The sequence below is a fragment of the Rhodococcus kronopolitis genome, from assembly GCF_042654025.1.
GTDB classification, from domain to species: Bacteria; Actinomycetota; Actinomycetes; order Mycobacteriales; family Mycobacteriaceae; genus Rhodococcus_G; species Rhodococcus_G kronopolitis.
The window spans coordinates 115,343-172,529 of sequence record NZ_JBHSFO010000001.1; the positions used below are offsets into that span (position 1 = coordinate 115,343).

Sequence of the window (57,187 nt, forward strand, 5' to 3'; positions counted from 1 at the left end):
ACGCGGCCACGTCCACCGTCGAGGCCGCGGGGCTGGTCTCGGTCAACCGCGGCAGCTACGACAACACCGCGCCGGTGGACGCGCTGCTGGGCACCGACCCGGCTGCCGGGTCCAAGGTGGCCCGGGGCAGCACCGTCGCGCTGAAGTTCTCCCTCGGCCGGCCGACCGTCCCGGACCTGGCGGGCGGCGACCAGGCCCGGATCGAAGAGGCCCTGCGCGAGCGCACCCTCGTCCCCGCCGAGGGCGGCGAGGCCTTCAGCGCCAAGATTCCATCAGGCGGCATCGCCGCGCTCGACCCGGCGCCCGGCACCGCGCTGGACGTCGGCTCCCAGGTACGGATGGTCCGGAGCAAGGGTTCACCGCCGGTCCAGCTCCCGGACCTGCGCGGCACCTCGCTCGCCGAGGCCCGCTCGCAACTCGACGGCCTCGGCATCGCGGTGTCGGGCACCCGCGAGGTCTTCGACGCCGGTGTCGACGCCGGCGACGTCGTCGCCACCGAGCCCACCGGGGGAACCCAGGTGGGCGCCGGGTCCACGGTGACCCTGACGGTCTCGACGGCGATCAAGGTGCCCTCGCTGCTCGGCCGCACGGTCGGCTCGGCTCGCGACGAGTTGGCCCGGCTCGGGCTGGACGTGCGGGTGCGTCAGGTCGCCGCGTCCGACCGCTCGCTGGTCATCTCGCAGACCCCCGGCCCCGGCGACCGGGTCGAGCCCGGCACCACCGTCAGCCTGGTCGCGCTGCCGTAGCCTCGGTGCCGTCATCGAGATGACGCGTTCGCCGGTGCGCCACCGGCACGATTGCTAGGTTCGGTTCCCGTTCGTCAATCGGAGGAAAATGTTCCGGGCATCCCGTGCTGTGGTCCTGTCGCTCGCCCTGGTCGCGTTGGTGGTGCCGTTCGCAACGGTCGCCGCGAACGCCGACCCGCTCCCGGAGCAGTACGGCACGTCCACCGGCATCCGGAGCGAGCTGACCAATCCGGGCGGGTCGCTGCCCGGGGCCAACGACTTCGAGTGCAGGACCACCGCCGAGCACCCGCGGCCGGTGGTGCTGGTGCACGGGACGACGGGCGGACAGCAGATCACCTGGGGCCCCTACGTCCCGATGCTCAAGAACGCCGGGTACTGCGTGTTCACCCTGACCTACGGGGCCATTCCCGGACCGTGGCCGATCTCGGCGATCGGCGGGATGCGCCCGATCGAGGGCAGCGCGCGTGAGGTCGGCGCCCTCGTCGACCGGGTACTGGCCGCGACCGGCGCCGCGACCGTCGACATCGTCGGCCATTCGCAGGGCACCATCGTCCCCGAGTACTACGCGAAGGTCCTCGGCGGGCAGGCGAGGATCACCAACTACGTCTCACTCGCGCCGCTCTGGCTGGGCACGAAGGCTCTCGGTTCCAACCGGGGACTGCTCGACCTGCGCGACGTGCTGAGGCTGCCGGACACCGCGTTCCCGATCTGCCAGGCCTGCGGCCAGTTCGCGGCCGGGTCCACGTTCGTGGACACGATCAACGCCGACGGGACGCCCTACGTCAAGGGCATCCGGTACACCAACATCGGCACCCGGCACGACGAGCAGGTGGTGCCCTACACCCAGGGCATGGTGCCCGGCCCGCCCGGCTACGACGTCACCAACATCGTCGTCCAGGACGGCTGCGAGCAGGACGACTCCGACCACGTGGCGCTCACCGAGTCCAAGCGGGCGGGCTACCTGGTGCTCAACGCCCTCGACCCGGCGCATCCGCGCGCGGTGCCGTGCGAGTGAGCCGGTAGGCCCACCCGCTCGCCCGACCCGTTGGGTTCGGCCCGGCGGTTCGGTCAGCCCAGCGGGGTGAACACCGCGAACGCACCGCCCTGCGGGTCGGTCAGCACGGCGAACCGCCCGGTGCCGGGGATGTCGGTACCGGGCACGTGCACCACGCCGCCGAGGTCCTGTGCCTTCGCCACCGCCGCGTCGACGTCGTCCACCCCGAAGTACAGCGCCCAGTGCGGCGGGATCCCCGCCGGGAAGTCCTCGCCCATGGCCATCATCCCGCCGAAGTCCTGGCCGCCGATGCCCCACTGGGTGTAGCCGTCCCCGGCGTTGACGCTCCACCCGAAGACCGTGGTGTAGAACTCGAGCGCGCCTGCCGTGTCCCGGGTCCGCAGCTCGATCCAGCACAGCGCTCCGGTCTCGTTGAGTCGGCTGGCGCCGTGGAACTTTCGGCCCTGCCAGATCGAGATCACCGCGCCCGCCGGGTCGGCCAGCACGGCGAACCGCCCCAGGTCGAACACGTCCATGGGTTCGGCGATCACGGTGCCGCCCGCCGCCACGGCGGCCCGCGCGGTCGCGTCCGCGTCGGTCACCGCAATCGAGGCGGTCCAGGCGACCGGCTGCCCCTCCTGGTACAGCGGGCTGGCCGCGGCGACCGGATCCCCGTCCAGGAGCATCATCGTGTAGCCATCGGCCTCCGGATTCGGATCCTGCTCCGGTGTCCAGCCGAGCAGGCCGCCGTAGAACGCGCCGGCCGCCGCGATGTCCGTGGTGCCGAGCTCGGCCCAGCAGGGCGTGCCGATTTCCGGTCCGGTGATCTTCATGGCGATCTCCTCACTCCGATGGTCATGCCTGCGTGCCTCTCGCGCGACGGTCTGAACGTAACGCGGGCCACCGACATTCCGAGCGGGACCGGACGCGGTGCCGGGCGGCGAGACAACAGTTCACCCGGGTCGCACGGTGTGCGACCCGGGTGAACTGCAGGTTCCGGACCTAGGTGTCCGAGGTTTGCGGCCGAACGGTCAGAATCCGATGCTGCCCAGGCTGCCCAGGCCGTCCAGGCTGCCGAGGCCGACGGCGTCGAGGCTCCCGCTGCCGCATCCCGGGGCCTCCGGAGTCGGCACCGGGGCGCCGTCCGGGGCCGGACCGACCATGACGGTCTCCGACACCGTCTTGCCCCCGTGGGTGACACTGATCGTGTGGGCGCCGTCCGTCGTCGGCATCCACGGATGAGAGCTGTATCCCGTGGGAGCATTGCCCGGCCAGTAGGAGTTGAAGCAGGCTCCGTTGTCGGTGAGGGTCACCCATCCCGACTGGGGGACGGGGTACATCGAACCCCCGATCCCGTCCAGGTAGAGGGTCGTGTTCACACCCACGACGTACCCGCCGGGAGGCGGGGACACATGCAAGGACAGCCCCGGAAGCCCCCCATCGGGGGACGTGACCGCCGCGGCCGAAGCCACGGTGCCGAACGCGAGGGTGGCGCCTGCCAATGCAACGATGATTGAACGATTCAAGTCGATCCTCTGCGCTGGTGATGTTGTCGACGCCGAGCGACGTCCCGTCGATCACACCGCACCCCGCTGCCGTTGTCCCCGGTGAGAACTACCGGGATCCGGCGGGCAGAGCTGTCGGGTCGGCCGCAGCGGACCCGTCCTCGGCAGTGGGATTGCACGCAGGCCCGGGAAACACTTCGGCCGCGAGCATTACGATGCTCGCGGCCGAGGTGTGGAGATTCAGATCCGTGGCGTCAGCCGCGCAGCATCTCGGCGACCAGGAAGGCCAGTTCGAGGGACTGCTGGGTGTTCAGCCGCGGGTCGCAGGCGGTCTCGTAGCGACCGGACAGGTCCAGGTCGGAGATGTCCTGCGCACCGCCGAGGCACTCGGTGACGTTCTCGCCGGTCAGCTCGACGTGGATGCCGCCCGGGTGGGTGCCCATGCCGTTGTGAACCTCGAAGAAGCCCTGCACCTCGTCGACGATCCGGTCGAAGTGGCGGGTCTTGTACCCGGTGGACGCCTCGTGGGTGTTGCCGTGCATCGGGTCGCACTGCCAGATCACCTGGTGGCCGGTGGCCTGGACCTTCTCGACGATCGCGGGCAGCAGGTCACGGACCTTGCCGTTGCCCATCCGGGAGATCAGCGTGAGCCGGCCCGGCTTGTTGGTCGGGTCCAGGCGCTCGACGTACTCGACCGCCATCTCCGGCGTCGTGGACGGCCCGATCTTCAGGCCGATCGGGTTCGAGACCAGTTCCGCGAACGCGATGTGCGCGCCGTCGAGCTGGCGGGTGCGGTCACCGATCCACAGGAAGTGCGCCGACAGGTCGTAGAGCTTGGGGTGGTCGTCGTCGTTGTCCAGCCGCAGCATGGCGCGCTCGTAGTCCAGCACCAGCGCCTCGTGGCTGGCGAAGATCTGCGCCTGGTGCAGGGTCGGGTCGGTGACGCCGCAGGCGTTCATGAACTGCAGGCCGCGGTCGATCTCCGCCGCCAGCGACTCGTAGCGGGCGCCTGCGGGCGACGCCGCGACGAACTCGCGGTTCCAGTCGTGCACCCGGTGCAGGTCGGCCATGCCGGCGCCGGTGAGGGCCCGCACCAGGTTCATCGCGGCGCTGGCGTTGGCGTAGGCGCGCACCAGCCGCGACGGGTCGTGCGCGCGCAGCGCCTCGTCGGCGACGATCGAGTTCACCATGTCGCCGCGGTAGGACTTGAGCCCCAGCGCGTCGACGTCCGACGAACGCGGCTTGGCGTACTGGCCGGCGATCCGGGCGACCTTGACCACCGGCAGGCTCGCGCCGTAGGTCAGCACCACGGCCATCTGCAGCAGGGTGCGGATGTTGCCCTTGATGTGCGGCTCGGTGTTGTCCGCGAACGTCTCGGCGCAGTCACCGCCCTGCAGCAGGAAGGCCTCGCCCCGCGCGACGCTGGCGAGCTGGGCCTGCAGGGCCTCCACCTCGCTGGCCACGGTGATCGGCGGCACGCTCTCGAGCACGGTGCGCATCGCGGCCGCCTGGTCCTGCGGCCACGACGGCTGCTGGGCGGCGGGCTTGCTCAGCGCCTCGTCGAGCTGCTTTCGCAGCGCTGCGGGCAGCGGCGGAAGTTCGGGCAAGCGGTCGATCGGCACGTCGACAGTCCAGTTCACCACTACAGGATATTCACGGCACCGTTCCGCCGCAGCGAAGGGGCCGTCAATTCACCCGGCGGCGACCATCCGGACGTCGCACTCAGCGCAACGCCAGCGACGCCCGGATCGCCTCGTACTTGACCAGGTTGTGCCGGGCATCGGCGAGCGCGTCGTGGGCGTCGTCCGGGGCGGACGGCAGTGCGGGCGACCCGCTGTCCTCCCAGTACTGCCGCAGTTCACGGGTGAACCGGGGCAGCGACCGGGGCAGGGCCGTCATGTCGCCCCACAGCTGGCACAGCGCGACGTGGTCGTACGCCGCGACCCAGGCCCACAGCTCCGGCGTGACCGAGTCCCGCGGGACCAGGAAGTCCAGCAGGTCGTCCCGGATCTGCCTGCGTGTGCGCCACAACGGCGACGACGGCTGCGGCAGCTTCGGCAGCACGTTCGCGCGCACCCACTTGCCTGCCCTGGACGGGTCGAACTCGGAGGACACCGCGTAGAACTCACGGCCGTCTTCGGCAGCCACACCGATCGAGACCAGGTCGATTGTGCGACCATCCTCGATGAACTCACAGTCGTAGAAGTAGCGCACCCGCAAAGCCTATGCGCCGTGCACACTGGGAGTACGCCCGCCCCCGAACCGAAGGATCACTGGTGCCGACTGCCCCCGACGCTGGGACCGCAACGCCCCGCCTGGACACGCTCGACGCACCGGCACCCTGGCTCGCCTGGACGAACTCGGCGGCGGCCCGCCTTGCCGTGCTGACCGCCGTGGTGGTCGGCGTGGCGTACAACCTGGTGGGGTTCCCCGGCCTGCGCAAGCTCGGCGACTACTACCGACTCGATCTCGACGTCTACCGGATCGGCGGCACCGCGCTGGCGAACGGCGTCCCGCTCTACGGCGCGCTCCCGATGACCGCCCTCGGCAAGCCGCTGCCGTTCACCTACCCGCCGCTCGCGGCGATCGTGTTCAGCCCGATGTCCGCGCTGAGCCTCGAGCACGCCAGCCTCGCGCTGACGGCGGTGTCCCTGGTGCTGCTGCTCGGGACGATCCTGCTGACGCTGCGCTCGCTCGGCCTGGCGGGCCGCGACACCGTCACCTGGGCCGCCGGCGCCCTGTTCGCAGGCGCCCTGCTGCTCGAGCCGGTGTACTCCACCCTCGACTACGGCCAGGTCAACATCGCCCTGATGGCCCTCGTCGCCGCGGACTGCCTGCTCCCCCGGACGCCGTGGCCACGCGGACTGCTCGTCGGCCTGGTCGCGGCGGTGAAGCTGACGCCGGCCGTCTTCGTACTGTTCTTCCTGCTGCGCAAGGACTTCCGGGCGGCGGTGATGACCGGCGTCGGCTTCCTCGGCGGCGCCGCGGTCGGCTTCCTGGTGTCCTTCTCCGACGCCAAGACGTACTGGACCGAAACCCTGGTGGACTCGGGCCGGATCGGGCTGCCCGCCTATCCCGCGAACCAGTCGTTCACCGGCATGCTGGCCCGGCTCGGCCTCGACCCGGCGGTCCGCACCCCGGTGTGGGTGCTCGCCTGCCTGCTGACCCTGGCCGTGACGGTGGTCGCCGTGCGGCGGTCCCTCGGCTCGCAGCGGCCCGCGCTGGCGCTGACCGCTACCGCGGTGTTCGGGCTGCTGGCCTCGCCGGTGTCCTGGTCGCACCACTGGGTGTGGGTGGTTCCGATGCTGATGGTGTTCGGGCACCTGGCGCTGGGGCGCACCCCCCAGCCGCAGTGGCAACGCGCGCTGTGGGCGAGCTGGACCCTGGCCGGCATCGCGCTGTTCGTGATCGCACCGCACTGGCGGTTGACGCCGGGCCGCACCAGCGGCCTCGACTGGCCGCTGTGGGACCAGTTCCTCGCGTCGTCGTACGTGTGGTGGGGTCTGGCCAGCCTGGTCCTGGTCGCGGTCGTTCGCCTCGCGCCTGCCGGGACGGGGCGACCGACGGCGGCCGCACCGGCCCGCGACGACGCCCTGGCCCCCGCCTCCTGAACCGGTCCGGTCAGCGCGCCGGGACGTCAGGTACCCGCGCGGCGGGAATCGCAGTGCGCAGCGTGGCCGCGTACACGTCGACGTACTCCTGACCGGAGAGCTTCATCAGGGTGTACATCACCTCGTCGGTGACGGCCCGCTCGACGAATCGGTTGCCGCCCATGCCGTTGAATCGCGAGAAGTCGAGCGGCGCACCGATCCTGACCACGATCCTGCCCGGCCTCGGGAACCGGGACCCGATCGGGTTGAGCTTGTCGGTGCCGATCATCGCGACCGGGATCACCGGGACGCCTGCCTCGAGGGCCATCCGCGCCATGCCGGTCTTGCCCTTGTACAGCCGGCCGTCCGGGGACCGGGTGCCCTCCGGGTAGATGCCCAGCAGCTTTCCGTCGGCGAGCACCTTCAGCCCCGCGCGCAGCGCGTCACTGGCGGCGTCGGCGCCGGTCCGGTCGATCGGCACCTGTCCCGCGACCGAGAAGAACCAGCGCTGGAACCGGCCCTTGAGGCCGGTCCCGGTGAAGTACTCGCTCTTGGCCAGGAAGGTGATCCGCCGGGGCGAACGCAGCGGCAGGTAGAACGAATCCACCACGGCCTGGTGGTTGCTCGCGAGAATCGCGGGACCACTGGCCGGAAGATGCTCCGCGCCTTCGATTCTGGGACGCCCAAGCACGTACAGAACCGGTCCGAGGAGAACGTATTTGAACAACCAGTACCACATGACGCCTTCCCCATGACTGCCGTCTTCGCACGTGTTTTCGCTGATGACGACTGTACCGAGCAGGCATGAGGGTCGCCACAGCGGGCAACTGCGGCCACCTCCGTCACACCCGGCACATCCGGCACATCCGGGCACGACATCGCGGCTCAGACCAGGGCGCGAGCGAGGTCGGCCGCCCCGATCATCGCGGCCGCCCCGCCGAGCTGGGTCGCCCGGATCCGGGCCAGCGGCCGGTGCCCCGCCCCGGTGACCAGCCGCGCGTAGGACGCCCGCGCGTCGTCCAGGAACAGCGCCGCGGAACTCGCCACCCCACCAGCGATCACCACCAGGTCGGGGTCGAAGACGTCGCCGACCGTCGCCAACCCGACGCCGAGCCAGTGCGCGAAGTCGGCCATCGCCCGGACCGCCACCCGGTCGCCCTCCTGCGCCGCGCCCGCCACCCGGCGCCCGGTCAGCGAACCGGGATCGGCCGCCACCTCCCGGGCCAGCAGCACGGACTCCGACGGATTCGCCGCCAGCATCTCGATCGCGGTGTCCGCCAACGCCGTTCCGCTGCAGTACCGCTCCCAGCAACCGCGCTTCCCGCACGGGCAGGCGCGACCGCCGGGCACCACCTGCAGGTGCCCGAGTTCCGGTGCCACACCGTGGCTGCCGCGATACAGGACGCCGTCGACCAGCAGCGCCGCACCGATCCCCGTGCCGATCGCCACCGTCACCACGTTGCGGCCGCCTGCCGATGCACCGAACCGGTACTCGGCCCACGCCGCGGCGTTGCCGTCGTGCTCGAGGACCACCGGCAGCCCGAGTCGCTCCCCGAGGTCCCGCGCGACGGGCGCGTCGACCCACGGCAGGTGCGGGGCGAAGCGGACCGTGGTGCGTTCGAGGTCGATGAAGCCGGCCACCGCGAGACCCACCGCGGCGATCCGGTGCCGCCCGGTCAGCTCACGCACCGCCCGGTCGAGACCGTCCTCGAGGGCGCCTGCGGACCGCGGCGTCGGGGCCTGGACGGAGTCGAGGACCACGCCGTCGTCGGTGACCACGGAACCGCGAATGTTGGTGCCGCCGATGTCGATGCCGACGGTCAGCGACTGCCCGGTCCCCACTCGTGTGCCCATGGTCTAGGGATTGTCCTCCACATGCACCACGATCGGGACGAATCCGCGCGGCCCGGGCCTCGGCAGGTCGTCGCCCGGCGCCTCGGCGGGCCCGCCCTCGGGCGCCGGACCCGGGCCCGGGCCGTACTGCTCGAGCAGGGCCCGGATCAGCGCCAGCAACGCGGCGGCCTGCGAGGCGAGCAGGGTCAGCAGGTCGTGCTGTTCCCCGCGGGCCAACGCGGCGAGCGCGCAGACCGGGCACCAGGCGCAGCCGAATTCCTTTGTCGCGGGCGACTGTTCACCATGCGGCCCGCCCGGCTCCGACGCCGCCGGCTCGGCGGCCGTGGCCGCCGCCCGCTCCAGCAGCGGCTCGATCATCGGCTCGAGTCGGTCGAGCACGGCCAGCGCCAGCTCACGCAGCTCCAGCATCAGCTCGCCGTGGTCGCCGGTCACTGCGGCCACACCTGGGGATCCGGGCGGAAACGCACCACCAGGTCGTCACCCTCGAAGTCCGCGCCCACCGTCGTGCAGCGACGCAGCACGGACGCCAACCGGATCCGTCGGCGCAGGCCCGCCGCGCCGACGACCAGGTCGTCCTCGACGCGACCGAGGGTCAGACCGGTCGGATCGGCCAACGGCAACGGCACCCGCATCGCGTACAGCGACTCCAGTCCCGACCCCGATTCCAGCGCCACCGTGTGCTCCCGCGACGGGGCGGACCCGCGGTCGGGCAACGGCGCGGCCTGCGCCGGGAACAGCGCGGCGGCCAGGACCTCGAGCTCGGCCAAACCGACCGGCTCGACGGCGTGCTCGTCGGCCGTGCGCAGCGGCACCGCACCCAGGTCGGCCCGCAGCGCCGCCAGGCCCGCGTCCTGCGCGGCCCGGCGTCGGCGGGCCCGGCGCAGCGCGGGATGCTCCGGGCCGGCACCGAGTTCGCCGTCCACGTCGTACTGCGGCACCAGGCCGTTGGCGAGGACCTCGTCGAGACGAAGGCCCAGCAGCGCGAGTCCGGTGACGGTCAGCCGCGCCTCGGCGAGAGCCACTGCCCCGGTCCCGACCACCAGCCGTACGCCTGCACGGGTGTGGTCGCCGAGCAGCTGCCGGATCGGCACCGTGGCGGCGACCAGCCGGTCCACCAGCAGTGCCGCGACGAGCTGCCACTGCGCCGCGGCCGGACCGACCAGGGCCCGCCGGTGCATCGGCCAGATCCGTTCGAGGTAGTCGGCGAACATCTCCGGCACGGCGAGCAACCGCAATGCGTCCGCCGTCGCCGGGCAGTCCACCAGCACCGCGTCCCACTCGCCGGAGTCGACCAGCCGGGTCACCTCGCCGAGCGCGAGCAGTTCCTGGGCACCGGGCAGCCCGGTCAGTTCCTGCGCGTCGGGCAGGGTCAGCGGCGACTCGTGGTCGTGGTCCCCACCCCGGGGCACCAGCGCCGCCAGCGTCGTGAGCCGCCGCTCCAGCAGGGTCAGGGTGTCGAGCTCGAGCAGGTCGATCCGGTCCGTCACCGCGGCCACCGCGTCCGCGTCCCCCCGGCACGCAGGCGCGCCTGCGAACACCGTGGCCAGCGAGTGCGCCTGGTCCAGTGACACGACCAGAACGCGACTGCCCCGCCGCGCCAGCGCTACCGCGGTCGCCGCCGCCACGGTCGTCCTGCCGACGCCCCCCTTGCCGACGACGAACTGCACCTGCGTGGGCGCGTCGGCATCCTCCGCGGTCAGCCCTCGACCCGCTTCTTCAATTCCTTGAGCGCGGTGTCGGTGATCGCCTTCTCCGCCTTGCGCTTGAACAGCCCGATCATCGGGATGTTCAGGTCGACCGTGAGCTCGTAGGTGACGGTGGTGGACCCGTCCGGGTCGCCGACCAGGGTGTAGGAGCCGGACTGCGCCTTCTGGATCTCACCGGAGACCAGCTCCCAGCGCACCGAACGGCCGTCCGCCGCCCAGTCGAACTCGAGCACGTAGGTGTCCTTGACCATGCCCGCGTCGAGCACGAACCGGACCCGCCTCGCCCGACCGGTCGCACCGACCTCGAGCACCTCGACCGACTTGGCCGCCGCCACCCACTGCGGGTACGCGTCGTAGTCGGCGATCACGTCCATCACCCGCTCCGGGGATGCGGCGATGCTGATCGACCTGTTGGTCTTGTCGGCCATCGGGCGACGCTTCCTTTCCACAGCTCCGCAGGTACCACCCTGCCCGGACCGTCCCCGGCCCGACAGCGCTACGCCCGGCGGGAAACCGCCGGGCCGTTCGAGGCGATGTTAGTCGCGGGTGGCCGCGAACGCGGCGGGTGCCACCCCCGCCGGCCGGCCGGCCTCGAGCTCGCGCTTGGCCTCGAACGTCATCTCCTTGCCCGCGAGGCGCGCGGACCGGTTCAACGCCGCCAGGTCCAGCTTCGCCGGATCCCCCACGGCCGGCTCGGCGTGCAGGAAGTAGTGCACGATGGTGCCGTCCAGCACCGGCTCGAGCCAGACCTCCATCGTGCCGGTCAACGACCCCGTCACGGTCCAGCGGATGCCCTTCTCCGCGCGGTCCTCCCCGACGGCGACGCGGAGGTCCGGCCACCAGCGGCGCCATTTGGACGGCACGCCGAGGCAACCGGCGACTAGTGCGGGCTCCGCCGCGATGAACGTCTGGTCCGCGACCTGAATGCTGCTCACCCGGCAAGCTTCACACATCTGCCTCGGCGGGCGTGGTCCAGGGCACACCGGCAGGAGTTAAAGTGGTCACAAAGTTCTAAGCTACTAGTCGGTATCCACCCGTCAGTGCCGCTGCGTCGGAGGTCTTCGTGCGTGAGTTCAGCGTTCCCCCCACATTCACCATTCCCGAGAACGCGTCGGCGGTGGATTCGGTCTTCACCCACGCCGCCGAGCGTCCCGACCTGGTCGTCTACCGACGCCTGACCGGTTCGACCTGGACCGACGTGACCGCGGCCGAGTTCGCCACCCAGGTGACCGGCGTCGCGAAGGGCCTGATCGCGCTGGGCGTGCAGCCTGGCGACCGGGTCGGGCTGATGTCCGCCACCCGGTACGAGTGGCCGCTGATCGACTTCGCCATCTGGGCCGCGGGCGGCGTCACCGTGCCGATCTACGAGACCTCGGCCGCCGACCAGGTGCGCTGGATCCTCGAGGACTCCGCCGCCGTCCTCCTCGTGGTGGAGAACGACACCCACGGCGAGGCCGTCGCGCAGGTGGCCGCGGAATCGCCTGCGCTGCGCAAGGTCCTGCAGATCGAGTCCGGAGCGGGCCCGGGCGCGGTCGCCGAGCTCACCGTGGCCGGCGCGGACGTCGCCGACGACGAGGTCCGCGCGCGCACGACGGCGCTGCGGTCCGCGGACCCCGCCACGCTGATCTACACCTCCGGCACCACCGGCCGCCCGAAGGGCTGCCAGCTGACCCACAGCAACCTGATCGCCGAGTCGCGGGGCATCACCACCTCCGGATTCGGCTCGCTGCTGCAGCCGGGCCGGCGCAGCCTGATGTTCCTGCCGTTGGCGCACGTGCTGGCCCGCGCGGTCAGTCTCGGCGCGTTCGACGCCGGCGCCACCCTCGGTCACACCGCCGACATCCCGAACCTGGTGGCGAACTTCGGCGAGTTCAAGCCGGACTTCATCCTCTCGGTACCCCGGGTGTTCGAGAAGGTCTACAACACCGCCCGCCAGAAGGCGCACGGCGAGGGCAAGGGCAAGATCTTCGACAAGGCGGCCGACGTGGCCGTCCAGTGGAGCGAGGCCCAGGACACCGGCGGCGCGGGCCTGCTGCTCAAGGTGCAGCACGCCGTCTTCGACAAGCTCGTGTACTCGAAGCTGCGGGCCGCCCTCGGCGGCCAGTGCCAGCTCGCCATCTCCGGCGGCGCACCGCTCGGGGCCCGGCTCGGCCACTTCTTCCGCGGCATCGGCGTCACCATCTACGAGGGCTACGGGCTGACCGAGACCACCGCCGCGATCGCCGTCAACACCCCGGGCAACCAGAAGATCGGCACCGTCGGGAAGCCCTTGGCCGGCAATGCCGTTCGGATCGCCGACGACGGCGAGATCCTGCTGTCCGGTCCGGTGGTCTTCTCCGAGTACTGGCGCAACGAGGCGGCCAGCGCCGAGGCGATCCGGGACGGCTGGTTCCACACCGGCGACCTCGGTTCGCTGGACTCCGAGGGGTACACCACGATCACCGGCCGCAAGAAGGAGATCATCGTCACCGCGGGCGGCAAGAACGTCGCCCCCGCCGGCCTCGAGGACAAGCTGCGCGCGCACCCCCTGATCAGCCAGGCGATCGTGGTCGGCGACCAGAAGCCCTTCATCGGCGCCCTGATCACCGTCGACGCCGAAGCCTGGGCCGGCTGGAAGGAACGCAACGGCAAGCCGGCCGCGGCCACCGTCGCCGACCTGCTCGCCGACGCGGACCTGATCGCGGACGTCGACGCCGCCATCGCCGACGCCAACACCCTGGTCTCGCATGCCGAGTCGATCAAGAAGTACAAGATCCTGCCGGTCGACTTCAGCGAGGACACCGGTGAGCTCACCCCGACGTTGAAGCTCAAGCGCAACGTCATCCACGCGAGCTACGCCGAGGCCATCGAGGCCATCTACGCCAAGTAGGCGGCTGCTCCGCCCCGTGAGTTCGGCCTGCCCCGGTGGGGGCCGGCCGAACTCACGGGGCGGAGCGCCTAGTCGTGCAGCAGGCCGGCGAGCTTGGCCGCCAACGCATCCCAGCGCCACTGCTCGGTGACCCAGCGCCGACCGGCCGCGCCCATCTCCGCGGCCCGGTCGCGGTCCGCCAGCACCGACACCACGGCATCGGCGATCGCGCGCACCGAGGTGCCGTCCACGACATGCCCGGTCTCGTTCTCGCGCACCGTCTCCGGGGCCCCACCGGAGTTGCCGGCGATCACCGGCACCCCGGAGGCCGACGCCTCCAGGAACACGATGCCCAGGCCCTCCACGTCAAGGCCCGCTCCCCTGGTCCGGCACGGCATCGCGAACACGTCCGCAATGGTGTGGTGCGCGGCCAGCTCGGCCGACGGGGCGGTCCCGGTGAACACCACGTGGTCCTCGACGCCGACCTCACGGACCAACTTCCGCAACGCATCCTCGTAGGGTCCGCCGCCGACGATCACCAGCACCGCGCCGTCGATCGACCGTCGGATCTGCGGCAGCGCCTTGATCAGCATGTCCTGCCCCTTGCGCGGCACCAGCCGCGACAGGCACAGGACGGTGGGGCGATCCCCCAGCCCGTACCGGGCCCGCAGTTCGGCTCGCGCCGCCGGGTCCGGCCGGAACACCTCGGTGTCCACGCCCGGCGGCAGGTGTTCGAGGGCGGCGTCGGCACCGAACGCGGACGCGAACCGGCCGCGGGTGTACTTGCTGACGAAGGTGACTGTGTCGGTGTGCTCCCCGATCCGGCGCAGCGCCTGCCGGGCGACCGGCAGCATCGACCACCCCACCTCGTGCCCGTGGGTGCTGGCGACGATCCGCTCCGCCCCGGCCCGGCGCAGCGTGGGCGCCAGCAACGCCAGCGGCGCCGCGGCGCCGAACCACACGCTGTCGCACCCGCGCGAACGGACCAGCTTCGCGGCGCGCCGGGCCACCAGCGGGGTGGGCAGCATCAGGGTCGTGGGGTGGCGGACCACCTCGAACGGCTGGCGCGCGTCGAACTTCTCGTGACTGTCGCCGCGCCAGCGCGGGGCGTAGACCACCAGCTCCTCGGCCGGCAACGCGGCGGCGAAGGACTGCAGGTAGGACTGGATTCCCCCGGGTCGAGGCGGAAAGTCGTTAGTCACCAACAGGGTTCGACGCATGGTTCCACCGTAGGCGTCAGGCCACGTGGGCCGTCACCCAGGTGCCCCACCGCGACACCAGTTCCGCGGTCGTGAGACCCAGCGTCGCCCGCAACCGGCCGTCGAGGGCGGCGGCGTCGACCGGTCCGGCCGCGAGCGCGCGGTAGAGCTCACGCAGTGCGCTCTCGCCGAATTCGTCGGCGACGAAGGCGTTCACCGACCAGGCCAGCTCGTAGGCCACCACCGCGCGCTCGCCGCCGGCCGCGAAGTCGGCGTCCGAGGGCAGCCGTGCGGGCGGTCCGTGCGCGGCCACCGCGGCCGCCACCGTCGGCGCCGCCCCCGCCACTGTGACCCCCGAACCTCGATGCCCCGCGTAGTCGGCGAAGCCCTCGAGCGCCCACAGCGGCGAGCCGTCCCGGGTGCCGGAGCGGGCCGCGACGTGGGCCAGCTCGTGCCGGAGCACCGAGCGCAGGCCGACCGCCGTCAGCCGGTTCGCCGCCGCCGGGCTGAACACGATCCGTTGTCCGGTGACCGGCGACCCGGGGACCACGGCGTCCGAGACCGCGACCGCGGCGATGTCGGCGCCGCTGTGCTCCGGTCCGGCCTGCGCCGCGAACTCCTCCTGACCCGAGGCGACGAACACCACCGCGCGCCGGGCCCAGTCGGCGCCCCACAACTCGGCGACCGCCGGTACCGCGGTCTGCATCTCGTCGGCCACCGCGTCCACCCACGCCTGCTGGTCCGGATGTCCCAGGACCACCGACGTGTTCGACCCGGTCGTCACCTCACGGGCCACCAGTGGGCCGAAGTCCCAGGGACCACGCCAGGTCGAGCGCGCCCCGGGCAGGTCCCGGTCCGTGACCAGTTTCCACTCGTCCCCGCGCCGGGCCACCACCAACGAGACCGGCTTGCGCGTCGGTGCGGCATCGGCACCCGCGACGGCGTACCGCAGGTACACCGGCGGCGCCCACACATCCGTCGCGGCGAGTTGTTCCGCGAGGTCCGTCGGCACCGGCACCTCGGGATCGTGGCCGATCTCGTAGCCCCAGTCCGCCAGCGGCACCCCGGACAGGTTGTTCGCCCGCCGCACCTCGGCGTCGAGGAACCCCGGCACCGCGTGTTCGTCGAAGAGCGCGGCCAACGCGGCGCCGTCCCCGTTCCGGACCGCGGCCGCCCAGCGGTCGAGCAGGACCTGCACACCCGCCCGGCGCGCCTGCTCGAACGGGTTGACCGGCGCCGAGGCCGTGGTACCGGCATCGGGGGCCACCGCCGAGCCCGCGTGCAGCGCGACCCCGCCCGCGGCGCCGAGCGCGCACAGCAGACCCGCCAGCGCCAGCGCCTCCCAGGGCCGGATCCGGCGGCGGCCCGGACGGGCCACGGCCTCCACCCCGGGCTCGGGCGTCACATGCTCGGACGTCACGGAAGTCGGCCGGTCGGTCCCGCGGTCTGCGCTCAGTAGCGTCTGGCCCCGTAGAACGGGTACGCATCCATCGGTGCGACCTTGACGGGAACGCCGTAGGTCGACGCGTGCACGATGTTCCCGTTGCCGATGTACATGCCCACGTGCGAGGCATCGTCGTAGTAGAGAACCAGGTCACCGGGCTGCAACTCGGACTTGGGCACCGGCGTCCCGCCGGCGGCCTGCGCCTGGCTCGACCGGGGCAGCGTCTTGCCGATCTGCCGATACGCCCAGACCATCAGTCCCGAGCAGTCGTAGCCGTCCGGTCCGGTGGCACCCCACGCGTACGGCTTGCCCACCTGCGTGAGGCCGGCCTCGACCGCGCCGGCGTTGGAGCCTGCGGGCAGGTTCGCGAGCAGGGCACCGAGGTCCACGCCCGGCGGGAACGGGGTGCCGGCGAGCGCCTCCCGCTCCGATGCGGTCAACGCGTCGAAGGCCTTGGTGACCTCCTCGATCTGCACCTGGAGGTCGCTCTGCTTGCGCTGCAGGTCGTCGCTGATCGACTTCGCCTCTTCGGTGGCGGTGCGGGCGTCGTCGGCCGACCGTTGCGAGGCCTCCGCGGCAGTGGCGGCCCGGTCGCTGGCGTCCGTGAACTGCTTGACCTGCGCCGAGGTCTCCGCGGAGATCACGCTCAGCGTCGACATCTGGTCGATCAGCTGCTGCGGCGAGTCCGAGACCATCACCGCGAACAGTCGGTTGACCCGTCCGCCCTGGTAGTTGACGGCGGTCAGCCGGTCGACCGCGGGCTGGAACTGCGCGATGGTCGCCTTGGCGGCGTCGAGCAGCGCGCGGTCACCGGCGTTGCGCGCCTCGGCGTCGTGCTGGACCGACAGCTTCGAGTCCAGGTCGATCTGCGCATTGTGCAGTGCCTCGGTGGTCTGCTCGGACTCCCTGGAGAGTTCGGCGAGCCGGTCCAGCGCCGCCGTCGGGTTGTCCAGCGCGGGGTCGGCGCCCGCGGTCCCGACGGACGCCGCGAGGATCGCCACACTGAGCATTGCTGTTGCGAGGGTTCCGCACCTGGACCGCTTCGATCGACGTGACGCCACGAACTGATCAGGCTCCGTTCTGCGTTCTGCGCCACCGGCTCGAGGGTGGGTGGCCGCGCCTGGTCGGCGCCGGCCCGCCGTGGCGGAGACCCCGCTGTCGCGCCCGGTGGCGCGGCAATAGTTTCGGAGGTCTCGGCCAGGTTACGGAATGGCATAGAACGTGTCCACCCACTCGACACCCCAGCTCCGCGCCGGACCCGCCGCAGGCCCTGCCGCCGAATACGGAACGGGCCCGACGATCCTGTCGGATCGTCGGGCCCGTTCGCGTCAGGCGCCGAGCTGCTCGGGTGCGCGGGGCACTCTAGTAGCGGCGAGCACCGTCCATCGGCATGGACGAGATCGGCGCGCGCTTGACCGGGGTGCCGGAGGTGGCGGCGTGGATGACCTCGCCGTTGCCCGCGTAGATGCCGGAGTGCGAGCCGCCGTAGAAGGAGACGACGTCGCCGGGCTGCAGGGCCGAGGTGGACACTGAGACGCCTGCGGCCGCCTGGTCGTAGCTGGTGCGCGGCAACACGATGCCTGCCTGCTTGAACGCCCACTGCACGAGGCCGGAGCAGTCGAAGGAGTCCGGGCCGGCGGCGCCCCACACGTACGGGGAACCGATCTTGCTGGCGGCGGCCTGAACGGCCTTCTCACCTGCGGTGACGATGGGCGCGAGGGCGGGCGCACCGGGGGCCGCCGGAACTGCGGGCAGCGGCGGCAGGCCGGGCAGCACGGGGAGTTCGATGGTCTGGGCGGGGACACCCGGGATGTCGAAGGTGCCGATGCCGGGAACGGTCACGGGCTCGGCGAACGCCGGGGCCGCGGAAGCGGTGACGGCGCCCAGCGCGAGAGCACTGGCAAGAACGACCCGACGCATCGAATGCTTGGAACTGTGTGTGGCCACGAGAAGGTGGTGCTCCGTTTCTTCCACTCGACCGCCGACCGAGTTAGCTGACGGGTTCGGGCTGGGAAGATCAGCCCTACCCGTCGGCACGCGGTGCGCGCTCCGACGGGATTCACCCCAGAGGAAACTTGGGTTCCCGGCACGACTGCCCTCGCGGGAAATCGATTAGGCGGTCCCAGCGATGCCGCACCGGTTGGCTTGGCAAGAACTCACTAGGTCTCAGGAAGATTACGAAAGCCCCCCACCCGTGTCGACTCGTGTGGCCGGTTCCGCCGGACAAATGCCCCAAATCCGGCATGATTTCGCCCCCTGGCGACCACAAGATCACGGCAAGATAACGACCGAGCGGTCTGCTGCGCCGCGCCGTCGCCGCCCGGCCGGGCCCCGGGCGCCGACCCGGACCGCGGTAGCCGGTAGTTCGCCCTGCTCAGTACCGATCCCGGCGACGGACACCGGCCCGGCCACCGGGTCGCCACCGCGGACCCGAACCGCGACCGGGAGGGCCGGATCCGGGGCGCCCGCACCCCCGGGGCCCGCGCCGCGAGCCCCCTCGGTGCCGCAACCCGTGTGACGCTGGTCACCGACACGGTGCGGGGCGCGTCGTCGGGCCGCTTCTCCCGGATAACGGTGCTCATGGTTGGGCCGGGTCGGACGTGTCGGCCCTTCGCCCTAGCCTCACCGATGTGAGTGCCCAGAATTCGACGCCGCGCCAGCTGTCCTTCGACGAGCTGGACTCCCCGCTGCGCGAGACCACCTTCGTGGTCGTCGACCTCGAGACCACGGGCAGCAGCGCCGGGGAGGACGCCATCACCGAGATCGGCGCGGTGAAGATCAGGGGCGGCGAGGTTCTCGGCGAGCTGGCCACCCTGGTGGACCCGGGCCGCAGCATCCCGCCCTTCATCGTCGAGCTCACGGGAATCACCTCGGCCATGCTGATCGACGCACCCCGGATAGAACGGGTGCTGCCCAGCTTCCTCGAGTTCGCCCGCGGCGCGGTCCTGGTCGCCCACAACGCCCCGTTCGACATCGGCTTCCTCAAGGCCGCCACGGCCCGCTGCGACCTGCCCTGGCCGCCGTTCCAGACCCTCTGCACGGTCAAGCTGGCCCGGCGGGTGCTCTCCCGGGAGGAGGCGCCCTCGGTGAAGCTCTCCGCACTCTCCTCGTTGTTCCAGGTGCACACCCAGCCCACCCACCGCGCGCTCGACGACGCCCGCGCCACCGTCGACGTGTTGCACGCCCTGCTCGAACGGGTCGGCGGCCTGGGCGTGCACAGCTACGCGGAACTTGTCGACTACCTGCCCAACGTCTCCGCCGCGCAGCGCGGCAAGCGCGGCCTGGCGGCGGACCTGCCGCGGACCCCGGGCGTCTACCTCTTCCGCGGACCCTCGGACGAGGCCCTGTACGTCGGCACCGCGGTGAACCTGCAGCGCCGGGTGCGGGGCTACTTCACCGGTTCCGAGACCCGCGCCCGCATGAAGGAGATGGTGGCGCTCGCCACCCGCGTCGACCACGTCGAGTGCGCCCACGGCCTCGAGGCCTCGGTGCGCGAGCTGCGACTGCTCGCCGCCCACGCGCCGCCGTACAACCGGCGATCGAAGTTCCCCCGGCGGGCCTGGTGGATCACCCTGACCGACGAGCCGTTCCCCCGACTGTCGGTGTCCCGGCGGGCCACGCCGGACTCGCTGGGTCCGTTCTCGTCCCGCACCGACGCCGCCGACGTGGCCGCCACGATCGCCGTCGAGTGCCGAATTCGCACCTGCACCAAGAAGATTCGCCACGACCGGGTGCACGGCGCGGACTGTCCGGACGCGGTCGCCGGGGGCTGCCCGGCCGGCAGCGCGCCGCAGTCCGCCGAGCAGTACCGGTCCGCTCCGCAGGCCGCCGTCGAGCTGATCCGGGGCCTGGACGACGCCGCCCTGCACCGCCTCCGCGACCGGGTCGGCGAACTCGGCGCGGCCGAGCTGTTCGAGAGCGCCGCCCGGGTGCGGGACCGCACCGCCGCGCTGGCGGCCGCCCTGCGCCGCGGCCAGCGACTCGCCGCGCTGGCCGCGATCGACGAACTGGTCGCCGCCCGGCCACGGGAGGGCGGGGGCTGGGACCTGGCCGTCGTGCGGGCCGGCCGGCTCGCCTCGGCAGGCGTCGCCGAACGCGGCGTCCCGCCGATGCCGGTCGTGGAGATGCTCACCGCGGCCGCGGAGACCGTGATCGACGAACCGTCCCCGCTGCGCGGCACGACGGCAGGCGAGGTCGGGTTGATCGCGAGCTGGCTCGAACAGCCGGGAGTCCGCATCGTGCGGACCAGCCAGGGGTACACCGAACCCGCGCGCGGCGCCGGCGCCTGGCAGGAGTGGTGTGCACTCGCCCGCAGCGCGAGCGCCTAGTCTGGGCACGCAGGAACGGAGCGGACGGCGACCCGCCGGCCCGCCGCCGATCTACCAGGATCCACAGCTGTACACAAGGAGCGAGATGATCAACGCCATCGTCCTCATTCACGCCGAGGCGAACCGGATCCCGGAGACCGCCCAGGCCGTGGCCGACATCCCCGGCGTGTCCGAGGTCTACTCGTGCGCAGGCGACGTCGACCTGATCGCCGTCGTGAAGGTCCGCGACCACGCCCAGATCGCCGACGTGGTCACCGGCGTCATCAACAAGGTGGACGGCGTCGTGCGGACGACGACGCACATCGCCTTCCGCTCCTACGCCAGCGCCGACGTCGAGGCAGCCTTCTCCATCGGGGAGTGACGGCCCCGCCGTCCGTCGGAGAGTGACGGCCCCGCCTGCGAACGACGGGCGCCGCCCACGCCGCTAGGCCAGCGAGGAACTCACGCTCACCCAGCGGTCCAGCAGCACGGCCGCCGCACCGGTGTCGATCGCCTCGGCCGCTCGCACCATGCCGGACCGCAGGGCCTCGTCCAGACCGTTCTCGAGCCCACTGTGGGCGGCGATCGCACCGGCCGCATTGAGCACCACGGCATCGCGCACCGCACCCCGCTCGCCTGCCAGCACCGCCCGGGCGATCGCCGCGTTGACCTCGGCGTCCCCGCCGCGCAGGGCCTCCAGCGGGACCCGCTCGATCCCGAGGGCGGTCGGGTCGATCCGGTCCTCGCGCACCCGGCCGCCGGAGACGACGAAGACGGTGCTCGTGGTGGAGGTGGTGATCTCGTCGAGCCCGTCGTCGCCGCGCACCACCAGCGCCGACGTGCCGCGACCGGCCAGCACACCCGCCACGACGGGCTGCAGGTCCTCGAACGCGCAGCCGATCAGGCCGGCCCGCGGACGTGCCGGGTTGGTCAACGGCCCGAGCACGTTGAACACGGTCGGGATGCCGATCTCCTTGCGCGCGGCACCGGTGAATCGGAAGGCCGGGTGGAACGTCGGCGCGAAGCAGAACCCGATGCCGACCTCGCGCACGCACTGGGCGACCGCATCCGGTGCCAGGTTGATACGGACGCCGAGCGCCTCGAGCACGTCCGCCCCGCCGCTCTTCGACGACGACGCCCGGTTGCCGTGCTTGACGACGCGGATCCCCGCGGCCGCCACCACCACCGAGGCCATCGTCGAGATGTTGACCGTCTGCTGGCGGTCACCGCCGGTGCCGACGACGTCCACCGCGTCACCGTCGACGTCGATGGTCCGCGCGTGCTCGAGCATCGAGTCGGCGATGCCGGACACCTCGGCGGCCGTCGGCCCCTTCATCTTCAGCGCGATGCCGAACGCCGCGATCTGGGCCGACGTCGCGTTGTCCGACATGATCTCGTCCATCGCCCACGCCGTCGTCGCGGAATCGAGATCACGCCCGTCCGTCAGCGCGCCGAGTACCTCTGGCCAACTTCCCATCGCAACTGCCTCTTCCCTCGCGCCCGCTGAATTCGGATGCAGCCTAGTCAGTGCCGCCTGCGCGATCCTGCGGCGGCTGCAGTGCGTCCCATCCGAGTGCCCACCCGCCTGCGCGCTGCGCGAGACCCGCCATCCGGGAGCGCTCCTGCGAACAGTGCACCGCGTCGAGCACCTCGGTGCGCTGCACCACCAACGCGACCAGCCCGGCGTCCACGTCCGCGGGCACCGCCCGGTAGGCCGGCGCCCCGCCTGCGGCCACCGCGTCCGTCGACGCCTCCGTGTAGCCGGTCTGGGCCGCGATCCCGACCAGCCACTCGCGCCGGTCGGCCGGCACCCGCAGATGGTGCCGCAGGACGGCCTCCGCGGAGGCCGTCCACCGCGGTTCGGACTCGGCCGCGCGGTCCAACGCGCGGCTGCACGCCTCGGCGTCGTCGAAGCTCTCCGCGACCACCACCAGATCGCTCCGGCCGCGGTCCAGAGGGACCGCCCGCCGACGTCCGAACAGCCCCCGCCACCAATGTCTCTTTTCCATTGACTCACCATCGCACAGCGGTCTACCTGCACAATCGTCCCGGCGTGCATACTTGGTACGGGCTACGACGCGCCCATCTCGGACCCGGGTACTCATCTCTTACGACAAGGCGTCATACTTCTGTCTGTGACGAGCGCAGTAGGGACCCAAGGATCCGCAATCACCCAGCGCGTGCACTCGCTGAACCGGCCGAACATGGTCAGCGTCGGCACCATTGTCTGGTTGTCCAGCGAGTTGATGTTCTTCGCTGGTTTGTTCGCGATGTATTTTGTCGCGCGCGCGCAGGCGAACGGCAACTGGCCGCCGGAGCCCACCGAGCTGAACCTCATGCTCGCGGTCCCCGTGACCGCAATTCTGGTGGCCTCCTCTTTCACCTGCCAGATGGGCGTTTTCGCCGCCGAGCGAGGTGACGTATTCGGCCTCCGACGGTGGTACACCATCACCCTGATCATGGGCACGGTCTTCGTGCTCGGGCAGGGCTACGAGTACTACCACCTGGTGCACACCGGCACGACGTTCTCGAGCAGCGCGTACGGCTCGGTCTTCTACATGACGACCGGCTTCCACGGACTGCACGTGATCGGCGGCCTGGTTGCCTTCGTGATCCTGCTCGTGCGTACCAAACTCAGTAAGTTCACCCCCGCGCAGGCGACCTCTGCCATCGTCGTCTCGTACTACTGGCATTTTGTCGACATCGTGTGGATCGGCCTGTTCGCCACCATCTACTTCATCCGCTAGAAGCTGAACGCGGTACTCAGCCCAGTCCGTTCAGTCCGTCCCGCGAGACCAAAGGGATACAGATGAGTTCATCCCCCCCTTCAGCAGTCGCCGACAGCGCGTCTGCCTCGAAAACCCGTCGTCAGCGAAAGTTCCGTAGGCGCGTCACCGGCGCCATGGTCCTGATGATGGGGCTTGTCGGCGCAGGCTTCCTCGCCGCGGCCCTGACCCCCACCCCGCAGGTAGCGACCGCGTCTGACGACTCGGCAGCGCTCATCCGCGAGGGCAAGCAGCTCTACGACACGTCCTGCATCACCTGCCACGGTGTCAACCTGCAGGGCGTTCAGGACCGTGGCCCGAGCCTCATCGGCGTCGGCGAGGCCGCCGTCTACTTCCAGGTCTCGTCGGGTCGCATGCCGGCCGCACGCAACGAGGCTCAGGTGCTGCGCAAGCCGCCGAAGTTCGACGCGAGCCAGACGGACGCCATCGGCGCGTACATCCAGGCCAACGGTGGCGGCCCCACCGTCATCCGGGACGCCAACGGCGAGGTCGCGTCGACCTCCCTGCGGGGCGACGACATCGCGCGCGGCAGCGAGCTGTTCCGGCTCAACTGCGCGTCGTGCCACAACTTCACCGGTCAGGGCGGCGCGCTGTCCTCCGGCAAGTTCGCGCCCCCGCTGGAGCCGGCGAGCGAGCAGCAGATCTACCAGGCCATGCAGACCGGTCCGCAGAACATGCCCAAGTTCTCCGACCGCCAGCTGAGCCCGGACGAGAAGCGGGACATCATCGCCTACGTGAAGAACTCGGCCGAGGCCAGCAACCCCGGTGGCTACGGCCTCGGCGGCCTGGGCACCGGCCCCGAGGGCATCGCCATGTGGGTCATCGGAATCGCCGCTGTCGTCAGCGCAGCGCTGTGGATCGGAGCAAGGTCATGAGCGACGCCGGTCACGGCGATACGCCACGTATCCCCACCGAGGACGAACTCGCGGCAATGAGCCGTGACGAGCTCGTCGAACTCGGTACCAACCTCGACGGTGTCGACGTGGCGTTCCGCCGCGAACGCTGGCCCGTCAAGGGAACCAAGGCGGAGAAGCGCGCTGAGCGCTCCGTCGCCATCTGGTTCACGATTGCCGGTCTGGCCGCTCTCGCGTTCGTCGGTGTCTTCCTCTTCTGGCCCTGGCAGTTCAAGGGCGTCGGCGAGGAGGGCTACAGCGCGTACAACCTGTACACGCCGATGCTCGGCCTGACCATGGGCATCGCGATCCTCGGTGTCGGCGTCGGTGCGGTGCTCTTCACCAAGAAGTTCATCCCCGAAGAGATCTCCATCCAGGACCGCCACGACGGCGGCTCCTCGCTGGTCGACCAGAAGACCATCGTGGCCGAGCTCAGCGACTCGCTGGAGACCTCCACGCTCGGTCGGCGCAAGCTGATCACCCGCAGCCTCGGCTTCGGTGCCGGCGCACTCGGTGTCATGGCGATCATGCCGCTCGGCGGCATGATCAAGAACCCGTGGGCCAAGGGCGACAAGTCCGACCTGTGGACCACCGGTTGGACCCCGAAGTTCCCCGGCGAGACCATCTACCTGCGCCGCTACACCGGCCGCACCGACGACATCGTCCTGGTGCGCCCGGAGGACCTGGACGCAGGCGGCATGGAGACGGTGTTCCCGTTCCGCGAGTCGGAGCGTGACGACCCGAAGGCCCTCGGACACGCCCTCAAGCGTGCCGACAACCCGATCATGTTGATCCGCCTGCGCACCGAGGACACGGCCCGCGCCGTCAAGCGTCGCGGCCAGGAGAGCTTCAACTACGGCGACTACTTCGCGTACTCGAAGCTGTGCACCCACCTGGGCTGCCCGACCTCGCTGTACGAGGCGCAGACCAACCGGATCCTCTGCCCGTGCCACCAGTCGCAGTTCGACGCCCTGCAGTACGGCAAGCCGATTTTCGGACCGGCCGCCCGTGCACTCCCCCAGTTGCCGCTCACGGTCAACAAAGAGGGTTTCCTGGTCGCCAACGGTGACTTCGTCGAAGCTGTCGGACCCGGATTTTGGGAGCGTCCCTCATGACAACCACCACCGGCGGCCAGTCCAAGGTCGCAGTTCACGCCGCCAAGGCGGGCGAGAGCATGGACTCCCGCTACCACCTTGCGGCCGGCATGCGCAGGCAGATCAACAAGGTCTTCCCGACCCACTGGTCCTTCCTGCTCGGCGAGATCGCGCTCTACAGCTTCGTCATCCTGCTCGTCTCGGGTGTCTACCTGACCCTGTTCTTCGACCCGTCCATGGCGGAGACGATCTACCAGGGCTCGTACCAGCCGCTCCGCGGCGTCGAGATGTCCCGGGCGTACGCCACGGCGCTGAACATCTCCTTCGAGGTGCGCGGCGGCCTGTTCGTCCGTCAGATCCACCACTGGGCCGCACTGATGTTCGCCGCGTCGATCATCGTGCACCTGCTGCGCATCTTCTTCACCGGCGCGTTCCGACGCCCGCGTGAGGCGAACTGGGTCATCGGCTGCCTGCTGCTGATCCTGGCGATGTTCGAGGGCTTCTTCGGCTACTCCCTGCCCGACGACCTGCTCTCCGGCACCGGCCTGCGCGCCGCGCTGTCCGGCATCACGCTGAGCGTCCCGGTCGTCGGCACCTGGCTGCAGTGGCTGATCTTCGACGGCGACTTCCCCGGTCAGCTGATCATCCCCCGCCTGTACGTGGCGCACGTGCTGCTGCTGCCCGGCATCATCCTGGCCCTGATCGGCGCGCACCTGGCGCTGGTCTGGTACCAGAAGCACACCCAGTTCCCCGGCACCGGCCGCACCGAGCAGAACGTGGTGGGTGTCCGCATCCTCCCCGTGTTCGCGGTCAAGTCCGGCGCGTTCTTCGCCATCACCTTCGGCATCCTCGCGCTGATGGGCGGCCTGATTCAGATCAACCCGATCTGGAACCTGGGTCCGTACAACCCGTCGCAGGTGTCCGCAGGCGTCCAGCCCGACATCTACATGATGTGGACGGACGGCATGGCCCGCCTGTGGCCGGCGTGGGAGATCTACCTGTGGGGCACCTACACGGTCCCGGCGGTGTTCGCGGTCGCGATCATCATGGGTCTGGTGTTCACGGTCCTGATCGCCTACCCGTGGATCGAGAAGAAGTTCACCAAGGACGACGCACATCACAACCTGCTGCAGCGTCCGCGTGACGTCCCGGTGCGTACCAGCCTCGGCATGATGGCACTGACGTTCTACGTCATCCTGACCGTCATGTGCATCAACGACATCATCGCGTACAAGTTCGACATCTCGATCAACGCGACGACGTGGATGGGCCGCATCGGCATCGTGATCCTGCCGCCGATCGCCTACTTCCTCACCTACCGGTTCTGCCTGGGTCTCCAGCGCAGCGACCGCCAGGTGCTCGAGCACGGCATCGAGACCGGCGTGATCAAGCGTCTGCCGCACGGTGAGTACGTCGAGATCCACCAGCCGCTCGGCCCCGTGGACGACCACGGCCACCCGATCCCGCTCGAGTACATGGGTGCCGCGGTCCCGAAGAAGATGAACAAGCTGGGTTCGGCCGGCAAGCCGGGCTCCGGCAGCCTGCTGACCGCCGACCCGGTCGAGGAGTCCGAGGCCCTCAAGGCCGCGGAGCACAAGAACGAGCACGAGCAGCTCGCGATCCTCAAGGCCTACCAGGACAAGACCTACGGCCACAGCACGTCCGACGACGACGGCAAGCACTGATCACCGTCTAGCCGTCAGCCGCGAAGGCCCCGAACTCGATTCGAGTTCGGGGCCTTCGCCGTTTCCGACCGGGGCGCTCCTCCCCCGTCTGTGAGGGGCACGTCGGATGCACTCCCCTGGCGCCGTCACACGCCTTGTGACGTGGCCACACAGGCGAAGCCCGCACCAACACGTGTGTGACGGCGTCAGCGAGCGTGTGATGCCGCGGAACGTCCCCGAGCCGGCCCCACTTCCGGCGGAGACGACGGCAGGGTGTTCACCCATCAGCGCGGTTCGGGTTCACCTATCCCTTTCAACGAGCCCCGCGGGTGAACGAGCATTCCTGGAATCGGTCAGTCAGTCGTGGCGGATGTCAGGCGACAACTCGAATGCCGCTCCCTCAGTGGGCCGTTCGTGCTTCGTGGCCGCGCAAGCGACTCGGATACCCCGGTGCACGCGTGGATGGCGACCGGAATACGCCGATTCCGGAATGATCAGGGCAGTTGTCTCGCAGTGGGCGAGGCGGTACCGGTCGAGCCACCACCGGCACGAGCACACCGGCAGTCGGTTGCTCGCCGTGGACGGCAAGGATGGGCGGGCCCGTCCGACGACGTTAGGTCCCGTTTCGCAGTCGTGGAGACCTGGCCGGTCCCGAAACTGGTCAACCTGTCCAACCCGCATGCAACGCACTTCATCACTCAGGTTCCTCTGCCGACGGCGATTGCTCCGTCGGACGTCGTTGCAACCACCACATGGCGACTCCGGAGACCGCCACTGCAGCAACCGTCACTCCGGTCGAGGCTGAGAGCCACGCACCCGACGACGGCCTGTGCGACGTGGTCAGGGGTGTGTAAGCGGTCCACCCGAACTGAGCGATCACCGGCACGGTGACAGCAGCGGGAGCCGCCAGGGAGATCGCAGTGGAGGGCGCACTCGACGGCAGACACGCCGCCACCGTGAAACCTGCTGCCCACGGCAGTACAAGCTCCGTGGCACCGACATGCAGCATGTCCCACGGCTGTTCGTCGAACACGGCCGACACCACCACGACCGCGAGCGCGGCAACGCCGGCAAGGGGGTACGGCCATCGTCGTCCACATACCGCGCCGAGCACGATCAACACAGCAGGTATGAGCAGAGAAGGCCACGAGTCGGTGGACAATCCGGAAACGCCGTAGCCGGTTGAAATCACCGCCAAGGCGGCGAGCAACACCATCCCGTGGCGACGAGGAAGCCACAGAGAGCCAACGACGAAGACCGGCACCAGCACCAGTCCGAACACCCAGTGTCCTTGTGTTGTCACCGATGTGGAGCTCATGCCGACGAGGGCGCGGACGAACGACCAGTGGAGCAGCACGCCGACCACCGGCACTGCAACGCCCACCGCCAGCACGCGGACCAGCCCGTCGTCCGTCGTCAGGTCGGGCACACCGAAGGCGCCCCGCCGAAGCGCGATCAGCAGCGCCACCGCGATCATCGCCAGCAGGCTCAGCATGACTGTGTCGGCCGGCTCGGCAGAGACCGGGAGATAGTCGGCATAGCGTCTAGAGGGCGTCGATCGGTATCTCTCGATCGGCGCGGCGAGTAGAAGTCCCCCGATGGCTCCCGTCGCCAAGGCGGTCTGGAGAACTGGACGGGCATGCGTGCTGCACAGTCCGGTGAGTGCTCCCAAGAGCAACCCTGCACCGACGGATTGGGGATAGAGCCCCCAGTGCCATGGACCGGGCAACGCCGCGACGGCCAGCAGTATGAGTCCCAGCGTGGCGGTCCAGGCCAAGGCGCTGGAGCGCCTGACGAGGACGACAGTGACCAAGGCGGTAATCGAGCCGAGGGCCGCGCCAACAGTCGGGCTGTGGACTACGGCGTACGCGCTGTTGCCGGAGAGTATGGCGAAGTTTCCGGGCATCGTCGAGGTCAATGCGATGGTGGAAGCGAACCCGCCCAGCAGAAGGGATGCGATTGCCGCGGTGCGGTTCATGTCCTAGAGGGTCGCGTGCGACGACGGATCGGTCCAGTGGGACACGCTTTTGAGACAACCTCGCGGGCCAGACTTGCACGGGGCCGACCACAGAAAACGCCTGGGGCGCCGAACCGTAGTGGTTCGGCGCCCCAGGCGGAGGTTGTGCGGGTGTTGCTAGTGCTTCTCGGGTCCGAGGTGGTACTCGAAGACCAGTCCGCAGACGGTCACGATGACCAGGACCGCACCGACGAAGATCATCCAGGGCTGGAAGAACGCCAGCGCGACCGCGGTGAACGCGGCGGCAAGGGCCAGCAGCGCCGGCCAGTAGCTGCCCGGGCTGAAGAAGCCCAGATCGCCTGCGCCGTCCGCAATCTCGGCGTCGTCGTAGTCCTCGGGGCGGGTGTCCAGGCGACGCGCCACGAAGCGGAAGTAGGTACCGATGATCAGGGTCAACCCGGCCGACAGCGCGATGGCGGTCAGACCGGCCCACTCGATGCCCGTCCTCGATGCGGCGGTGAAGATGCCGTAGACGATTCCGACGAGGATGAAAAACACCGTCAAAATCTCAAAGAGCTTGGCTTCGATATTCATTTCAGCTCGTCCTTCAGCGGTTGATGGGTCGGGGGTGCCTGCGCACGGCTACTGGTACTCGCCCTCGAGCACGTCGGTCGCCTGGCGGTAGGTGCGCTCGGTGTTGAACGGGTGCGTGGAGGTGGCGAGGGGAGCCTCACCGATCTCCGCGAGCGCCTCGGCGGTGCTCAACGCGCGTCCACCCTCTTCGACCGGCTTGCGCAGTTCGATGTACTCGTTGAACTTCTCCGGGCTCACGGCGCGGACCTCGAAGTTCATCATCGCGTGGTAGGTACCGCACATCTCGGCGCAGCGCCCGACGAAGGCGCCTTCCTTCTGGATCTCACTGATCTGGAAGACGTTGTCCGAGTGGTTTTCCTTCGGGTTCGGCATCACGTCGCGCTTGAAGAGGAACTCCGGCACCCAGAACGCGTGGATGACGTCGGCGGCGTTGAGGACGAACTCGACACGCTTGCCGGTCGGCAGCACGAGGACCGGGATCTCGTCGGAGGTACCGATGGTCTCGATCTTGTCGTAGCGCAGGAACGACAGGTCGTTCTTGCCCTTGCCTGCCAGCGGGCCGGGCACGACGTGGCCGTGCACTTCCTGCTCCGGGGCGGGCGCCTCCGCGGCGGCCTGTGCCTCGACGTTGATGCCGTCGTACTTGGCGGTGCCCTCACCCATGTCGATCGTGCGGTAACCGAACTTCCAGTTCCACTGGTAGGCGGTCACGTCGACGACGACGTTCGGGTTGTCCTTCTTCTCGTGGACGTAGTTCTGCACGACCACGGTGAAGTAGAAGAGCACGGCGATGATGACGAACGGCACCGCGGTGTAGAAGAGCTCCAGCGGGACGTTGTAGGCCGTCTGCCGCGGGAACTCGGGAGAGTCCTTCTTCTTCCGGTGGAAGATGACCACCCAGAAGGTCAGGCCCCACACAATCACGCCCATGAACAGGGCGGCGACGACCGACCAGGTCCACAGCTCACGCATCCGCTCAGCCTGAGGGGTAATGCCCGACGGCCATCCGAACCGGAGTACCGGGTTGTCGATGGAACAACCCGACAGCAGCATGGCGACTAGGCCCAATGATGCTGCTAGCCCCGCCCGCCGAAGGATCCGACTCTGCGCCACGTTCACGCCTTCCTGATCGCTGCAAATTTGAGAAGGGCACGCCCAATGGGCAGCCCGAATACTACGCAGCGTAGACCAAAGCTGCCGCCCATCCACCGTCGGGTCAGAACCAGCGATTCGCCGAGACTGCGGCATACTTTCACTCATTCGTGAATTGGCCCCGCGAACTGCGGGGCAATCCCCTATGCGTGAAAAGAGGTAGCGGACGCTGTGTGCGGACTGCTCGGGCTACTGACCTCCACCGGCACCACCGAAGACTGCGTCTCCCGCGTCGACGCGGCGATGCACTGCCTGCGCCACCGCGGCCCCGACGAGCACGGCACGTGGCACGACGCCGACCTGGTCTTCGGCTTCAACCGGCTCTCGATCATCGACATCGACAACTCGCACCAGCCGCTGCGCTGGGGCCCGCCGGAGAACCCAGAGCGGTACGCCCTGACCTTCAACGGCGAGATCTACAACTACCTGGAGATCCGCGCCGAGCTTGCCCGTGACCACGGCGCCACCTTCCACACCGAGGGCGACAGCGAGTCCATCGTCGCGGCGTTCCACTACTGGGGCCCCGACGCGGTTCGCCGGCTGCGCGGGATGTTCGCCTTCGCCATCTGGGACACCGAGACGCGCGAGCTCTTCCTGGCCCGCGACCAGTTCGGTATCAAGCCGCTGTTCCTGGCGACCGGCCCGGGCGGCACCGCGTTCGGCAGCGAGAAGAAGAGCCTGCTCGAGCTGACCGAGCTGATCGGCATCGGCATCGATCTGGATCCGCGCGCGATCGAGCACTACACGGTGCTCCAGTACGTCCCGGAGCCGGAGACCCTGCACGCCGACATCCGTCGCCTCGAGTCCGGCTCCTACGCCTGGGTGCGGCCCGGCGAGGCGCCGCGGATCGCCCGGTACTTCACGCCGACCTTCCCGGCGAAGCCGTTCGCCGCCGGCACCGAGGCGGCCCGGTACCGGGAGATCGCCGAGGCGCTCGAGGACTCCGTCGCCAAGCACATGCGCGCCGACGTCACCGTCGGGTCGTTCCTGTCGGGCGGCATCGACTCCACCGCCATCGCGGCGCTGGCGATGCGGCACAACCCGAACCTGATCACCTTCACCACCGGATTCGAGCGGGAGGGCTACTCGGAGGTCGACGTCGCCGCCGAGTCGGCGGCCGCGATCGGCGCCCGGCACGTGGTCAAGGTCGTCAGCCCGGCCGAGTTCGCGGCCGCGATCCCGGAGATCATCTGGTACCTCGACGACCCGGTCGCGGACCCGGCGCTGGTGCCGTTGTGGTTCATCGCGAAGGAGGCCCGCAAGCACGTCAAGGTGGTGCTCTCGGGCGAGGGCGCCGACGAGCTGTTCGGCGGCTACACCATCTACCGCGAGCCGATCTCGCTCAAGCCGTTCGAGTACCTGCCGGCGCCGCTGCGCCGGGCCGTCGGCAAGCTCTCCGACCGGATCCCGGAGGGCACCCGCGGCAAGAGCCTGCTGCACCGCGGCTCGATGACGCTCGAGGACCGCTACTACGGCAACGCGCGCAGCTTCAGCGACGCCCAGCTGCGCAGCGTGCTGCGGGACTTCCGGCCCGAGTGGACGCACCAGGACGTGACGGCGCCGATCTACGCGCAGTCGCGGGACTGGGACCCGGTCGCGCGGATGCAGCACCTGGACCTGTTCACCTGGATGCGCGGCGACATCCTGGTCAAGGCCGACAAGATGACGATGGCGAACTCGCTCGAGCTGCGGGTGCCGTTCCTCGACACCGAGGTCTTCGAGGTGGCCTCGCGGGTGCCGCAGGACCAGAAGATCACGAAGACGACCACCAAGTACGCGCTGCGTCAGGCGCTGGAGGGCATCGTGCCTGCACACGTGCTGCACCGGGCGAAGCTGGGCTTCCCGGTGCCGCTGCGGCACTGGCTGGCAGGCACCGAGCTCTTCGACTGGGCGCACCTGCAGATCGAGCAGTCGCAGACCGACCACATCTTCGACAAGGCGGCGGTCGCGGCGATGCTGAACGAGCACCGCGACGGTCCCCTCGACCACAGCCGGCGGCTGTGGACGGTGCTGTGCTTCATGGTGTGGCACGGCATCTTCGTCGAGAAGCGCATCGTGCCGCAGATCCAGGAGCCGGTCTACCCGGTCAACCTGTAGGCGCTGACGCGCTCGTGCGCGGCCGCCTACTTCAGCAGGGCACCGATCTCCTCGGCCGCCTCGGCGCCGTACGCGTCGGCCAGCCGCGTGATCGCGTTGTCGCGGTCCAGCGTCCACTCCTGGGTGCCGACGGTCTCGAGGACCAGCACCGCGACCATCGAACCCAGCTGCGCGGACCGCTCGAGGCTGAGCCCGGCGCTCTGCCCGGTCAGGAAGCCGGCCCGGAAGGCGTCGCCGACACCGGTCGGATCCACCTTCTCCTTCTCCGGCACGACGCCGACCCGCACGAAGTTGCCCTCGGCGTCGACGATCTCGACACCCTTGGCCCCGAGCGTGGTCACCCGCAGGCCCACCTGCGCGGCGATCTCGGCCTCGGTGAGCTCGGTCTTCTGCAGCAGCAGCGCCCACTCGTACTCGTTGGTGAACAGGTACTTCGCGCCACCGATCAGTTCCCTGGCCTCGGCGCCGGAGAGCCGGGCCAGCTGCTGCGAGGGGTCCGCGGCGAACGGGATCCCCAGCTCGCGGCACTGCTCGGTGTGCCGGGTCATCGCGGCCGGGTCGTTGGCGCCGACCAGCACCAGGTCGACGCCTGCGGGCAGGTCGGCCAGCGAGATGTCGCGGGCCTCGCTCATCGCACCGGGGTAGAACGACGCGATCTGCGCCATGTCCTGGTCGGTGGTGCAGACGAACCGGGCCGTGTGCGCGGTCTCGGAGATCCGGACCGAGTCGCAGTTCACGCCGTGGCCCTCGAGCCAGGTCCGGTACTCCGCGAAGTCGGCGCCGACGGCCCCCACCAGCAGCGGCGACCCGCCGAGGACGCCCATGGCGTAGGCGATGTTGCCGCCGACGCCGCCCCGCCGGACCTCCAGGTCGTCGACGAGGAAGCTCAGCGAGATGTTCTGCAGCTGGTCGGCGAGCAGCTGCTCGGCGAACCGACCGGGGAACCGCATCAGGTGGTCGGTGGCGATGGAACCGGTGACGGCGATTGTCACGCTCGGGGGCCTTTCGGTTGATGGGGACGGCTCGGTCGGCGGGGAGGCTTCCCCCGGCCTCGGTGCGCCGCGAAAACGATCACGCTACCGGCCCGGCACCCGGCGGCGGAAACACCGACCGACCGGGCCGGCGCGGGTGCCGACACAACAAAGACGCGGAACCCCGTCGGGGTTCCGCGTCGGTTGCGCTGGCGTTCACACGGCGCGAGCCGCGAGATCGATCAGTTGAACGAGTCTCCACAGGCGCAGGAGCCGGTGGCGTTCGGGTTGTCGATCGTGAAGCCCTGCTTCTCGATGCTGTCGACGAAGTCGATGGATGCGCCCTCGACGTACGGTGCGCTCATCCGGTCCACGGCCAGGCTGACGCCGCCGAAGTCGACGATCAGGTCACCGTCGAGGTTCCGATCGTCGAAGAAGAGCTGGTAACGCAGTCCCGCACAACCGCCCGGCTGCACGGCGATGCGCAGCGCGAGGTCGTCGCGACCTTCCTGGTCGAGCAGCGCCTTCGCCTTTGCGGCCGCGGCATCGGTCATGACGACCTTGTGCGCGGTCGTCTCGTTCTGCACAGTCATGGGCTCTCCCTGTTCGCTCGTGCCAAACCCGTGAACGCTTCAACGGTACCTCGTCGTCGGGTATTCCTTTCCCGCGTCCCCGGCCACGACGGCCACCAGCAGCCGCAGCTGCCGGTCCGCGTCGGACATCGCGAGCTCCACCGACCCGGCGTACTCGGCGACCGAGTACACCCGGGCCAGCCCCGCCGCCGCCCAGGTCTCCCGGTCCAACCGCACCTGACCGGCCACGACTACCGCGGGAACGCCGTGGCGACGCGCCGCCCGGGCCAGTTCGACCACGAGCTTGCCGCGCAGCGACTGCTCGTCGAACCTGCCCTCCCCGGTGAGCACCAGGTCCGCCGCCGCCAGCAACTCGTCCTGACCGGTGCCCGTGGCGACCACCGCCGCACCCGAGCGCCTGCTCGCGCCGAGCGCCAGCAGCGCCGCGCCGATACCGCCCGCCGCCCCGGCACCCGCCGCGTCCGCGACGGACCGCCCGGCCGCGTCGGCCAGCACCGCGGACCAGGCCGCGTTGCGACGCTCGAGCAGCCCGACGGTGGCCGGGTCGGCGCCCTTCTGCGGGCCGAACACGGCCGCCGCGCCCACCGGGCCGAGCAGCGGGTTCTCCACGTCCGTCGCCGCGACCAGACGCACCCCCGCGAGCCGGTCCGCCGCGGACCGCACCGCGTCGGCGCCGGATCCGTCGCCGAGCCGCTCGAGGAGCCCGCGGCCGCCGTCCGTGCAGCAGCTCCCGCCGAGCCCGACCACCACGGTGGTGACGCCCGCCGCCACGGCCGCCCGGATCAGCTGACCGACGCCGCCACTGCCCGCGGCGACGGCCGTCTCCGGGTCCGGCGGTCCGGGCAGCAGGTGCAGTCCGCAGGCCTGCGCGGACTCGATGTAGGCGGTCTCGCCGACGCGCAGCCACTGGGCCCGCACCGGGCCGCCGAGCGGCCCGTCCACCACCTCGTCGTGCCGCTCGCCGATCCGGGTGGCCAGCACGTCCACGAACCCGGGGCCGCCGTCGGACTGCGGCGCGAGCACCAGCTCGTCGTCCGGCCGCGCGCGGGCCCAGCCCGACGCCATCGCGGTCGCGGCGGCCGTCGCGGTGAGCGTCCCGCCGAATGAGTCCGGTGCGATCAGTACGCGCATCGGCCGAGTGTAGGGGTCCGGGGCGGCACGAAGTAGCCTGGTGATGTGAAACTGCTGCGCCGAGGTAACCCCGACAATTCCGACAACGGCGACCGTGAGGTCGCCCAGTCGAGTGCCGTCGAACCGACCCCCGCACCCGATCGCCCCGTCACCGAGGGCAAGGGTCGCCCGACACCGAGCCGTCGCGAGGCCGAGGGCAAGCGCCGCGGGCCCGTCGCCCCGGCGCCGCTGACCGCCAAGGAAGCTCGGGCCCGGCGCAAGCAGACCCAGGGTTCCAAGGAGGAGCGCAAGGTCGCCGCGGCCGAGCGTCGCGCCACCGCGTCCGACCGGCGCGCCCGGATGCTCGCAGGCGAGGACAAGTACCTGCTGCCCCGCGACAAGGGCCCGGTGCGGGCCTTCACCCGCGACCTCGTCGACTCGCGCCGGCACCTGGTCGGGCTGTTCATGCCGCTGGCACTGCTGCTGATCATGGCGATGTTCCTCAACCCGAGCGTCCAGGCCCTGGTCACCCTCGGCATGCTGGTGATGATGCTGTTCATGGGCGTCGAGGGCTACGTCATGGGCCGCCAGATCAACAACCGCGTCCGCGAGCGCTTCCCCGAGACCACCGACGGCGGGTTCAAGCTCGGCTGGTACGCCTTCGTGCGGGCCTCGCAGATCCGCAAGATGCGCGCGCCCGCGCCGCGGGTCTCCCCCGGCGACGCCGTCTAGCCGGTGCACGACGCCGCCGCGCCGAGGCGCACCCTGGTTCTCGGCGGCGCCCGCTCCGGCAAGTCCGGGCAGGCCGAGTCACTGATCGGCGCGGCGACCGGCGAGCCGGTCCGCTACGTGGCGACCTCCCGGCTCGATCCGGCCGACGCGGACTGGGCGCAGCGGGTGCACGAGCACCGGGTGCGACGGCCGGCGACCTGGTTCACGGTGGAGACCGCGTCGGGTGCCGGGCTCGCCGAGGTGCTCCGCGACGGCTCCGCACCGACCCTGGTCGACGACCTGGGCACCTGGCTGACCGCCGAGATGGACGCCGCCGACGCCTGGGAGCTGCCGCGCGGCACGCTCGACCCGCGGGTGGACGAGCTCGTCGACGCGGTCACCGACTATCCGGGGCGACTGGTGCTGGTCAGCCCGGAGGTGGGCCTGGGTGTGATCCCCGAGACCCGTTCGGGCAGGCTGTTCCGTGACGAGATCGGCGCACTGAACGCCCGCCTCGCCCGCGCCTGCGACGAGGTACTGCTCGTGGTGGCGGGCCTGGCCGTGACACTGAAGTGACAAACGTGAAAGGTCAACCGTGACAACCGAATCGACCGGCCCGGCAATCTCGGCCCGCGCCACCGCTGCCACTTTCGACCCCGTCGCGCACCCGTCCGCGGCCGCCCGCTCCGCCGCGAACGCCCGGCAGCTCCAGCTCACCAAGCCCACGGGCTCCCTCGGCCGGCTCGAGACGCTCGGCAGCTGGGTCGCCGGCTGCCAGGACCGGTGCCCGCCGCAGCTGTTCGCCCGCCCGCGGGTGGTGGTCTTCGCCGGCGACCACGGCGTCGCCCGGCACGGGGTGTCCGCCTACCCCGCCGAGGTGACCGCGCAGATGGTCGCGAACTTCCAGGCAGGCGGCGCCGCGGTCAACGCGCTGGCCGCGATCACCGGCGCCGGGGTCCGCGTCGTCGACATCGCCGTCGACTCGGACACCGACGCCGCGGTCTCCACCCACAAGGTGCGCCGGTCCAGCGGGTCCATCGATCGCGAGGACGCGCTCACCGAGGACGAGACCCTGCGCGCGATCGCCGCGGGCCGGGCCATCGCCGACGAGGAGGTGGACTCCGGTGCGGACCTGCTGATCGCCGGCGAGATGGGCATCGGCAACACCACCCCCGCGACGGTGCTGATCGCCTCGCTCACCGACACCGAACCCGTCGCCGTGGTCGGCCGTGGCACCGGCATCGACGACGCCGGCTGGGTCCGCAAGACCGCGGCCGTGCGGGACGCCATGCGCCGGGTCCGGCCCGTGGTCAAGGACCCGGTCGCGCTGCTGCGCGTCGGGTCGGGTGCCGACCTCGCCGCGATGGCAGGCTTCCTGGCGCAGGCCGCGCTGCGCCGGACCCCGGTCATCCTGGACGGCGTGGTGGTCACCGCGGCCGCGATGGTAGCCGAGGAACTGGCGCCGGGCGCCCGGTTCTGGTGGGTCGCCGGGCACCGCTCCACCGAGCCCGCGCACTCGCTGGCGCTCGACCACCTGCAGCTCGAGCCGCTCGTCGAGATGGACATGCGCCTCGGCGAGGGCTCCGGCGCCCTGGTCGCGCTCCCGCTGCTGCAGGCCGCGGTCGCGACGCTGGCGAACATGTCCACCTTCGCCGATGCCGGGGTCAGCACCGGCGCCGCCGACGCCGACGAGACCGCCGACGTCGACGCCGACCCGAGCTGACGTGACCGCCGCCCTCGACGGCCTCCGCCTGGCGCTGTCCTGGCTGACGGTGCTGCCGGGGCTGCACGACCCGGACCGGCTGGCGCCGGACCGCGTAGCGGGCGGCCGCGCGATCGCCGCCACCCCGGCGGTCGGGGTGCTGCTCGGCGCGGGCGCGGCGGCCCTGATGTGGCTGTGGACAACCGCCGGCCTCGATCCCGCACTCGCCGGGCTGCTCACCGTCGCCGCGCTGGCACTGCTCACCCGCGGCATGCACGTGGACGGGCTGGCCGACACGGTCGACGGGCTGGGCTGCTACGGCGACCCGGCCCGGGCGCTCGAGGTGATGCGCGGCGGCGGCGTGGGGCCGTTCGGTGCGGCGGCGCTGGTGGTCTGCCTCGGCGCGCAGGCACTCTCGTTCGGTGCGCTCGCGAGCGCCGGGCAGTGGCTCGGCCTGGCCGCCGCGGTCACGGCCGGCCGGGTGGCCGCCGTGCTGGCCTGCAGGCGCGGGCTGTCCGCGGCGGCGCCGACCGGGTTCGGCGCGCTGGTGGCCGGCACCCAGTCGCGGTGGGCGTGCGCGGGCTGGTCGCTCGCACTCCTGGCTGCCGCGTCCGCCGCGGTGCCGGGCCGCTGGTGGCAGGGCCCGCTGGTGGTCGCGGCCGCACTCGGGCTGACCGTGCTGCTGACCCGGCACTGCGCCCGCCGGTTCGGCGGCGTCACCGGCGACGTGCTGGGTGCCTCGATCGAGGTGACCGTGACCGTGGTCGCGGTGGGGTTGCTTCTCGGCGGTTGAGCCCGACCGTCCACACCCGGAAACGAAAGCGGCCCACCACCTTTCGGTGCGTGGGTCGCTTCCGCGAAACGAGTCAGGCGAGCGTGCTCATCCAGCCGTGGATGTCCTCGAAGGTGCCGCGCTGGATCCCGGTGAGGGTGTCGCGCAACGCCATCGTCACCACGCCGGGCTCGCCGCCGCCGATGCTGAACTCGCCTGCCGCGGACTTGACCCGGCCGACCGGGGTGATGACCGCGGCGGTGCCGCACGCGAACACCTCGGTGATCTCGCCGGAGGCCGCCTTGGTGCGCCACTCGTCGGTGCTGATCTTGCGCTCCTCGACCGCGAAGCCGGCGTCGGCGGCCAGGGTGAGCAGCGAGTTGCGGGTGATGCCCGGCAGCAGCGAGCCGGACAGCTCCGGGGTGACCAGCCGCGCGTCGGGCCCGGAACCGAAGACGAAGAACAGGTTCATCCCGCCCATCTCCTCGACGTAGGTCCGCTCGATCGCGTCGAGCCAGACCACCTGGTCGCAACCCTGGTCGGCGGCCTGCGCCTGCGCGACCAGCGAGGCCGCGTAGTTGCCGGCGAACTTCGCCGCGCCGGTGCCGCCGGGTGCCGCGCGCACGTACTCGGTGGACAACCACACGCTGACCGGCTTGACGCCCTGCGGGAAGTAGGCGCCTGCGGGCGAGGCGATCAGCATGTAGCGGTACCGGTTGGCCGGCCGGACCCCGAGGCCCACCTCGGTGGCGATCATGAACGGCCGCAGGTACAGCGCGGCCTCGCCACCGGCGGCGGGCACCCAGTCCCGGTCCACGGCCAGCAACTCGGTGATCGACCGGTGGAACAGCTCGTCGGGCAGCTCCGGCATCGCCAGCCGGACCGCCGAGTGGCGCAGCCGCTCCGCGTTCGCGCCGACCCGGAACGACGCGATGGTGCCGTCGGGCTGCCGGTAGGCCTTGAGACCCTCGAAGATCGCCTGGCCGTAGTGCAGCACCATGGCCGCCGGGTCCAGCTCCATCGGCGCGTACGGCTGCACGGTCGCGTCGTGCCAGCCCACGCCCTCGGTGTAGTCGATCGTCACCATGTGATCGGTGAAGACCCTGCCGAATCCCGGGTCCGCCAGTACCTGGTCGCGGGTCTCCGCGGACACGGGCGAGGAGTGGCGGACGTGCGTGAACTCGAGGGCACCAGTCATGGCGAGGATCCTATCGAACGCCGGGGACGACCCGACGGCGTGCTCGCTCAGGTCCCCCGTCACTTGGTGTGCAGCGGGACGAACGGCGGGTTGACGATCTCGCACCGCAGCGCCCGCCCGCGGACGTCCACCGTCACCTCGTCGCCCGCCGCGAGCGCCGCGTCGGAGTTCAACAACGCCAACGCAATACCGACCTTGAGCGTCGGCGAGAAGGTTCCGGAGGTGGTCTCGCCGACCGCGACACCGTCGCGGAGCACCGTCTGCCCCTGCCGCAGCACGCCGCGGTCGAGCGCCCGGATGCCCCACATCTTGCGGGCCGGGCCGGCCGCCTTCTCGGCAACCAGCGCGTCCCGGCCCCAGAACGCGGGCTTGCGCCAGCCGATCGCCCAGCCGCAGCGGGCGTGCAGCGGCGAGATCTCGGTGGACAGCTCGTGCCCGTGCAGCGGGTACCCGGCCTCGGTGCGCAGGGTGTCGCGGGCGCCCAGGCCGGCCACCTCGCCGCCCGCCGCGCGGACCGCGGCCACCAGGGCCCGGAACACCGCCTCGCTGCCGTCCCAGGTGGGCAGCACCTCGTAGCCGTGCTCGCCGGTGTACCCGGTGCGGCACACCCGCACCGGCGCGCCTTCGAAGAGCGCGTCCTCGAAGGCCATGTAGTCCATGCCGGACGGAAGGCCGAGCGCGGCAAGGACTTCGGCGGACCGCGGTCCCTGGACGGCCAGGACGGCGAAGTCGCGGTGCTGGTCCTGCACGGTCACCCCGGCCGGCGCCTGCGCGGCCAGTGCGGCCACCACGGCGGCGGTGTTCGCGGCGTTGGGGACCAGGAACACCTCGTCGTCGCTGACGTAGTAGGCGATGAGGTCGTCGACGACGCCGCCGGCCTCGGTGGCGCACAGCGTGTACTGGGCCTGGCCCGGGCCGATCTTGCCGAGGTCGTTGGTCAGCGTGGAGTTCACGAAGTCGGCGGCCCCGGGGCCCGAGACGAGGGCCTTGCCGAGGTGGCTGACGTCGAACACGCCGACGTTCTCGCGGACCGCGGTGTGCTCGGCGACCGTGCCGGCGTAGGAGACCGGCATCTGCCAGCCGCCGAACGGCGCGAAGGTCGCACCGAGCTCGGTGTGTACGGCGTGGAGGGGGCCCTGCAACAGGTCGACGTCACTCATGGGTGCCAGGCTAACGGACCGGGCCCGGCCTCGACGAAGGCGAACAGCGGAGCCACCCGAACTAGGGTGACTGGCAGTTTGTCCGCCCCCTGACGAAGGAGTGCACCGTGAGTGCCGCCCTGTCCCCCGCATCCCCGCTCGGACCCGCCCTCGCGCTGGCCGGCAAGATCTCTGCCCGCGCGGAGGTCCTGGTCATCGGTCTCACCGCCGGTCCCGACGGCCCCGAGCCGTCGGTCGGCGAGGCGCTCGACGACGCCGCCGTCGAGACGGTCCTGGCGCACCTGACCGCGGTCGGCGCGACCGGTCGCGCGGAGGAGCTCACCCGGATTCCCGCCCCGGAGGGCCTGGGCGTGAGCAGCATCCTCGCGGTCGGCCTCGGCCGGGCCGACGACGTCGACGCCGAGCAGGTCCGCAGGTCCGCGGGCGCGGCCGCCCGCGCGCTCGCAGGCACCGGGACCGCGACGACGACGCTGTCCGCACTCGACCTCGAGGCCGCCGCCGAGGGCTTCTTCCTCGGCGCGTACTCGTTCACGTCCTACAAGTCGAAGTCGGCGCCCGGCCCCGACGCGCAGCCGCTGGCGCGCGTGGAGTTCCTGGTCGAGTCGCCGCGTGCCAAGGCGTTCAAGGACGTCCTCGCTCGGGGCGCCGCGATCGCCGAGGCCGTCGCCACCGCCCGCGAGTTCGTCAACTCCCCGCCGAGCCACCTGTACCCGGCCGAGTTCGCCGCGCGCGCAAAGGCACTCGGCACCGACGCCGGACTGAAGGTGCAGGTGCTCGACGACAAGGCGCTCGAGAAGGCCGGCTACGGCGGCATCGTCGGCGTCGGCAAGGGGTCCTCGCGACTGCCGCGCCTGGTCCGGATGACCTACACCGGCGTCGCCCGCAAGTCCGCGCCGTCGGTGGCGCTGGTCGGCAAGGGCGTGACCTTCGACACCGGCGGCATCTCGATCAAGCCCGCCGCGGGCATGGAGGCGATGACCTCCGACATGGCCGGCGCCGCCGCGGTGATCGCCACCGTGGTCCTCGCCGCGAAGCTGGGCCTGAAGGTCAACGTGACCGCGACCGTGCCGATGGCGGAGAACATGCCGTCGAGCACCGCGCAGCGGCCCGGCGACGTGCTGACCCAGTACGGCGGCACCACCGTCGAGGTGATCAACACCGACGCCGAGGGTCGGCTGATCCTGGCCGACGCGATCGTGCGGGCCTGCGAGGACAAGCCGGACTACCTGATCGACACGGCGACCCTGACCGGCGCCCAGATGGTGGCACTCGGCAACCGCACCCCCGGCGTGATGGGCACTGACGAGTTCCGCGACCGGGTCGCCCGGATCTCCCAGGAGGTCGGCGAGAACGCGTGGGCGATGCCGATGCCCGCCGAGCTGCGCGCCGACCTGAACTCGAAGGTCGCCGATCTCGCCAACGTCACCAACCACCGCTGGGGCGGCATGCTCGCGGCCGCGATCTACCTGCGCGAGTTCGTCGCCGAGGGCATCGAGTGGGCGCACATCGACGTCGCGGGTCCGGCCTACAACTCGGGCGGACCGTTCGGGTACACCGGCAAGGGCGGCACCGGCGTCCCCGTGCGGACGATGATCGCCGTGCTCGAGGACATCGCCGACAACGGCTAGTCGGCCGGGCGCGGGGTGCCTGTCCGGTAGCTGCGGCCACCGGACAGGCACCCCGCGCTCACGCGCCCTGGGCGCGCTTGCGCAGGATCTTCTGCCGCGCGTCGTGGTCGCGCATCCGCTGCGGGTACCCGGTCTTGCGGACGTCGTAGACGGGTATGTGGAGGTCCTCACCGAGCCGACGGGCACCGCGCTCGCCGCCGACCGGCCGACGGGTCCACTCGCCGTCGGCGGCCACCAGCACCACGGTGACCGGGGTGACCGTTGTCTGCGGCTCGACGTACGCCTCCACGCCGAGGTGACCGTGCACCCAGTTCGCCAGGTACTGCGCGTCCGCCGCCGAGGCGGCGTCGCCGTGGCCGAACACCCCGCGGCGCGCCTTCGAGAACCTGTTGAGCAATCCCACGATTCCTGCTCCTCACCGGACGTCGATGCCGATCGCGAGGTCCATTCTCAAGTTTGCCAGCAGTTCCTGTGCGGCATTTGAGGTACCTGTGACCGGCCCCTCACCGGACGCCGCGATCCCGTCAATGGAAGGATGGGGCGACGGAAGTTTCGGGTCGGGACGGTCGGGGCAGTTCCCGACCGCAATCGACCCAGTTACGCCGGCACTACTGCACAATGAATTTCGACCACAAGTCGACAAACTCAACAAACCCGAACACAACTGTCGAGGAGTCAAAAGCATGGCCTTCTCCGTCCAGATGCCAGCCCTTGGTGAGAGCGTCACTGAGGGAACTGTCACGAGGTGGCTCAAGCAGGAGGGCGACACGGTAGAGCTCGACGAGCCCCTGCTCGAGGTCTCCACCGACAAGGTCGACACCGAGATCCCGTCCCCCGCTGCCGGCGTTCTGACGAAGATCGTCGCCCAGGAGGACGACACCGTCGACATCGGCGGCGAGCTCGGAATCATCGGCACCGCGGACGAGGCTGCAGCCCCGGCAGCGGCTCCCGCGCCTGCGCCCGTCGAGGCGGCCCCGGCCCCCGCCGCAGCCACTCCGGCCCCCGCCGCTCCGGCCGCGCCCGCCGCACCCGCGGCACCCGCCTCCGGTACGTCGATCACGATGCCGGAACTCGGCGAGTCCGTCACCGAGGGCACCGTCACCCGCTGGCTCAAGGCCATCGGCGACGAGGTCGCTGTCGACGAGCCGCTGGTCGAGGTCTCCACCGACAAGGTCGACACCGAGATCCCGTCCCCGGTCGCGGGCACGCTGCTCGAGATCACCGCGCAGGAGGACGACACCGTCGCCGTCGGCGGCCAGCTCGCCGTCATCGGTTCCGGCGCGCCCGCACCGGCGGCTCCCCCGGCACCGGCCGCACCCGCACCCGCACCGGCAGCTCCCGCACCGGCAGCTCCCGCACCCGTGGCCGCACCGGCACCGGCACCGGCAGCTCCCGCACCGGCACCGGCTCCGGCAGCTCCCGCGCCCGCCGCCGCACCGAGCGGTGACGCCACCCCGTACGTCACCCCGCTGGTCCGCAAGCTGGCCACCGAGAACAACGTGGACCTGTCCACCGTGACCGGCACCGGCGTCGGCGGCCGGATCCGCAAGCAGGACGTGCTCGCCGCCGCCGAGGCCAAGAAGGCTCCCGCCGCCGCCGCGCCCGCCGCCGCCGCTGCTGCTCCCGCAGCTGCCGCACCGGCCGCAGGCGTCCGCCCGGAGCTCGCGCACCTGCGCGGCACCACCCAGAAGGTCAACCGGATCCGCCAGATCACGGCGGTCAAGACCCGGGAGTCGCTGCAGGGCACCGCGCAGCTCACCCAGACCTTCGAGGTCGACGTCACCAAGATCGTCGCCCTGCGCGCCCAGGCCAAGGCCGGGTTCGCCGAGCGCGAGGGCGTCAACCTGACCTTCCTGCCGTTCTTCGCGAAGGCCGTCGTCGAGGCGCTCGGGGCACACCCGAACGTCAACGCCAGCTACAACGAGGCCGCCAAGGAGATCACCTACCACGCCGCCGAGCACCTCGGCATCGCGGTGGACACCGAGCAGGGTCTGCTCTCCCCGGTCATCCACAACGCCGGCGACCTGTCGCTGGCCGGCCTGGCCCGGTCGATCGCGGACATCGCCAAGCGCGCGCGCAGCGGTGGCCTCAAGCCGGACGAGCTGTCCGGTGGCACCTTCACGATCACCAACATCGGCAGCCAGGGCGCCCTGTTCGACACCCCGATCCTGGTGCCGCCGCAGGCCGCGATGCTGGGCACCGGCGCGATCGTCAAGCGCCCGATGGTGATCACCGACGAGAACGGCAACGAGTCCATCGGCGTCCGGTCGATGTGCTACCTGCCGCTCACCTACGATCACCGCCTGGTCGACGGTGCCGACGCCGGTCGGTTCCTCACCACGATCAAGCAGCGACTCGAGGAAGCCGCGTTCGAGGCCGATCTCGGCCTGTAGTTCGCGACACCCGCCGACCCGGCCGGGCAACCGCCACCGGGTCGCGCATGTTCGCCCGTCGGGGCACCATCGACACTGATGGTGCCCCCGACGGCGTGAAGGAGGCAGAACCGATGCGCGTGACCGTCGCCGGCTCGTCCGGCCTGATAGGCACCGCCCTGGTGGCCGCGTTGCGCGCAGACGGCCACGAGGTGCGTCGACTGGTCCGACGGCCCGCCGCCGGGCCCGACGAGTTCCGCTGGTCCCCGCCGGAGCGGGACATCGCGCCGGGCGCACTCGCCGGCGTCGACGCGGTGGTGAACCTGTGCGGAGCCGGCATCGGCGACCACCGCTGGACCGGCGCCTACAAACAGCAGCTGCGCGACAGCCGACTGACCGCCGCCGACGTGCTGGCCACCGCGGTGGCCGAGGCCGGCGTGCCGACCCTGCTCAACGCCAGCGCCGTCGGCTACTACGGCGACACCGGCGAGCGGGCCGTCGACGAGACCGCGCCCCCGGGATCGGGCTTCCTCGCCGACCTCTGCCGGGACTGGGAGCAGGCCACCGAACCCGCCCGCGCCGCCGGGGCCCGCACCGTCGTGCTGCGCAGCGGCACCGTCGTCAGCGCGAGCGGCGGACTGGTCGGCCGACTGCGCCCGCTGTTCCGGCTCGGCCTCGGCGGCCGACTCGGCAACGGCCGTCAGTACCTGTCCTGGATCTCGCTCGACGACGAGGTCGACGCCATCGCCTTCGTGCTGCGCACCGCGACGATCGCCGGACCGGTCAACCTCACCGGCCCGGCACCGGTCACCAACGCCGCCTTCACCGAGGCCTTCGGCCGGGTGCTGCACCGGCCGACCCCGTGGACGGTGCCCGGGTTCGCCGCCACGGCCCTGGTCGGCGAGTTCGCAAACGAGGCCGTCCTGGCCGGTCAGCGGGTGCTGCCGACGGTCCTCGAGGAGTCCGGATTCGCCTTCCGGCACCACACCGTCGGCGAGGCCCTCGCGGCCGCCGTTGGGTCCTGAGCGGCCGCCTCGCCCACGTGCCCGGCGGGTCGATCGCGGGCGTAGCGTGTGAGCGATGAGCAGCCGCGCCACCTCCGCCAGGTCCTCCGCCGAGCCCGTCGAGGTCCGGAACCTCGGGACCGTCGACTACCTCGCCGCGTGGGAGCTGCAGCGCCTGCTCGCGGACGAGCGGGCCGCCGACCTCGGCCGGGACACCCTGCTGCTGCTCGAGCACCCGTCCGTGTACACCGCCGGTCGGCGGACCGCGCCGGAGGACCGGCCCACCGACGGCACCCCCGTGATCGACGTGGACCGCGGCGGCAAGATCACCTGGCACGGCCCCGGTCAGCTGGTGGGCTACCCGATCGTCAGGCTTGCCGAGCCGGTGGACGTGGTCAACTACGTGCGACGGATCGAGGAGGCACTGATCTCGGTGTGCGCCGGGCTCGGCCTGGACTGCGGTCGCGTCGAGGGCCGTTCCGGGGTCTGGCTGCCGGCCGCCCACACCGCAGGCGGATGGCTGCCCGAGCGCAAGATCGCCGCCATCGGGGTCCGGGTGCAGCGCGGCGTGGCCCTGCACGGGTTCGCGCTCAACTGCAACGCGGTGCTCGACGCGTTCGACGAGATCATCCCGTGCGGCATCGTCGATGCCGGCGTCACCTCGCTCAGCCGCGAACTGGGCCGGGAGGTCACCGTCGCGGCCGTCACCGCCGCGGTGGTCGACGCCGTGACCGCGGCCTTCGACGGCACCCTCGCGGTCGCCGAGCACGACATCGAGCGGGTTTCCGTCGCCCCCGTGCCGGTCGATGCAGGCGCGGCGGCGGGGCCGGAGTTCACCACCCACCGGTTCGCCTGACGGGCTCTCCCGGTCGGTCGTGGCGGAATCGGCGGGCGTAGCATCGCTTCCGTGACTGTGGCCCCAGAAGGACGCAAACTGCTGCGGATCGAGATCCGAAACGCGGAAACGCCCATCGAACGCAAGCCCAACTGGATCAAGACCCGCGCCAAGATGGGCCCGGAATACACCGAGCTCAAGTCGCTGGTCAAGAGCGAGGGCCTGCACACGGTGTGCGAAGAGGCCGGCTGCCCCAACATCTACGAATGCTGGGAAGACCGCGAGGCCACCTTCCTGATCGGCGGTGAGCAGTGCACCCGCCGCTGTGACTTCTGCCAGATCGACACCGGCAAGCCGACCGACCTCGACCGCGACGAGCCCCGCCGGGTCGCCGAGTCCGTCCAGTCGATGGGCCTGCGGTACTCGACGATCACCGGTGTCGCCCGCGACGACCTGCCCGACGGCGGCGCCTGGCTCTACGCCGAGACGGTCCGCCAGATCCACGAGCTCAACCCGGGTACCGGCGTCGAGAACCTGATCCCCGACTTCAACGGCAAGCCGGACCTGCTGGCCGAGGTCTTCGAGTCGCGCCCCGAGGTGCTCGCCCACAACCTCGAGACCGTGCCCCGGATCTTCAAGCGGATCCGTCCCGCGTTCCGGTACGAGCGCTCGCTCGGCGTGCTCACCGCCGCCCGCGAGTTCGGCCTGGTCACCAAGTCCAACCTGATCCTCGGCATGGGCGAGACCCCCGAAGAGGTCCAGCAGGCGATGGTCGACCTGTACGAGGCCGGTTGCGACATCCTCACCATCACCCAGTACCTGCGCCCGTCGCCGCGGCACCACCCCGTCGAGCGCTGGGTCAAGCCGGAGGAGTTCGTCGAGCACTCCGAGTTCGCCACCGAGCTCGGCTTCGCGGGCGTGATGGCCGGGCCGCTGGTCCGCTCCTCGTACCGCGCCGGTCGGCTCTACGCGCAGGCGATGGCACACCACGGCCGCGCGCTGCCCGAGGGTCAGGCACACCTGCAGGACGGGGGCAGCGCCTCGCAGGAGGCCAGCTCGCTGATCGAGCGGCTCGCCGCCCGCGCCTGACGCCCGGCCGCCGACGCGCACCCGACCGGGCCCGACCGGACGGGTGCGATAGGTGCCCCTGCCCGGGACGTATCCTGTGAACTATGGCGAACGGCAAGGGCAAACCCACCAAAGAGGCGAAGGCGGCCGCGAAGGCGGCCCGCAAGCAGGCATCGAAAGAACGCAGGAGCCAGCTCTGGCAGGCGTTCCAGATGCAGCGCAAGGACGACAAGCTGCTGCTGCCGCTGATGATCGGCTCGGTCGTCGGCCTCGCGCTGGTGTTCTTCCTGGTCGGCCTGATCTTCGGCCTGCAGTGGTTCCTGCTGCCGATCGGCAGCATGCTCGGTGTGCTGCTGGCGTTCGTGATCTTCGGCCGGCGGGTGCAGAAGACCGTCTACCGGAAGGCCGACGGCCAGGCCGGCGCGGCCGCGTGGGCGCTGGACAACCTGCAGGGCACCTGGCGGGTGAGCAATGCCGTCGTCGGCACCACCCAACTCGACGCCGTGCACCGCGTGCTCGGCCGTCCCGGCGTCATCCTGGTCGGTGAGGGTGCGCCGCAGCGGGTCAAGCCGCTGCTCGCGCAGGAGAAGAAGAAGACCGCCCGACTGGTCGGCGACACCCCGATCTACGAGATCGTCATCGGCAACGACGAGGGCCAGGTCAAGCTCTCCGAGCTGCAGAAGTACCTCTCGAAGCTGCCCAAGAACATCGACACCAAGCGGATGGACTCGATCGAGGCGCGGCTGACCGCACTCGGCAAGCGCGGCGGCCCCGCGATGCCCAAGGGCCCGATGCCCGCAGGCGCCAAGATGAAGGGCATCCAGCGCACCATGCGTCGCCGCTGACCCGCCACGCCCACAGACCGACAAGAAGGCGCCGTCCGGATGGACGGCGCCTTCTGTGTTCGGGACCGAGTACTCGGGCGGGCAGGGCTCAGCGCGAGCGCACCAGCGCGGTGCCGGTGGCGCGGTCGTGCATGCCGCGACCGTCGAGATCGGTGATCAGTGCGGGCACGACGAACACCAGTAGCACCTGGCGGGCGAGCGCCCGGACGAAGCCGACGGGCACCGGGCCGTCGATCCGGGCCACGTGCAGGCCGAGGACGAACTGGCCGGGTGTGAAGGAGAACAGCGTCACCGTCGCGACGCCGACGACGAACCACACCCCGAGGATGACGGTGCCCAGCATCCCGGAGTAGAAGTCGCCGCCGAGGATCAGCAGCGCGACGCCGCCGCCCATCAACCAGTCCACCATGAACGCGCCGACCCGCCGTGCCGCGGTCACCAGTGAGCCGGGACCGGACTCGGGCAGGCCCAGCAGTTCGCCGCGGTAACGCTCGACGGTGCCGTCCTCTCCCTTGGGGAGGGCGGCCGAGGGGCCAGAGAGCCAGGATCCGGTCATGCGTGCCATGAGTCCAAGGATAGGCGGGATTGTGACGTGGTCGCCGCCACACACCTACCGATGTGACCTGCGTCGTAATCGACGACGTGTAACACTGGCGAAACACAGTCTTGATTGACGGGCAACACCGGTTCCATACCGTCACTGTCGACGAAAGCCCGCCGCAGCAGCACTGGCCGGGACCCAACTGAAGGAGCACAAGCGTGGCGTTCAGCACGGCCGAAGAGGTCATCAAGTACATCGCCGACGAACGAGTCGAGTACGTCGACATCCGGTTCAGTGACCTGCCGGGCGTTCAGCAGCACTTCTCGATCCCCGCAACCGCGTTCACCAAGGACGCACTCGAGGACGGCCTCGCGTTCGACGGCTCGTCGGTGCGCGGCTTCCAGTCGATCCACGAGTCGGACATGATGCTGCTGCCCGACTACTCGACGGCGCAGATCGACATGTTCCGCAAGGCCAAGACGCTGAACCTCAACTTCTTCGTCCACGACCCGCTGACCCGGGAGTCCTACAGCCGCGACCCCCGCAACGTCGCGCGCAAGGCCGAGGAGTACTTGACCAGCACCGGCATCGCGGACACCGCGTTCTTCGGCGCCGAGGCCGAGTTCTACATCTTCGACTCGGTCCGCTACGACTCCGGCATGAACCACGCGTTCTACGAGCTGGACTCGGTCTCGGGTGCCTGGAACACCGGCGCCGAGCGCAACCCGGACGGCAGCCCCAACCTCGGCTACAAGGTGCGCGCCAAGGGTGGCTACTTCCCCGTCGCCCCGTACGACCACTACGTGGACCTGCGCGACGACATCTCCACCAACCTGATCAAGGCGGGCTTCGAGCTCGAGCGCGGCCACCACGAGGTCGGCACCGGCGGTCAGCAGGAGATCAACTACAAGTTCAACACGCTGCTCGCGGCCGCGGACGACCTGCAGCTGTTCAAGTACATCGTCAAGAACACCGCCTGGCAGCACGGCAAGTCGGCGACCTTCATGCCGAAGCCGCTCTTCGGTGACAACGGCTCGGGCATGCACGTGCACCAGTCGCTGTGGAAGGACGGCAAGCCGCTCTTCCACGACGAGTCCGGCTACGCGGGCCTGTCCGACATGGCGCGTCACTACATCGGCGGCATCCTGCACCACGCCCCGTCGCTGCTGGCGTTCACCAACCCGACGATCAACTCGTACCACCGTCTGGTGCCGGGCTACGAGGCCCCCATCAACCTGGTGTACAGCCAGCGCAACCGCTCGGCGGCCGTGCGCATCCCGATCACCGGCAACAACCCGAAGGCCAAGCGCATCGAGTTCCGCGCTCCCGACGCCTCGGGCAACCCGTACCTGAACTTCGCCGCCCAGATGATGGCCGGCCTGGACGGTATCCGGAACAAGATCGAGCCGATGGCCCCGGTCGACAAGGACCTCTACGAGCTCCAGCCGGAGGAGGCCCGCAACATCCCGCAGGCCCCCACCAGCCTCTCGACGGTCATCGACAACCTCGAGCGCGACCACGAGTACCTCACCGAGGGTGGCGTCTTCACCTCCGACCTGATCGAGACCTGGATCTCGATCAAGCGCGAGCAGGAGATCGCCCCGGTGAACCTGCGGCCGCACCCGCACGAGTTCGAGCTCTACTACGACGTGTGATCCGTAGCTGACCGACGAGAACACCCCCTCCGCGATCCGTGGAGGGGGTGTTCTCGTCTCTGTGCCAGGGGCAGTCGAGGGCAGCCGGCGTCAGCTGGCGACGTACGCCGCGAGGTGCTCGCCGGTGAGGGTGGACCGGGCGGCGACGAGCTCGGCGGGGGTGCCCTCGAACACGACCCGGCCGCCGTCGTGCCCGGCGCCGGGGCCGAGGTCGATGATCCAGTCGGCGTGCGCCATCACCGCCTGGTGGTGCTCGATGACGATGACCGACTTGCCGGAGTCGACGAGCCGGTCGAGCAGGCCGAGCAGGTTCTCGACATCGGCAAGGTGAAGACCGGTGGTCGGCTCGTCGAGGATGTAGACCTCGCCCTTCTCCCCCATGTGGGTGGCCAGCTTGAGTCGCTGCCGCTCGCCGCCGGACAGCGTGGTGAGCGGCTGACCGATCTTGACGTACCCGAGGCCCACGTCCGCCAGCCGCGCCAGGATCTTGTGGGCGGCGGGGATCTTGCCGTCGCCCGAACCGAAGAACTCCTCGGCCTGCGCGACCGACATCCCGAGCACCTCGCTGATGTCCTTGCCGCCGAACTTGTAGTCGAGCACCTCGGCCATGAACCGCTTGCCCTCGCACACCTCGCAGGGCGTGGCGACACCGGCCATCATCCCCAGGTCGGAGTAGACCACGCCTGCGCCGTTGCAGTTGGGGCACGCGCCCTCGGAGTTGGCGCTGAACAGCCCGGGCTTGACGTCGTTGGCCTTCGCGAACGCCTTCCGGATCGGATCGAGCAACCCGGTGTACGTCGCGGGGTTGCTGCGCCGGGAGCCCTTGATCGCACCCTGGTCGATCGACACCACCCCGTCCCGACCCGACACCGAGCCGTTGATCAGGGAGCTCTTCCCCGACCCGGCGACACCCGTCACCACGCAGAGCACCCCGAGCGGGATGTCCACGTCGACGCCCTGCAGGTTGTGGGTGTCGGCGCCACGGACCTCGAGCGCCCCCGCGGAGGTCCGTACCGCGGGCTTCACCGAGGCCCGGTCGTCGAGGTGCTTGCCGGTGAGCGTGCCGCTCGATCGCAGTTCGTCCACGGTGCCCTCGAACACGATCTCGCCGCCCTCGGTGCCCGCGCGGGGGCCGAGGTCCACGACGTGGTCGGCGATCGCGATCGCCTCCGGCTTGTGCTCGACCACCAGCACGGTGTTGCCCTTGTCCCGCAGTTGCAGCAGCAGGTCGTTCATCCGCGCAATGTCGTGCGGGTGCAGGCCGATGGTCGGTTCGTCGAAGACATAGGTGACGTCCGTGAGTGAGGAGCCGAGATGGCGAATCAGCTTGGTGCGCTGCGCCTCTCCACCGGACAGCGTGCCTGCCGGGCGGTCGAGGCTGAGGTAGCCCAGCCCGATCTCGACGAACGAGTCGAGGGTCTCGCCCAACGACTTCAACAGCGGCGCCACCGACGGCTCGTCCAGCCCGCGCACCCATTCGGCGAGGTCGTTGATCTGCATCGCGCAGACGTCCGCGATGTTGACGCCGTCGATCTTCGACGAGCGCGCCTCGGCGCTGAGCCGTGTGCCCTCGCAGTCAGGGCACGTCTGGAACGTGATCGCCCGGTCGACGAACGCCCGGATGTGCGGCTGCATGGCCTCGCGGTCCTTGGACAGGAACGACTTCTGGATCTTCGGGATCAGGCCCTCGTACGTCACGTTGACGCCCTCGACCTTGACCTTGGTCGGCTCCTTGTACAGGAGGTCGTCCAACTGCCTCTTGGTGAACTCGGCGATCGGCTTGTCGGCGTCGAAGAATCCGCAGCCGCGGAAGATGCGCCCGTACCAGCCGTCCATGCTGTAGCCGGGGATCGTCAGCGCGCCCTCGTTGAGGGACTTGTCGGCGTCGTAGAGCGCGGTCAGGTCGAAGTCGGAGACGTTGCCCCGACCCTCACAGCGCGGACACATACCCCCGGTGATGCTGAAGCTGCGGGCCTCCTTGACGGTCCGGCCGCCCTTCTCCGTGGTCATCGCGCCTGCGCCGCTGGCGGAGGCGACATTGAAGGAGAACGCCTGGGACGAACCGATGTGCGGCTGGCCGAGCCGGCTGAACAGGATCCGCAGCATCGCGTTCGCATCCGTCGCGGTGCCGACGGTGGAACGCGGGTTGGCGCCCATCCGCTCCTGGTCGACGATGATCGCCGTTGTCAGGCCCTCGAGCACGTCGACGTCCGGTCTGGCCAGCGTCGGCATGAAGCCCTGCACGAAGGTGCTGTAGGTCTCGTTGATCATCCGCTGCGACTCCGCGGCGATCGTGGAGAACACGAGCGAGCTCTTGCCGGAGCCGGAGACGCCGGTGAACACCGTCAACCGGCGCTTGGGCAGGACGACGCTGACGTTCTTGAGGTTGTTCTCCCTCGCGCCGTGCACACGGATCAGGTCGTGAGTGTCCGCGGTATGCGGCTGTGCCTGCATCGTGTCGGTTCTGGTGTCCTTGCCCATCGCGTCTCCCTCTTTCCCCGAGGCCGCGCAAGCGGTCTCTTCGGCGTCAACTGGCTCATCTAATCAGCTCGGTCCGACATCTCACGGGGTCCACTTCACCGACACCGCAGTCATTGCCCCGCCGCACCTCGGCGCGTCGTTTGCGCCGCCGACGGCCACAAGTGCATGGTGGCAACTGGAAACGCACACCGGAGAACGCCCGGAGAACGTCGGTCCGGAACCTCTGCCGGTACCGAGCACGACGGGACGGAGGTGTCCGGTTGGATTTCCAGGCCTGGTGGGACTTCGTCGTCGCGCGTCGAAGCCAGCTGCTCACCGACTCCTACCTCCACGTCAGCGCCGTGGTGCAGTCGGTCCTCGTCGCGACCGTCATCGCCGTGGCGATCGGGATCGCGGTGTACCGCAGTCCGCTCGGGGCTACGCTCGCGACCGGGTTGGCCAGCACGGTGCTCACCGTCCCGTCCTTCGCCCTGCTCGGTCTGCTGATCCCGATCCTCGGCCTCGGTGTCCCGCCCACGGTGACCGCGCTGGTGCTCTACGCCCTGTTGCCGATCATCCGGAACACCGTCATCGGGCTCGCCTCCGTGGACCCCGCGGTCACCGACGCCGCCCGCGGCATCGGGATGAACCGGCTGCGGGTGCTCGGCCGGATCGAACTGCCGCTCGCCTGGCCGGCGATCCTCGCCGGCATCCGGGTGAGCACCCAGATGCTGATGGGCATCCTGGCGATCGCCGCCTACGCCAAGGGCCCGGGCCTGGGCAACCTAATCTTCTCCGGCCTGTCCAGGGTCGGCAGCCCGACCGCGGTGCCCCAGGCCCTGACCGGCACGGTGCTGATCGTCGTCCTGGCGCTCATTCTCGACGCGCTCTACGTCGGGCTCGGCCGGCTCACCACCTCGAAGGGACTCACGTGACTGACACCGCAACTCCCCGGGACACCGCGCACGGCGTCGAGATCGTCCTGGACGACGTGGTCAAGCGCTATCCGGGGCAGGACGCCGCCGCAGTGGACGGGGTGTCGATGACCATCCCCGCCGGCGAGACCGTGGTGTTCGTGGGCCCCTCCGGGTGCGGGAAGACGACCACCATGCGGATGATCAACCGGCTGATCGAGCCCTCGTCGGGCAGAATCACCATCGGCGGTCGGGACGCGCTGTCGATCGACCCGGACGAACTGCGCCGCGGTATCGGCTACTCCATTCAACAGGCCGGCCTGTTCCCGCACCTGACGGTCGCCAAGAACGTCGGAACGGTACCCGGGCTGATCGGCTGGGACCGCCGTCGAATCGCCGACCGTACCGACGAGATGCTGGACCTGGTCGGCCTGGACCCCGCCACCTACCGCGACCGGTACCCCCGCCAGCTCTCCGGCGGGCAGCAGCAGCGAGTCGGGGTGGCCCGCGCGCTGGCCGCCGATCCTCCGGTGCTGCTGATGGACGAGCCGTTCGGTGCCGTCGACCCCATCACCCGTGGGCTACTGCAGGACGAGCTGATGCGGCTGCAGTCCGAACTGGGCAAGACGATCGTGTTCGTCACCCACGACTTCAACGAGGCGGTCAAGATCGGCGACCGAATTGCCGTGCTGGGCAGCCAGTCCCACATCATGCAGTACGACACCCCGGAGGCGATCCTGGCGAACCCCGCCAACGAGATGGTCGCCGGGTTCGTCGGCGCCGACGCGTCCCTCAAGCAGTTGACGCTCAGCCGGGTCCGGGACGTGCGGCTACTCGACTGCCCGACCGCCCACGAGGACGGTTCCGTCAACGAGATGCGCCGCGCCCTGCTCGCCGACAGTCGACAGTGGGGCCTGATCCTCGACGCCCGCGACCGCCCGGTCCGCTGGGTCTCCCCCGCCCACCTGGCAACGGTGGACTCGCTGCACGACGTGGGCAATCCGGTCGGCGAGATCCTGTCGGTGCAGTCCACGCTGCAGGACGCCCTCGAAGCACTGCTCGCCGAGTCCAGCGCGTCCACGGTGGTGACGGGCATGCGCGGCGAGTACGTCGGACTGATCACCATCGACACCCTGGTGGAGAACCTGCGGCAGCTACGCGACGACCACGCGGCGGATCACCACACCGCGCCCGCCCCGGACCCGACCGCGGCCACCGGGACCGGCGGTGCTCACCGGGCCCCCGAGGATCCGGCCCGGTGAGCACCGACACCGCCCCGCCCGGCCCCGCACCGGGCGCGACCGACGCCGCCGCTGCGGCCACCGTCGACCCCACCGCGGCCGCCGAACGCCGCGCCGAGCAGATGCGCCTGCTCGCACAGCCGGTGCTGGTACTCCTCCTGACCGGTGGCGTCCTGGCGTGGGCGTTCAGTCGCGACCTGACCGCCACTCAGCAGGCCAGCATCAGCGTCACCAACTTGGCGACCCTGACCTGGCAGCACGTGCTGATCACCGTTGCCGTGGTGGTGATCGTGCTGACGCTGGCGGTGCCGCTGGGCACGCTGCTGACCCGGCCGGGCTGGACCCGACTGGCACCGGTGTTCGTCGGCATCGCGAACATCGGTGCCGCCGCCCCGGCGATCGGCCTGCTGGTGCTGTTCTACCTGGCGACCCGGACCACCGGCTTCTGGATCGGGGTGCTGCCGATCGCCTTCTACTCACTGCTTCCGGTGCTGCGCAACACCATCCTCGGCTACCAGCAGGTCGACCCCACCCTGGTCGACGCTGGTCGCGGCCAGGGCATGTCGGCGCGCACGGTGCTCCGCCGGGTCGAGTTCCCGATGGCCGTGCCCTACATCCTGGCCGGCCTGCGCACCTCACTGGTGCTGGCGGTCGGCACTGCCACCCTGTGCTTCCTGGTCAGCGCCGGCGGGCTCGGCATCCTGATCGACACGGGATACAAGTTGCGCGACAACGTGACCCTGGTGGTCGGCGCCGTCCTCGCCGTCTCGCTGGCGCTGCTCGTCGACTGGCTCGGCGCACTGGCCGAGACCTATCTCGGACCGAAGGGGCTGCGTTGACATGGCCGGGCCGCGGAGGACCCTGGCGGGCAGGTGCGCGACGTTGACCACCGTCGCGGCGGTCGCCGTCGCGCTCACCTCGTGCGGACTCGAGTCCGGCGGCGCGCTGCCGCTGAAGGTGGGGCCCGGCTCCATCACTCCGGTCGAGGAGTTGACCGGGGTCCCCATCACCGTGGGCTCCAAGGACTTCACCGAGCAGATCATCCTCGGGTACATCATCGAGTTCGCCCTGTCCGCTGCCGGCGCGGACATCCGTGACCTCACCAACATCCAGGGCTCCAACAGCACCCGCGACGCGCAGGTCCACGGCCAGATCGACCTCACCTACGAGTACACCGGAACCGGCTGGATCAACTACCTGGGCCACGAACACCCGATCCCCGACCCCACCGCACAGTTCGAGGCGGTGCGCGACGAGGACCTCGCCCGCAACGGCATGGTGTGGACCGATCCAGCGCCGATGAACAACACCTACGCCCTGGCCACCAGCCGAGCGACCGCCGAGGCCACCGGGGTGCGGACGCTCTCCGAGTACGCCGACCTGGTCAAGCGTGACCCGGCCGCGGCGACCACCTGCGTCGAGACCGAGTTCAACGTCCGCCAGGACGGCTTTCCCGGCATGGCCGCGGCCTACGACTTCGATCCGGCCAAGGCGCAGAAGCAGATCCTGCAGACGGGCATCATCTACCAGGCCACCGCGGACGCCACGCAGTGCAAGTTCGGCGAGGTGTTCACCACCGACGGGCGCATCATCGCGCTGGACCTGGTCCTACTCGACGACGACCGCTCGTTCTTCCCGAAGTACAACCCGGCACTGATCATGCGTGAGGGATTCGCGCACGCGCACCCGGAGGTCGCGGAGGTGATGGCGCCGATCTCCGCGGAGCTGACCGACCAGGAGATCACCGAGCTGAACCGCCGCGTCGACGTCGAGGGCCAGGAGCCGGCCGACGTGGCCCGGCAGTGGTTGGTGGACAAGGGCTTCGTCACCGCCGTCGACTGACTGCCCGGTCCGCGGGCGGCACAAGCAGAAGGAGAAACGATTGAATACGTTCCAGAAGGTCTCGGCCGCCATGAACAAGGTCGTCGGCGCGGCCATGAAGGTCCCCATGCTCGAGAAGCTCCTCGGCAGGTCGAT

54 protein-coding genes and 1 riboswitch (2 of these 55 cut by a window edge) are annotated in these 57,187 nt (G+C 70.5%); of the genes, 27 read left to right on the forward strand and 27 right to left on the reverse strand.

Going from position 1 to position 57,187, the window contains the following annotated elements; translation table 11 throughout:
* A protein-coding gene (gene pknB, locus ACFO6S_RS00495) for a Stk1 family PASTA domain-containing Ser/Thr kinase (RefSeq protein WP_378413113.1) crosses the window boundary here: on the forward strand, nt 1-746 show its 3' portion. The gene continues 1,297 nt to the left of window position 1, outside the view; the window shows 746 of its 2,043 coding nt (coding positions 1,298-2,043); the start codon falls outside the window, past its left edge; the stop codon is at nt 744-746.
* A gap of 88 nt (nt 747-834) precedes the next feature.
* Nucleotides 835-1,761: an esterase/lipase family protein gene (locus ACFO6S_RS00500; protein ID WP_378413115.1), complete on the forward strand. Its 927-nt coding sequence runs from the start codon at nt 835-837 to the stop codon at nt 1,759-1,761.
* A gap of 53 nt (nt 1,762-1,814) precedes the next feature.
* Here the strand turns inward: ACFO6S_RS00500 and ACFO6S_RS00505 are convergent, their stop codons facing one another.
* The 4 genes from ACFO6S_RS00505 to ACFO6S_RS00520 form a co-directional block, all read right to left on the reverse strand.
* The gene (locus ACFO6S_RS00505) at nt 1,815-2,573 is read right to left on the reverse strand and encodes a VOC family protein (protein WP_378413116.1); all 759 of its coding nucleotides are present in this window, start codon (nt 2,571-2,573) and stop codon (nt 1,815-1,817) included.
* 198 nt (nt 2,574-2,771) lie between these two features.
* On the reverse strand, nt 2,772-3,119 hold the full coding sequence (locus ACFO6S_RS00510; protein ID WP_378413118.1) for a hypothetical protein: 348 nt from the start codon (nt 3,117-3,119) through the stop codon (nt 2,772-2,774).
* A gap of 380 nt (nt 3,120-3,499) precedes the next feature.
* Complete coding sequence (locus ACFO6S_RS00515) at nt 3,500-4,885, reverse strand: class II 3-deoxy-7-phosphoheptulonate synthase (protein WP_378413120.1); 1,386 nt, start codon at nt 4,883-4,885, stop codon at nt 3,500-3,502.
* Nucleotides 4,886-4,967: 82 nt separating this feature from the next.
* A complete protein-coding gene (locus ACFO6S_RS00520; RefSeq protein WP_378413122.1) occupies nt 4,968-5,459 on the reverse strand; it encodes a polyadenylate-specific 3'-exoribonuclease AS in 492 nt (163 codons plus the stop codon).
* A gap of 59 nt (nt 5,460-5,518) precedes the next feature.
* Between ACFO6S_RS00520 and ACFO6S_RS00525 the strand changes: the two genes are divergently transcribed.
* Nucleotides 5,519-6,856, forward strand: a complete 1,338-nt coding sequence (locus tag ACFO6S_RS00525) for a glycosyltransferase 87 family protein (protein WP_378414029.1) — start codon at nt 5,519-5,521, stop codon at nt 6,854-6,856.
* A 10-nt stretch (nt 6,857-6,866) separates the two neighbouring features.
* Here ACFO6S_RS00525 and ACFO6S_RS00530 read toward each other — a convergent pair whose 3' ends face one another.
* The 6 genes from ACFO6S_RS00530 to ACFO6S_RS00555 form a co-directional block, all read right to left on the reverse strand.
* Nucleotides 6,867-7,574 carry a lysophospholipid acyltransferase family protein gene (locus tag ACFO6S_RS00530; RefSeq protein WP_378413124.1) on the reverse strand — a complete coding sequence of 236 codons (708 nt, stop codon included), beginning with the start codon at nt 7,572-7,574 and terminating at the stop codon, nt 6,867-6,869.
* 146 nt (nt 7,575-7,720) lie between these two features.
* Nucleotides 7,721-8,689: an ROK family protein gene (locus tag ACFO6S_RS00535; protein WP_378413126.1), complete on the reverse strand. Its 969-nt coding sequence runs from the start codon at nt 8,687-8,689 to the stop codon at nt 7,721-7,723.
* Nucleotides 8,690-8,692: 3 nt separating this feature from the next.
* Nucleotides 8,693-9,130: a hypothetical protein gene (locus ACFO6S_RS00540; protein ID WP_378413128.1), complete on the reverse strand. Its 438-nt coding sequence runs from the start codon at nt 9,128-9,130 to the stop codon at nt 8,693-8,695.
* Nucleotides 9,118-10,356 carry an ArsA family ATPase gene (locus ACFO6S_RS00545; RefSeq protein WP_378413129.1) on the reverse strand — a complete coding sequence of 413 codons (1,239 nt, stop codon included), beginning with the start codon at nt 10,354-10,356 and terminating at the stop codon, nt 9,118-9,120. Before ACFO6S_RS00545 ends, ACFO6S_RS00540 begins: the two co-directional genes overlap by 13 nt.
* 29 nt (nt 10,357-10,385) lie before the next feature.
* Nucleotides 10,386-10,823, reverse strand: coding sequence for an SRPBCC family protein (locus ACFO6S_RS00550; RefSeq protein WP_378413131.1), 438 nt, complete (start codon nt 10,821-10,823; stop codon nt 10,386-10,388).
* Nucleotides 10,824-10,931: 108 nt separating this feature from the next.
* Nucleotides 10,932-11,330: a polyketide cyclase / dehydrase and lipid transport gene (locus tag ACFO6S_RS00555; RefSeq protein WP_378413133.1), complete on the reverse strand. Its 399-nt coding sequence runs from the start codon at nt 11,328-11,330 to the stop codon at nt 10,932-10,934.
* A 128-nt stretch (nt 11,331-11,458) separates the two neighbouring features.
* Here ACFO6S_RS00555 and ACFO6S_RS00560 point away from each other — a divergent pair, with 128 nt between their 5' ends.
* Nucleotides 11,459-13,264 carry an AMP-dependent synthetase/ligase gene (locus ACFO6S_RS00560; RefSeq protein WP_378413134.1) on the forward strand — a complete coding sequence of 602 codons (1,806 nt, stop codon included), beginning with the start codon at nt 11,459-11,461 and terminating at the stop codon, nt 13,262-13,264.
* A 68-nt stretch (nt 13,265-13,332) separates the two neighbouring features.
* Here the strand turns inward: ACFO6S_RS00560 and ACFO6S_RS00565 are convergent, their stop codons facing one another.
* From ACFO6S_RS00565 to ACFO6S_RS00580, 4 genes are all read right to left on the reverse strand, one after another.
* Nucleotides 13,333-14,463: a glycosyltransferase family 4 protein gene (locus tag ACFO6S_RS00565; protein WP_378413136.1), complete on the reverse strand. Its 1,131-nt coding sequence runs from the start codon at nt 14,461-14,463 to the stop codon at nt 13,333-13,335.
* 16 nt (nt 14,464-14,479) lie between these two features.
* A complete protein-coding gene (locus ACFO6S_RS00570) occupies nt 14,480-15,862 on the reverse strand; it encodes a hypothetical protein (protein WP_378413138.1) in 1,383 nt (460 codons plus the stop codon).
* A gap of 32 nt (nt 15,863-15,894) precedes the next feature.
* The gene (locus ACFO6S_RS00575; protein ID WP_378413140.1) at nt 15,895-16,896 is read right to left on the reverse strand and encodes a C40 family peptidase; all 1,002 of its coding nucleotides are present in this window, start codon (nt 16,894-16,896) and stop codon (nt 15,895-15,897) included.
* Between the two features lie 352 nt (nt 16,897-17,248).
* On the reverse strand, nt 17,249-17,833 hold the full coding sequence (locus ACFO6S_RS00580) for an NlpC/P60 family protein (RefSeq protein ID WP_378413142.1): 585 nt from the start codon (nt 17,831-17,833) through the stop codon (nt 17,249-17,251).
* A gap of 17 nt (nt 17,834-17,850) precedes the next feature.
* Nucleotides 17,851-18,015, reverse strand: a riboswitch (cyclic di-AMP (ydaO/yuaA leader).
* A gap of 501 nt (nt 18,016-18,516) precedes the next feature.
* Between ACFO6S_RS00580 and ACFO6S_RS00585 the strand changes: the two genes are divergently transcribed.
* Both ACFO6S_RS00585 and ACFO6S_RS00590 read left to right on the forward strand, forming a co-directional pair.
* Nucleotides 18,517-20,214, forward strand: a complete 1,698-nt coding sequence (locus ACFO6S_RS00585; RefSeq protein ID WP_378413144.1) for a DEDD exonuclease domain-containing protein — start codon at nt 18,517-18,519, stop codon at nt 20,212-20,214.
* Nucleotides 20,215-20,299: 85 nt separating this feature from the next.
* Nucleotides 20,300-20,575, forward strand: a complete 276-nt coding sequence (locus tag ACFO6S_RS00590; RefSeq protein ID WP_378413145.1) for an Lrp/AsnC family transcriptional regulator — start codon at nt 20,300-20,302, stop codon at nt 20,573-20,575.
* Nucleotides 20,576-20,638: 63 nt separating this feature from the next.
* Here ACFO6S_RS00590 and trpD read toward each other — a convergent pair whose 3' ends face one another.
* Nucleotides 20,639-21,670, reverse strand: a complete 1,032-nt coding sequence (trpD, locus tag ACFO6S_RS00595) for an anthranilate phosphoribosyltransferase (protein ID WP_378413147.1) — start codon at nt 21,668-21,670, stop codon at nt 20,639-20,641.
* Nucleotides 21,671-21,713: 43 nt separating this feature from the next.
* On the reverse strand, nt 21,714-22,202 hold the full coding sequence (locus ACFO6S_RS00600; protein ID WP_378413149.1) for a hypothetical protein: 489 nt from the start codon (nt 22,200-22,202) through the stop codon (nt 21,714-21,716).
* A gap of 126 nt (nt 22,203-22,328) precedes the next feature.
* Here ACFO6S_RS00600 and ctaE point away from each other — a divergent pair, with 126 nt between their 5' ends.
* From ctaE to qcrB, 4 genes are all read left to right on the forward strand, one after another.
* A complete protein-coding gene (ctaE, locus tag ACFO6S_RS00605; RefSeq protein WP_378413150.1) occupies nt 22,329-22,940 on the forward strand; it encodes an aa3-type cytochrome oxidase subunit III in 612 nt (203 codons plus the stop codon).
* A gap of 62 nt (nt 22,941-23,002) precedes the next feature.
* A complete protein-coding gene (qcrC, locus tag ACFO6S_RS00610; protein ID WP_378413152.1) occupies nt 23,003-23,854 on the forward strand; it encodes a cytochrome bc1 complex diheme cytochrome c subunit in 852 nt (283 codons plus the stop codon).
* On the forward strand, nt 23,851-24,987 hold the full coding sequence (gene qcrA / locus ACFO6S_RS00615; RefSeq protein ID WP_378413154.1) for a cytochrome bc1 complex Rieske iron-sulfur subunit: 1,137 nt from the start codon (nt 23,851-23,853) through the stop codon (nt 24,985-24,987). Before qcrC ends, qcrA begins: the two co-directional genes overlap by 4 nt.
* A complete protein-coding gene (qcrB, locus tag ACFO6S_RS00620) occupies nt 24,984-26,651 on the forward strand; it encodes a cytochrome bc1 complex cytochrome b subunit (protein ID WP_378413155.1) in 1,668 nt (555 codons plus the stop codon). Before qcrA ends, qcrB begins: the two co-directional genes overlap by 4 nt.
* A 673-nt stretch (nt 26,652-27,324) precedes the next feature.
* Here the strand turns inward: qcrB and ACFO6S_RS00625 are convergent.
* The 3 genes from ACFO6S_RS00625 to ctaC form a co-directional block, all read right to left on the reverse strand.
* Entirely contained in the window at nt 27,325-28,608 is a 1,284-nt protein-coding gene (locus tag ACFO6S_RS00625; protein WP_378413157.1) for a hypothetical protein, read from the reverse strand.
* Nucleotides 28,609-28,764: 156 nt separating this feature from the next.
* The gene (locus ACFO6S_RS00630) at nt 28,765-29,181 is read right to left on the reverse strand and encodes a cytochrome c oxidase subunit 4 (protein WP_378413159.1); all 417 of its coding nucleotides are present in this window, start codon (nt 29,179-29,181) and stop codon (nt 28,765-28,767) included.
* 48 nt (nt 29,182-29,229) lie between these two features.
* Nucleotides 29,230-30,300, reverse strand: a complete 1,071-nt coding sequence (gene ctaC / locus ACFO6S_RS00635) for an aa3-type cytochrome oxidase subunit II (protein WP_378413161.1) — start codon at nt 30,298-30,300, stop codon at nt 29,230-29,232.
* 204 nt (nt 30,301-30,504) lie between these two features.
* Between ctaC and asnB the strand changes: the two genes are divergently transcribed.
* Nucleotides 30,505-32,430 carry an asparagine synthase (glutamine-hydrolyzing) gene (asnB, locus tag ACFO6S_RS00640; RefSeq protein WP_378413162.1) on the forward strand — a complete coding sequence of 642 codons (1,926 nt, stop codon included), beginning with the start codon at nt 30,505-30,507 and terminating at the stop codon, nt 32,428-32,430.
* A gap of 26 nt (nt 32,431-32,456) precedes the next feature.
* On the opposite strand, the gene ACFO6S_RS00645 is transcribed toward asnB, so the two are convergent.
* The 3 genes from ACFO6S_RS00645 to ACFO6S_RS00655 all read right to left on the reverse strand — a co-directional run bounded on the left by ACFO6S_RS00645 (nt 32,457) and on the right by ACFO6S_RS00655 (nt 35,125).
* Nucleotides 32,457-33,422, reverse strand: coding sequence for a carbohydrate kinase family protein (locus ACFO6S_RS00645; protein WP_378413164.1), 966 nt, complete (start codon nt 33,420-33,422; stop codon nt 32,457-32,459).
* 221 nt (nt 33,423-33,643) lie between these two features.
* The gene (locus ACFO6S_RS00650; RefSeq protein WP_072847385.1) at nt 33,644-33,994 is read right to left on the reverse strand and encodes an iron-sulfur cluster assembly accessory protein; all 351 of its coding nucleotides are present in this window, start codon (nt 33,992-33,994) and stop codon (nt 33,644-33,646) included.
* A gap of 39 nt (nt 33,995-34,033) precedes the next feature.
* On the reverse strand, nt 34,034-35,125 hold the full coding sequence (locus tag ACFO6S_RS00655) for a glycerate kinase family protein (RefSeq protein ID WP_378413166.1): 1,092 nt from the start codon (nt 35,123-35,125) through the stop codon (nt 34,034-34,036).
* 45 nt (nt 35,126-35,170) lie between these two features.
* On the opposite strand from ACFO6S_RS00655, the gene ACFO6S_RS00660 reads away from it, so the two are divergent.
* The 4 genes from ACFO6S_RS00660 to ACFO6S_RS00675 are packed head-to-tail and all read left to right on the forward strand — an operon-like array spanning nt 35,171 to nt 38,310.
* Nucleotides 35,171-35,836 (forward strand): DUF3043 domain-containing protein, encoded by a 666-nt coding sequence (locus ACFO6S_RS00660; protein WP_378413168.1) that lies wholly within the window; start codon nt 35,171-35,173, stop codon nt 35,834-35,836.
* A gap of 3 nt (nt 35,837-35,839) precedes the next feature.
* Entirely contained in the window at nt 35,840-36,391 is a 552-nt protein-coding gene (locus ACFO6S_RS00665; RefSeq protein WP_378413170.1) for a bifunctional adenosylcobinamide kinase/adenosylcobinamide-phosphate guanylyltransferase, read from the forward strand.
* A 19-nt stretch (nt 36,392-36,410) separates the two neighbouring features.
* Nucleotides 36,411-37,538 carry a nicotinate-nucleotide--dimethylbenzimidazole phosphoribosyltransferase gene (cobT, locus tag ACFO6S_RS00670; RefSeq protein WP_378413172.1) on the forward strand — a complete coding sequence of 376 codons (1,128 nt, stop codon included), beginning with the start codon at nt 36,411-36,413 and terminating at the stop codon, nt 37,536-37,538.
* 1 nt (nt 37,539) lies between these two features.
* On the forward strand, nt 37,540-38,310 hold the full coding sequence (locus ACFO6S_RS00675) for an adenosylcobinamide-GDP ribazoletransferase (protein WP_378413173.1): 771 nt from the start codon (nt 37,540-37,542) through the stop codon (nt 38,308-38,310).
* 73 nt (nt 38,311-38,383) lie between these two features.
* On the opposite strand, the gene ACFO6S_RS00680 is transcribed toward ACFO6S_RS00675, so the two are convergent.
* Together ACFO6S_RS00680 and gcvT are read right to left on the reverse strand one after the other, a co-directional pair.
* Nucleotides 38,384-39,487, reverse strand: coding sequence for a branched-chain amino acid aminotransferase (locus tag ACFO6S_RS00680; RefSeq protein ID WP_378413175.1), 1,104 nt, complete (start codon nt 39,485-39,487; stop codon nt 38,384-38,386).
* A gap of 59 nt (nt 39,488-39,546) precedes the next feature.
* Complete coding sequence (gene gcvT, locus ACFO6S_RS00685) at nt 39,547-40,647, reverse strand: glycine cleavage system aminomethyltransferase GcvT (protein WP_378413177.1); 1,101 nt, start codon at nt 40,645-40,647, stop codon at nt 39,547-39,549.
* 119 nt (nt 40,648-40,766) lie between these two features.
* Here gcvT and ACFO6S_RS00690 point away from each other — a divergent pair, with 119 nt between their 5' ends.
* Entirely contained in the window at nt 40,767-42,275 is a 1,509-nt protein-coding gene (locus ACFO6S_RS00690) for a leucyl aminopeptidase (protein ID WP_378414031.1), read from the forward strand.
* 58 nt (nt 42,276-42,333) lie between these two features.
* Here the strand turns inward: ACFO6S_RS00690 and ACFO6S_RS00695 are convergent, their stop codons facing one another.
* Nucleotides 42,334-42,678, reverse strand: a complete 345-nt coding sequence (locus ACFO6S_RS00695) for an oxidoreductase (RefSeq protein WP_378413178.1) — start codon at nt 42,676-42,678, stop codon at nt 42,334-42,336.
* Nucleotides 42,679-42,958: 280 nt separating this feature from the next.
* Between ACFO6S_RS00695 and sucB the strand changes: the two genes are divergently transcribed.
* From sucB to ACFO6S_RS00720, 5 genes are all read left to right on the forward strand, one after another.
* Nucleotides 42,959-44,668, forward strand: coding sequence for a 2-oxoglutarate dehydrogenase, E2 component, dihydrolipoamide succinyltransferase (gene sucB, locus ACFO6S_RS00700; protein ID WP_378413179.1), 1,710 nt, complete (start codon nt 42,959-42,961; stop codon nt 44,666-44,668).
* Between the two features lie 113 nt (nt 44,669-44,781).
* Nucleotides 44,782-45,672, forward strand: coding sequence for a TIGR01777 family oxidoreductase (locus tag ACFO6S_RS00705; RefSeq protein WP_378413180.1), 891 nt, complete (start codon nt 44,782-44,784; stop codon nt 45,670-45,672).
* 55 nt (nt 45,673-45,727) lie between these two features.
* On the forward strand, nt 45,728-46,507 hold the full coding sequence (gene lipB / locus ACFO6S_RS00710; RefSeq protein ID WP_378413182.1) for a lipoyl(octanoyl) transferase LipB: 780 nt from the start codon (nt 45,728-45,730) through the stop codon (nt 46,505-46,507).
* A 51-nt stretch (nt 46,508-46,558) separates the two neighbouring features.
* Nucleotides 46,559-47,575: a lipoyl synthase gene (lipA, locus tag ACFO6S_RS00715; RefSeq protein WP_378413185.1), complete on the forward strand. Its 1,017-nt coding sequence runs from the start codon at nt 46,559-46,561 to the stop codon at nt 47,573-47,575.
* An 83-nt stretch (nt 47,576-47,658) separates the two neighbouring features.
* Nucleotides 47,659-48,399, forward strand: coding sequence for a DUF4191 domain-containing protein (locus ACFO6S_RS00720; RefSeq protein ID WP_378413187.1), 741 nt, complete (start codon nt 47,659-47,661; stop codon nt 48,397-48,399).
* Between the two features lie 88 nt (nt 48,400-48,487).
* Here the strand turns inward: ACFO6S_RS00720 and ACFO6S_RS00725 are convergent, their stop codons facing one another.
* A complete protein-coding gene (locus ACFO6S_RS00725; protein ID WP_378413189.1) occupies nt 48,488-48,964 on the reverse strand; it encodes an RDD family protein in 477 nt (158 codons plus the stop codon).
* Nucleotides 48,965-49,158: 194 nt separating this feature from the next.
* Between ACFO6S_RS00725 and glnA the strand changes: the two genes are divergently transcribed.
* Nucleotides 49,159-50,595 (forward strand): type I glutamate--ammonia ligase, encoded by a 1,437-nt coding sequence (gene glnA, locus ACFO6S_RS00730; RefSeq protein WP_378413191.1) that lies wholly within the window; start codon nt 49,159-49,161, stop codon nt 50,593-50,595.
* Between the two features lie 90 nt (nt 50,596-50,685).
* Here glnA and ACFO6S_RS00735 read toward each other — a convergent pair whose 3' ends face one another.
* Nucleotides 50,686-53,076 (reverse strand): ATP-binding cassette domain-containing protein, encoded by a 2,391-nt coding sequence (locus ACFO6S_RS00735; protein ID WP_378413193.1) that lies wholly within the window; start codon nt 53,074-53,076, stop codon nt 50,686-50,688.
* Between the two features lie 260 nt (nt 53,077-53,336).
* Between ACFO6S_RS00735 and ACFO6S_RS00740 the strand changes: the two genes are divergently transcribed.
* The 5 genes from ACFO6S_RS00740 to ACFO6S_RS00760 form a co-directional block, all read left to right on the forward strand.
* The gene (locus tag ACFO6S_RS00740) at nt 53,337-53,990 is read left to right on the forward strand and encodes an ABC transporter permease (RefSeq protein ID WP_378413195.1); all 654 of its coding nucleotides are present in this window, start codon (nt 53,337-53,339) and stop codon (nt 53,988-53,990) included.
* Nucleotides 53,987-55,231 carry an ABC transporter ATP-binding protein gene (locus ACFO6S_RS00745; protein WP_378413197.1) on the forward strand — a complete coding sequence of 415 codons (1,245 nt, stop codon included), beginning with the start codon at nt 53,987-53,989 and terminating at the stop codon, nt 55,229-55,231. The genes ACFO6S_RS00740 and ACFO6S_RS00745 overlap by 4 nt, the downstream gene beginning before the upstream one ends.
* A gap of 101 nt (nt 55,232-55,332) precedes the next feature.
* Nucleotides 55,333-56,049 (forward strand): ABC transporter permease, encoded by a 717-nt coding sequence (locus ACFO6S_RS00750; protein ID WP_378414032.1) that lies wholly within the window; start codon nt 55,333-55,335, stop codon nt 56,047-56,049.
* 1 nt (nt 56,050) lies between these two features.
* Nucleotides 56,051-57,052: a glycine betaine ABC transporter substrate-binding protein gene (locus ACFO6S_RS00755; protein ID WP_378413199.1), complete on the forward strand. Its 1,002-nt coding sequence runs from the start codon at nt 56,051-56,053 to the stop codon at nt 57,050-57,052.
* 40 nt (nt 57,053-57,092) lie between these two features.
* On the forward strand, nt 57,093-57,187 hold the 5' portion of the coding sequence (locus ACFO6S_RS00760; RefSeq protein WP_378413201.1) for a hypothetical protein. It continues 253 nt past the right edge of the window; 95 of the gene's 348 nt are visible here — the first part of the coding sequence; it begins with the start codon at nt 57,093-57,095; its stop codon lies beyond the right edge, outside the window.

Bases quoted from the DNA above. Each gene is read 5' to 3' on its own strand.
- ACFO6S_RS00750 (WP_378414032.1), top strand. From the start codon at position 55,333: ATGCGCCTGCTCGCACAGCCGGTGCTGGTACTCCTCCTGACCGGTGGC.
- lipB (WP_378413182.1), top strand. From the start codon at position 45,728: ATGAGCAGCCGCGCCACCTCCGCCAGGTCCTCCGCCGAGCCCGTCGAG.
- ACFO6S_RS00590 (WP_378413145.1), top strand. From the start codon at position 20,300: ATGATCAACGCCATCGTCCTCATTCACGCCGAGGCGAACCGGATCCCG.
- ACFO6S_RS00720 (WP_378413187.1), top strand. From the start codon at position 47,659: ATGGCGAACGGCAAGGGCAAACCCACCAAAGAGGCGAAGGCGGCCGCG.
- ACFO6S_RS00535 (WP_378413126.1), bottom strand. From the start codon at position 8,689: ATGGGCACACGAGTGGGGACCGGGCAGTCGCTGACCGTCGGCATCGAC.
- ACFO6S_RS00575 (WP_378413140.1), bottom strand. From the start codon at position 16,896: ATGCTCAGTGTGGCGATCCTCGCGGCGTCCGTCGGGACCGCGGGCGCC.
- gcvT (WP_378413177.1), bottom strand. From the start codon at position 40,647: ATGAGTGACGTCGACCTGTTGCAGGGCCCCCTCCACGCCGTACACACC.
- trpD (WP_378413147.1), bottom strand. From the start codon at position 21,670: ATGGGAAGTTGGCCAGAGGTACTCGGCGCGCTGACGGACGGGCGTGAT.
- ACFO6S_RS00705 (WP_378413180.1), top strand. From the start codon at position 44,782: ATGCGCGTGACCGTCGCCGGCTCGTCCGGCCTGATAGGCACCGCCCTG.
- ACFO6S_RS00755 (WP_378413199.1), top strand. From the start codon at position 56,051: ATGGCCGGGCCGCGGAGGACCCTGGCGGGCAGGTGCGCGACGTTGACC.
- qcrB (WP_378413155.1), top strand. From the start codon at position 24,984: ATGACAACCACCACCGGCGGCCAGTCCAAGGTCGCAGTTCACGCCGCC.
- ACFO6S_RS00650 (WP_072847385.1), bottom strand. From the start codon at position 33,994: ATGACTGTGCAGAACGAGACGACCGCGCACAAGGTCGTCATGACCGAT.
- ACFO6S_RS00625 (WP_378413157.1), bottom strand. From the start codon at position 28,608: ATGAACCGCACCGCGGCAATCGCATCCCTTCTGCTGGGCGGGTTCGCT.
- ACFO6S_RS00505 (WP_378413116.1), bottom strand. From the start codon at position 2,573: ATGAAGATCACCGGACCGGAAATCGGCACGCCCTGCTGGGCCGAGCTC.
- ACFO6S_RS00725 (WP_378413189.1), bottom strand. From the start codon at position 48,964: ATGGCACGCATGACCGGATCCTGGCTCTCTGGCCCCTCGGCCGCCCTC.
- sucB (WP_378413179.1), top strand. From the start codon at position 42,959: ATGGCCTTCTCCGTCCAGATGCCAGCCCTTGGTGAGAGCGTCACTGAG.
- qcrA (WP_378413154.1), top strand. From the start codon at position 23,851: ATGAGCGACGCCGGTCACGGCGATACGCCACGTATCCCCACCGAGGAC.
- ACFO6S_RS00500 (WP_378413115.1), top strand. From the start codon at position 835: ATGTTCCGGGCATCCCGTGCTGTGGTCCTGTCGCTCGCCCTGGTCGCG.
- ACFO6S_RS00735 (WP_378413193.1), bottom strand. From the start codon at position 53,076: ATGGGCAAGGACACCAGAACCGACACGATGCAGGCACAGCCGCATACC.
- ACFO6S_RS00600 (WP_378413149.1), bottom strand. From the start codon at position 22,202: ATGGAAAAGAGACATTGGTGGCGGGGGCTGTTCGGACGTCGGCGGGCG.
- ACFO6S_RS00550 (WP_378413131.1), bottom strand. From the start codon at position 10,823: ATGGCCGACAAGACCAACAGGTCGATCAGCATCGCCGCATCCCCGGAG.
- ACFO6S_RS00680 (WP_378413175.1), bottom strand. From the start codon at position 39,487: ATGACTGGTGCCCTCGAGTTCACGCACGTCCGCCACTCCTCGCCCGTG.
- ACFO6S_RS00630 (WP_378413159.1), bottom strand. From the start codon at position 29,181: ATGAATATCGAAGCCAAGCTCTTTGAGATTTTGACGGTGTTTTTCATC.
- ACFO6S_RS00565 (WP_378413136.1), bottom strand. From the start codon at position 14,463: ATGCGTCGAACCCTGTTGGTGACTAACGACTTTCCGCCTCGACCCGGG.
- qcrC (WP_378413152.1), top strand. From the start codon at position 23,003: ATGAGTTCATCCCCCCCTTCAGCAGTCGCCGACAGCGCGTCTGCCTCG.
- ACFO6S_RS00530 (WP_378413124.1), bottom strand. From the start codon at position 7,574: ATGTGGTACTGGTTGTTCAAATACGTTCTCCTCGGACCGGTTCTGTAC.
- ACFO6S_RS00655 (WP_378413166.1), bottom strand. From the start codon at position 35,125: ATGCGCGTACTGATCGCACCGGACTCATTCGGCGGGACGCTCACCGCG.